The 57222-nt window shown below is 59.2% G+C and carries 55 protein-coding genes, 1 tRNA gene and 1 pseudogene (2 of these 57 only partly in view); 20 read left to right on the top strand and 37 right to left on the bottom strand.

Annotated elements, in window-relative coordinates:
- The 16 genes from ACFVTJ_RS08905 to ACFVTJ_RS08830 form a co-directional block, all read right to left on the bottom strand.
- Positions 1 to 411: the beginning of an ABC transporter substrate-binding protein gene (locus ACFVTJ_RS08905; protein WP_386906475.1), read on the bottom strand. 1083 nt of this gene lie to the left of the window's left edge; only the first 411 of its 1494 coding nucleotides appear in the window; the start codon lies at positions 409 to 411; its stop codon lies beyond the left edge, outside the window.
- Between the two features lie 238 nt (positions 412 to 649).
- Entirely contained in the window at positions 650 to 1660 is a 1011-nt protein-coding gene (locus tag ACFVTJ_RS08900; protein ID WP_386906473.1) for an ABC transporter ATP-binding protein, read from the bottom strand.
- An 11-nt stretch (positions 1661 to 1671) separates the two neighbouring features.
- The gene (locus ACFVTJ_RS08895) at positions 1672 to 2739 is read right to left on the bottom strand and encodes an ABC transporter ATP-binding protein (protein WP_386906471.1); all 1068 of its coding nucleotides are present in this window, start codon (positions 2737 to 2739) and stop codon (positions 1672 to 1674) included.
- A 139-nt stretch (positions 2740 to 2878) separates the two neighbouring features.
- The gene (locus ACFVTJ_RS08890; RefSeq protein WP_386906469.1) at positions 2879 to 3784 is read right to left on the bottom strand and encodes an ABC transporter permease; all 906 of its coding nucleotides are present in this window, start codon (positions 3782 to 3784) and stop codon (positions 2879 to 2881) included.
- The gene (locus tag ACFVTJ_RS08885) at positions 3774 to 4718 is read right to left on the bottom strand and encodes an ABC transporter permease (RefSeq protein ID WP_386906467.1); all 945 of its coding nucleotides are present in this window, start codon (positions 4716 to 4718) and stop codon (positions 3774 to 3776) included. Before ACFVTJ_RS08885 ends, ACFVTJ_RS08890 begins: the two co-directional genes overlap by 11 nt.
- Positions 4719 to 4790: 72 nt before the next feature.
- On the bottom strand, positions 4791 to 5279 hold the full coding sequence (cueR, locus tag ACFVTJ_RS08880) for a Cu(I)-responsive transcriptional regulator (protein WP_386906465.1): 489 nt from the start codon (positions 5277 to 5279) through the stop codon (positions 4791 to 4793).
- A gap of 11 nt (positions 5280 to 5290) precedes the next feature.
- Complete coding sequence (locus ACFVTJ_RS08875; RefSeq protein ID WP_386906463.1) at positions 5291 to 6301, bottom strand: 2Fe-2S iron-sulfur cluster-binding protein; 1011 nt, start codon at positions 6299 to 6301, stop codon at positions 5291 to 5293.
- Between the two features lie 12 nt (positions 6302 to 6313).
- On the bottom strand, positions 6314 to 8818 hold the full coding sequence (locus tag ACFVTJ_RS08870; protein WP_386906461.1) for a heavy metal translocating P-type ATPase: 2505 nt from the start codon (positions 8816 to 8818) through the stop codon (positions 6314 to 6316).
- Positions 8819 to 9051: 233 nt separating this feature from the next.
- Positions 9052 to 9137 (bottom strand) — tRNA-Leu (locus tag ACFVTJ_RS08865).
- A 130-nt stretch (positions 9138 to 9267) separates the two neighbouring features.
- Positions 9268 to 9996, bottom strand: a complete 729-nt coding sequence (locus tag ACFVTJ_RS08860) for a nuclease (RefSeq protein WP_386906459.1) — start codon at positions 9994 to 9996, stop codon at positions 9268 to 9270.
- 163 nt (positions 9997 to 10159) lie between these two features.
- Positions 10160 to 10693: a MerR family transcriptional regulator gene (locus tag ACFVTJ_RS08855; RefSeq protein ID WP_386906458.1), complete on the bottom strand. Its 534-nt coding sequence runs from the start codon at positions 10691 to 10693 to the stop codon at positions 10160 to 10162.
- A gap of 274 nt (positions 10694 to 10967) precedes the next feature.
- Complete coding sequence (locus tag ACFVTJ_RS08850) at positions 10968 to 11306, bottom strand: integration host factor subunit alpha (protein WP_003502236.1); 339 nt, start codon at positions 11304 to 11306, stop codon at positions 10968 to 10970.
- A gap of 242 nt (positions 11307 to 11548) precedes the next feature.
- Positions 11549 to 12520 (bottom strand): beta-ketoacyl-ACP synthase III, encoded by a 972-nt coding sequence (locus tag ACFVTJ_RS08845; RefSeq protein WP_386906455.1) that lies wholly within the window; start codon positions 12518 to 12520, stop codon positions 11549 to 11551.
- A 4-nt stretch (positions 12521 to 12524) separates the two neighbouring features.
- Positions 12525 to 13586, bottom strand: coding sequence for a phosphate acyltransferase PlsX (gene plsX, locus ACFVTJ_RS08840; protein ID WP_004441191.1), 1062 nt, complete (start codon positions 13584 to 13586; stop codon positions 12525 to 12527).
- Positions 13587 to 13687: 101 nt separating this feature from the next.
- Entirely contained in the window at positions 13688 to 14251 is a 564-nt protein-coding gene (locus ACFVTJ_RS08835) for a YceD family protein (RefSeq protein ID WP_386906453.1), read from the bottom strand.
- An 8-nt stretch (positions 14252 to 14259) separates the two neighbouring features.
- Positions 14260 to 14799: a ubiquinol-cytochrome C chaperone family protein gene (locus tag ACFVTJ_RS08830; protein ID WP_386906451.1), complete on the bottom strand. Its 540-nt coding sequence runs from the start codon at positions 14797 to 14799 to the stop codon at positions 14260 to 14262.
- 271 nt (positions 14800 to 15070) lie between these two features.
- Here ACFVTJ_RS08830 and ACFVTJ_RS08825 point away from each other — a divergent pair, with 271 nt between their 5' ends.
- Positions 15071 to 15601 (top strand): outer membrane protein assembly factor BamE, encoded by a 531-nt coding sequence (locus ACFVTJ_RS08825; protein ID WP_386906449.1) that lies wholly within the window; start codon positions 15071 to 15073, stop codon positions 15599 to 15601.
- A 73-nt stretch (positions 15602 to 15674) separates the two neighbouring features.
- On the opposite strand, the gene ACFVTJ_RS08820 is transcribed toward ACFVTJ_RS08825, so the two are convergent.
- From ACFVTJ_RS08820 to ACFVTJ_RS08765, 12 genes and pseudogenes are all read right to left on the bottom strand, one after another.
- On the bottom strand, positions 15675 to 17813 hold the full coding sequence (locus tag ACFVTJ_RS08820; RefSeq protein WP_386906447.1) for a sodium-translocating pyrophosphatase: 2139 nt from the start codon (positions 17811 to 17813) through the stop codon (positions 15675 to 15677).
- Positions 17814 to 18032: 219 nt separating this feature from the next.
- Positions 18033 to 19256 (bottom strand): MFS transporter, encoded by a 1224-nt coding sequence (locus ACFVTJ_RS08815; protein WP_386906445.1) that lies wholly within the window; start codon positions 19254 to 19256, stop codon positions 18033 to 18035.
- A 21-nt stretch (positions 19257 to 19277) separates the two neighbouring features.
- Complete coding sequence (gene nusB / locus ACFVTJ_RS08810) at positions 19278 to 19775, bottom strand: transcription antitermination factor NusB (protein ID WP_010971444.1); 498 nt, start codon at positions 19773 to 19775, stop codon at positions 19278 to 19280.
- Positions 19776 to 19779: 4 nt separating this feature from the next.
- Positions 19780 to 20259: a 6,7-dimethyl-8-ribityllumazine synthase gene (locus ACFVTJ_RS08805; RefSeq protein WP_386906443.1), complete on the bottom strand. Its 480-nt coding sequence runs from the start codon at positions 20257 to 20259 to the stop codon at positions 19780 to 19782.
- Between the two features lie 131 nt (positions 20260 to 20390).
- Positions 20391 to 20471 (bottom strand): annotated as a pseudogene (locus tag ACFVTJ_RS08800) (LysE family translocator); the annotation flags it as partial.
- An 82-nt stretch (positions 20472 to 20553) separates the two neighbouring features.
- A complete protein-coding gene (locus ACFVTJ_RS08795; protein WP_386906441.1) occupies positions 20554 to 21165 on the bottom strand; it encodes a riboflavin synthase in 612 nt (203 codons plus the stop codon).
- Positions 21165 to 22409, bottom strand: a complete 1245-nt coding sequence (gene ribD / locus ACFVTJ_RS08790) for a bifunctional diaminohydroxyphosphoribosylaminopyrimidine deaminase/5-amino-6-(5-phosphoribosylamino)uracil reductase RibD (RefSeq protein WP_386906440.1) — start codon at positions 22407 to 22409, stop codon at positions 21165 to 21167. Before ribD ends, ACFVTJ_RS08795 begins: the two co-directional genes overlap by 1 nt.
- Before the next feature lie 2 nt (positions 22410 to 22411).
- Positions 22412 to 22891: a transcriptional regulator NrdR gene (gene nrdR, locus ACFVTJ_RS08785; protein ID WP_003512508.1), complete on the bottom strand. Its 480-nt coding sequence runs from the start codon at positions 22889 to 22891 to the stop codon at positions 22412 to 22414.
- Positions 22892 to 22903: 12 nt separating this feature from the next.
- Positions 22904 to 24193, bottom strand: a complete 1290-nt coding sequence (glyA, locus tag ACFVTJ_RS08780; RefSeq protein WP_386906437.1) for a serine hydroxymethyltransferase — start codon at positions 24191 to 24193, stop codon at positions 22904 to 22906.
- 349 nt (positions 24194 to 24542) lie between these two features.
- A complete protein-coding gene (locus ACFVTJ_RS08775) occupies positions 24543 to 25874 on the bottom strand; it encodes a murein L,D-transpeptidase (RefSeq protein WP_386906435.1) in 1332 nt (443 codons plus the stop codon).
- A 372-nt stretch (positions 25875 to 26246) separates the two neighbouring features.
- A complete protein-coding gene (ldtR, locus tag ACFVTJ_RS08770; RefSeq protein WP_169539083.1) occupies positions 26247 to 26756 on the bottom strand; it encodes a transcriptional regulator LdtR in 510 nt (169 codons plus the stop codon).
- A gap of 234 nt (positions 26757 to 26990) precedes the next feature.
- Entirely contained in the window at positions 26991 to 27428 is a 438-nt protein-coding gene (locus ACFVTJ_RS08765) for a DUF6163 family protein (RefSeq protein WP_386906433.1), read from the bottom strand.
- A 173-nt stretch (positions 27429 to 27601) separates the two neighbouring features.
- Here ACFVTJ_RS08765 and hemB point away from each other — a divergent pair, with 173 nt between their 5' ends.
- The 5 genes from hemB (at position 27602) to ACFVTJ_RS08740 (ending at position 30795) form a co-directional block, all read left to right on the top strand.
- Positions 27602 to 28615, top strand: a complete 1014-nt coding sequence (gene hemB, locus ACFVTJ_RS08760) for a porphobilinogen synthase (RefSeq protein WP_386906431.1) — start codon at positions 27602 to 27604, stop codon at positions 28613 to 28615.
- Positions 28616 to 28712: 97 nt separating this feature from the next.
- Positions 28713 to 29171, top strand: coding sequence for an RDD family protein (locus tag ACFVTJ_RS08755; protein WP_386906429.1), 459 nt, complete (start codon positions 28713 to 28715; stop codon positions 29169 to 29171).
- Between the two features lie 176 nt (positions 29172 to 29347).
- Positions 29348 to 30106 (top strand): arginyltransferase, encoded by a 759-nt coding sequence (locus ACFVTJ_RS08750; RefSeq protein WP_386906427.1) that lies wholly within the window; start codon positions 29348 to 29350, stop codon positions 30104 to 30106.
- Positions 30107 to 30187: 81 nt separating this feature from the next.
- The gene (locus tag ACFVTJ_RS08745) at positions 30188 to 30409 is read left to right on the top strand and encodes an AbrB/MazE/SpoVT family DNA-binding domain-containing protein (protein ID WP_059752528.1); all 222 of its coding nucleotides are present in this window, start codon (positions 30188 to 30190) and stop codon (positions 30407 to 30409) included.
- Positions 30406 to 30795 (top strand): type II toxin-antitoxin system death-on-curing family toxin, encoded by a 390-nt coding sequence (locus tag ACFVTJ_RS08740; RefSeq protein ID WP_386906426.1) that lies wholly within the window; start codon positions 30406 to 30408, stop codon positions 30793 to 30795. Before ACFVTJ_RS08745 ends, ACFVTJ_RS08740 begins: the two co-directional genes overlap by 4 nt.
- A 65-nt stretch (positions 30796 to 30860) precedes the next feature.
- On the opposite strand, the gene parC is transcribed toward ACFVTJ_RS08740, so the two are convergent.
- Positions 30861 to 33113, bottom strand: coding sequence for a DNA topoisomerase IV subunit A (gene parC / locus ACFVTJ_RS08735; protein ID WP_386906424.1), 2253 nt, complete (start codon positions 33111 to 33113; stop codon positions 30861 to 30863).
- Positions 33114 to 33342: 229 nt separating this feature from the next.
- Between parC and ACFVTJ_RS08730 the strand changes: the two genes are divergently transcribed.
- Positions 33343 to 34533, top strand: a complete 1191-nt coding sequence (locus ACFVTJ_RS08730) for a hypothetical protein (protein ID WP_386906422.1) — start codon at positions 33343 to 33345, stop codon at positions 34531 to 34533.
- Positions 34534 to 34631: 98 nt separating this feature from the next.
- Here the strand turns inward: ACFVTJ_RS08730 and ACFVTJ_RS08725 are convergent, their stop codons facing one another.
- Together ACFVTJ_RS08725 and aspS are read right to left on the bottom strand one after the other, a co-directional pair.
- A complete protein-coding gene (locus tag ACFVTJ_RS08725) occupies positions 34632 to 35108 on the bottom strand; it encodes an FUSC family protein (RefSeq protein WP_386906420.1) in 477 nt (158 codons plus the stop codon).
- 2 nt (positions 35109 to 35110) lie between these two features.
- Entirely contained in the window at positions 35111 to 36898 is a 1788-nt protein-coding gene (aspS, locus tag ACFVTJ_RS08720) for an aspartate--tRNA ligase (RefSeq protein WP_004441151.1), read from the bottom strand.
- 191 nt (positions 36899 to 37089) lie between these two features.
- On the opposite strand from aspS, the gene ACFVTJ_RS08715 reads away from it, so the two are divergent.
- The 8 genes from ACFVTJ_RS08715 to ACFVTJ_RS08680 all read left to right on the top strand — a co-directional run bounded on the left by ACFVTJ_RS08715 (position 37090) and on the right by ACFVTJ_RS08680 (position 44792).
- Positions 37090 to 38361 (top strand): MFS transporter, encoded by a 1272-nt coding sequence (locus ACFVTJ_RS08715; RefSeq protein WP_386906418.1) that lies wholly within the window; start codon positions 37090 to 37092, stop codon positions 38359 to 38361.
- A gap of 82 nt (positions 38362 to 38443) precedes the next feature.
- Entirely contained in the window at positions 38444 to 39604 is a 1161-nt protein-coding gene (gene rnd / locus ACFVTJ_RS08710) for a ribonuclease D (RefSeq protein WP_386906417.1), read from the top strand.
- An 81-nt stretch (positions 39605 to 39685) separates the two neighbouring features.
- The gene (locus ACFVTJ_RS08705; protein ID WP_386906416.1) at positions 39686 to 40291 is read left to right on the top strand and encodes a hypothetical protein; all 606 of its coding nucleotides are present in this window, start codon (positions 39686 to 39688) and stop codon (positions 40289 to 40291) included.
- A 180-nt stretch (positions 40292 to 40471) separates the two neighbouring features.
- On the top strand, positions 40472 to 41500 hold the full coding sequence (locus tag ACFVTJ_RS08700) for an adenylate/guanylate cyclase domain-containing protein (protein WP_386906414.1): 1029 nt from the start codon (positions 40472 to 40474) through the stop codon (positions 41498 to 41500).
- A gap of 143 nt (positions 41501 to 41643) precedes the next feature.
- Positions 41644 to 43002: an esterase-like activity of phytase family protein gene (locus tag ACFVTJ_RS08695; RefSeq protein WP_386906412.1), complete on the top strand. Its 1359-nt coding sequence runs from the start codon at positions 41644 to 41646 to the stop codon at positions 43000 to 43002.
- 136 nt (positions 43003 to 43138) lie between these two features.
- On the top strand, positions 43139 to 43486 hold the full coding sequence (locus ACFVTJ_RS08690) for a hypothetical protein (RefSeq protein ID WP_386906410.1): 348 nt from the start codon (positions 43139 to 43141) through the stop codon (positions 43484 to 43486).
- Positions 43487 to 43660: 174 nt separating this feature from the next.
- A complete protein-coding gene (locus ACFVTJ_RS08685; protein ID WP_386906408.1) occupies positions 43661 to 44008 on the top strand; it encodes a hypothetical protein in 348 nt (115 codons plus the stop codon).
- A 151-nt stretch (positions 44009 to 44159) separates the two neighbouring features.
- A complete protein-coding gene (locus tag ACFVTJ_RS08680; RefSeq protein WP_386906406.1) occupies positions 44160 to 44792 on the top strand; it encodes a DapH/DapD/GlmU-related protein in 633 nt (210 codons plus the stop codon).
- 30 nt (positions 44793 to 44822) lie between these two features.
- On the opposite strand, the gene ppx is transcribed toward ACFVTJ_RS08680, so the two are convergent.
- Genes ppx through ACFVTJ_RS08660 form a run of 4 tightly spaced genes read right to left on the bottom strand, consistent with a single transcriptional unit; the run spans position 44823 to position 50531 of the window.
- Entirely contained in the window at positions 44823 to 46346 is a 1524-nt protein-coding gene (gene ppx / locus ACFVTJ_RS08675) for an exopolyphosphatase (protein ID WP_386906404.1), read from the bottom strand.
- Complete coding sequence (locus ACFVTJ_RS08670) at positions 46343 to 48646, bottom strand: RNA degradosome polyphosphate kinase (RefSeq protein ID WP_386906403.1); 2304 nt, start codon at positions 48644 to 48646, stop codon at positions 46343 to 46345. The genes ppx and ACFVTJ_RS08670 overlap by 4 nt, the downstream gene beginning before the upstream one ends.
- The gene (hdaA, locus tag ACFVTJ_RS08665) at positions 48643 to 49371 is read right to left on the bottom strand and encodes a DnaA regulatory inactivator HdaA (protein WP_386906401.1); all 729 of its coding nucleotides are present in this window, start codon (positions 49369 to 49371) and stop codon (positions 48643 to 48645) included. Before hdaA ends, ACFVTJ_RS08670 begins: the two co-directional genes overlap by 4 nt.
- A 2-nt stretch (positions 49372 to 49373) precedes the next feature.
- Entirely contained in the window at positions 49374 to 50531 is a 1158-nt protein-coding gene (locus ACFVTJ_RS08660) for an AI-2E family transporter (protein WP_386906399.1), read from the bottom strand.
- 284 nt (positions 50532 to 50815) lie between these two features.
- Between ACFVTJ_RS08660 and purM the strand changes: the two genes are divergently transcribed.
- The 4 genes from purM (at position 50816) to ACFVTJ_RS08640 (ending at position 54236) form a co-directional block, all read left to right on the top strand.
- On the top strand, positions 50816 to 51889 hold the full coding sequence (gene purM, locus ACFVTJ_RS08655; RefSeq protein ID WP_386906397.1) for a phosphoribosylformylglycinamidine cyclo-ligase: 1074 nt from the start codon (positions 50816 to 50818) through the stop codon (positions 51887 to 51889).
- Positions 51886 to 52560: a phosphoribosylglycinamide formyltransferase gene (gene purN, locus ACFVTJ_RS08650; RefSeq protein WP_386906395.1), complete on the top strand. Its 675-nt coding sequence runs from the start codon at positions 51886 to 51888 to the stop codon at positions 52558 to 52560. Before purM ends, purN begins: the two co-directional genes overlap by 4 nt.
- Before the next feature lie 133 nt (positions 52561 to 52693).
- Positions 52694 to 53629 carry an omptin family outer membrane protease gene (locus ACFVTJ_RS08645; RefSeq protein ID WP_386906393.1) on the top strand — a complete coding sequence of 312 codons (936 nt, stop codon included), beginning with the start codon at positions 52694 to 52696 and terminating at the stop codon, positions 53627 to 53629.
- A gap of 223 nt (positions 53630 to 53852) precedes the next feature.
- Complete coding sequence (locus ACFVTJ_RS08640) at positions 53853 to 54236, top strand: hypothetical protein (RefSeq protein ID WP_386906391.1); 384 nt, start codon at positions 53853 to 53855, stop codon at positions 54234 to 54236.
- Positions 54237 to 54270: 34 nt separating this feature from the next.
- Here ACFVTJ_RS08640 and ACFVTJ_RS08635 read toward each other — a convergent pair whose 3' ends face one another.
- Both ACFVTJ_RS08635 and ACFVTJ_RS08630 read right to left on the bottom strand, forming a co-directional pair.
- Positions 54271 to 54897, bottom strand: a complete 627-nt coding sequence (locus tag ACFVTJ_RS08635) for an NUDIX domain-containing protein (RefSeq protein ID WP_386906389.1) — start codon at positions 54895 to 54897, stop codon at positions 54271 to 54273.
- 58 nt (positions 54898 to 54955) lie between these two features.
- On the bottom strand, positions 54956 to 57178 hold the full coding sequence (locus ACFVTJ_RS08630) for a molybdopterin-dependent oxidoreductase (RefSeq protein ID WP_386906388.1): 2223 nt from the start codon (positions 57176 to 57178) through the stop codon (positions 54956 to 54958).
- 41 nt (positions 57179 to 57219) lie between these two features.
- Between ACFVTJ_RS08630 and ACFVTJ_RS08625 the strand changes: the two genes are divergently transcribed.
- Positions 57220 to 57222, top strand: the 5' end (the start) of a protein-coding gene (locus ACFVTJ_RS08625) for a 23S rRNA (adenine(2030)-N(6))-methyltransferase RlmJ (protein ID WP_386906387.1). The gene runs 861 nt beyond the window's last position; the window shows 3 of its 864 coding nt (coding positions 1–3); its start codon is at positions 57220 to 57222; its stop codon lies beyond the right edge, outside the window.

Here is a 57222-nt window from a genome sequence, read left to right as displayed (position 1 = left end):
CTTCACGATATCGTCGCCGCTTGCGTCAACGGCAGCGATCAGCTTCGGCGAAAAGGCCCGGGCCGGAACGGGCGCTTTCAGAAGATTGGTGAGTGCATTGACTGCGGCAGCGGCATTAAGCGGCTCGCCGTTCTGGAACTTCACGCCCTTGCGCAGCTTGAATTCCCAAACCTTCGGTGAGGTCTGCGTCCAGGATTCGGCGAGGCCAGGCTCCAGTGTCGTGTCATAACCGACGCGGACCAGGCTTTCGAAACAGCCGGCGCGCGAACCCAGATAGGCATCGTCGGACGCCATCTGCCAGCCGGTCTTGACGCCCGTATAATCGTCATAGGTGATCGTTCCGGCATTTGCCGCATGCGCTCCAAACGAGACGACAATGGCACATGTCGCCAAAAGTGCGTGCTTCATCATAGAAGATTCCCCTTTTATTTTTGATGATAACGCTCTCAACTCACATTTTTTACGAATATCCATTCAAAATTTTCAACAATTCAACGGACAAAAGAATATTCCATGGATATCATTCGATAATCCATCTGAATAAATTCGATTTTATATTTCCATACTCGGAATTTTATTCCGATATTAATTCAAAAACACACAATTCATCTGCTTTCATCACAACAGAGAACTGTAACTGCGTCGCCTCTCAGCCCAGTTCCTGCCAGCGGTGGCAGCGTGCGAAATGCTCGCCTGCGACCCCTTCCAAAACCGGCTCCACCTCACTGCAGATCGCGGTCGCATATTTGCAGCGGGTGTGAAACTTGCAGCCCTCAGGAGGATTAAGCGGGCTTGGCAGATCGCCGTCGAGAAGCATTTCCGGCGCATATAGGCCGGTCTCGTCAAGCATCGACGAGGCGATGAGAGCCTTGGTGTAGGGATGCTTGGGCGCCCGGAAAAGCTCTTCACGATCAGCGATTTCAACGACGCGCCCGAGATACATTACCGCGATGCGATCACAGAGATATCGCACGACGCGCAGGTCATGGGAAATCATCAGAACCGTCAAACCGTGACGCCGCTTCATGTCCATCAGGAGGTTCAGGATCTGCGTGCGCATCGAGGCGTCGAGCGCCGATGTCGGTTCGTCACAGACGAGGAAGCTCGGATTGAGAAGAAGCGCGCGGCCGATGACGACGCGCTGCAACTGGCCGCCGGAACACTGGCTCGGATAACGGTCATAAAACGAACCGTCCAGGCCAACCTCCTCCAGCATGCGAAAAACACGCGACGTGCGTTCCTCGCGGGTACCGATGCCGTGCTGGGCAAGCGGCGCTTCCATGCTCTGGCCGATGCGCATGCGTGGATCGAGTGCGGAATAAGGATCCTGAAATACCAGTTGCACGACCCGGCGCATACGCCGGAGCGTTTCGCCCTGCATATGCAATATGTCGTGATCTCCGATACTGACCTCACCCTTCGTCGCGTGCGTCAGCCGTGTGATCAACCCTGCGACGGTGCTTTTGCCGCATCCGGATTCGCCGACAAGGCCCAGCACCTCGCCTTCGCCAATCGTCAGGGAAACATCGTCGACGGATTTCACCACACGGTGACCAAAGCCCGATATGGGGTAATATTTGCAGAGATTCTTGGCGACCACGTAGGGCCGCCTGCTGTTTTCCGCCGCTGGCGGCATCTGTGTCATTGCTTTGGACAACATCATCGCCTCCTTCAACAAACCGCGTGGGTGGAATGATCGTGATCGGCATGGTCCTCACCGACTGCCCAGCACCGCGCCTTGCGCCCTTCAGGCAGGGCATTCAGATCCGGTTCCGACGCCATGCAGCGGCTTCCCATGCCCCCGGACTTGGCAAGCGAGCAACGCGGATGAAAGCGGCAACCGCAGGACATGTCATGGGCCTGTGCGCCTGAACCGGGGATCGTCAGCAGTTGTCCCTCGCTGTCAGTGGTCAGCAGGGAGCAACTGATGAGCGCCTTGGTATAGGGATGCTGCGGCGCCTTGAGGATCGCCTGGGTCGGCCCTTCCTCAACGATACGGCCGGCATACATGACCGCAATCCGGTCCGCGAAAGCGGCGACGACCGAGAGATCATGGGTGATCAGCAGCGTGGCAAGCCGGCGTTTGCGGCGTTCATCATCCAGCAGGCGCAGGATCTGTGCCTGGACGGTGACATCAAGCGCCGTCGTCGGTTCGTCGGCGATCAGCAGCTGCGGATTACCCGAGAGTGCTGCGGCAATCATCACGCGTTGCGCCATGCCGCCCGAAAGCTCGTGCGCGAAACATTGCGCCCGCGCCGAGGGATCGGGAATGCCAACATCGGACAGGAGACCGACGACCCGGTTCAGCGCCGCATTCCGGCTCATCTTGCGATGGATCCAGAGCGGCTCGGCAACCTGCGTCCTCACCCGGCTTGTCGGGTCCAGCATGGCCTGCGGCTGCTGGAACAGCATGCTGATATCGGCACCGCGCAGCGCATCGAGTTCGGAGGATGAAAGGGCGAGAATGTCGCGTCCGGCAAAGGAAATGCGGCCGGAATTGATTTCCGCGCCTTGCGGCAGAAGCCGCATCAGCGACAGAGCCGTCATGCTCTTTCCCGATCCGGATTCGCCAACAAGGGCGACGACTTCCCCGGCATTGACGGAAAGCGTCAGGCCCGAAATAACAAACTTGCGACCATTTTGCGCCGGCACCGAAACGTGCAGGTCCTCGATCTCCAGAAGCGGTGCGCATTCGTGGGACATGGCCGTGTTGGCAAGCGTTTGTCCTTCGATATTCATAAGAGTTCCCCTTATTTTTATTGAATCGGAGGCATTTGCGTATTTTCATGCGGCTTCAGACGATATTACTCTCCTTCCGGCCCTGCGGCCCCATCTATGTTTGACAATGGTCAAATCTGTCGTCGCCAGTTTGCTGGCGTCAGTGATTGTTCGTTTTCTTCGTTTCCAGATTGAGGCCATGGCCGATCCACGTCACGCTGAGCGCCGACAGGAAGATCGCGAGACCCGGTGCGATGACGAGAATTGGCATTCGCTCGGCATAGGCCTGTGCATCTGACAGCATCAGCGCCCAGTCGGCAGCCGGCGGCTGCACGCCGAGGCCCAGAAATGACAGACCGCCCACCGTGATCAGCTTGTGGCCAAAGCGCAGGAACGCCACGGCCGCAATCGGCCAAATCGTGTTTGGAATGATGTGCCGGAAGATGATGAAGCGCCGCGTGCAGCCGAGCACCTCGGCAGCGCGGATATATTCGCGGGAATTGATCGACAGCGTCAGTCCCCGCGCCAGCCGCGCAAAAGGCGTCCAGCCGACGATGGTCAGCGACGCGATCAGTGTTCCATATCCCGGGCCAAAGACGGCGACGAGAAAAATTGCGATTACCACGTCAGGTATGGCGATAAGCAGGTCCACCACGCGCATCAGCACTTCATCGAGGACACCGCGGCTGCGGCCGCTGATGATGCCGATGAAAGTTCCGATGACGACCGACAGGATGACGGTGATGGCGGCGATCGTGACCGTAAAACGGCCGCCGATCAGAAGCCGGCTTAAAACATCGCGACCGAGATGGTCCGTTCCCAGCCAATAGGCGGCGCTCGGCGCATTCAGCCTGAGGCGAAGGTTCTGCTGGGCCGGATTATAGGGCGATATCCACGGCGCGATCACCAGCAGCAGGATGATGACGAGAAAGATTGCCGATCCCGCATAGAAGGTCCAGTGTCGCCGGCTGATGAAATCCGCAAACCGGGAGAGTGTCGAAGGGCGTCTGGGCAGGGGCATCGGCATGGCAGCGACAGACGCGCGCGTGGAAAGACTAATGGTCATGTTGACCTCGCATTGCTGGATTGATCAGGACATAGAAGCTGTCGGCCAGGGTATTGACTAGAATGGACAGGGCCACGATGCAGATGAAACCGCCCTGCAGCATCGGGATGTCGCGATTGATCACCGCGTCGTAGAGAAGCCGGCCCATGCCGGGAATGGCGAAGATGACCTCCACGACCACCGATCCGCCAAGCAGGCCGGCAAGCCACAGGGCGAAGAAGGTGACCACCGGCAGCGAGCCGTTGCGGATGCCGTGGCGCATGACCGTGCCGTGCATGCCGAGGCCACGGCTGCGCGCCGCCGTGATATAGGGCGCGCGCAAAACCTCGGCCATGGCGGCGCGCGTGACCTGGGTGAAATAGGCGAGCGGCCGCAGTGTCAGGGTGAGTGCAGGCAGCACCAGCGAACGCCAGCTGTCCCATCCGGCCGAGGGCAACCAGCCTAGATAAAGCGCAAAGACCAGCGCCGACATGGGCGCAAACCAATATTCCGGTGTAGCGACGAAGGTCTGGATCATCAGCGTCGCGAAATTGTCGAGCCGTCCGCCGGGGCGCATGGCAGCCAGCGTACCGAGCGGCAGTGCTACGGCGACCGCGACGGCCAATGCCGTCAGCGCAAGCGTCACCGATACGCCGAGAGAGCGCAGAAGCTCGTTGGCGACGGGCTGGCTGCTGGTGAAGGAAAAACCGAGATCACCGCGCAGTGCATTCCACAGCCATGTGAAATATTGCACGTAAAGCGGCCGGTCGAGCCCGAGACTGGTCCTCAACGCTTCCACCGCATGCGGATCGAGCGCGGTATCGTGCATACGCGAAAAGAGGATCGTGCGTGCCGGGTCACCGCCCGTCATGTAAGGCAAAAGAAACGCGATGACGGAAACAATGGCCAGCATCAGGCACAGAATAAAGAAGCGCTGTATTATCTGCATCCACATGGCCTGCTCTCCTTCATCATGAGTGGCAATTCACACTGCATTCGTGCCCGCTCCCGAAAGGGAATCGGAGGCTTATTTCGCGTGGCGCTGTAGATCCATCGCCGGACCCGACGTCCCCTTCAGCATGCCGGTGCGTTTGGGCACGACGGCAACCGCTGTAAAATCAAGCTCTTCCGCGTGGGCGAGGTCGTGAATGATCGGGCACTCCGGCTCACCATTGTCGGGGCAATAGGTCGCGAGATTTCTAAGCGTATCGGCCATTTCCCGTAGCGTATCCATCTTCGCCTCCAGATCGACAACATGTTCCATGACGATGCGTTTGACATCGCAGGAGGCGCCGCCCGGGTCGCGCCAGAGCGTCATGAGCTGCCTGATCTTTTCGATTGAAAAACCGAGATCGCGCCCGCGGCGGATAAAGCGCAGCGTTTCCAGATCATTGGCCGTATAGACCCGGTATCCGGAATCCGTGCGGTTTGCCGATTTGATCAGGCCGATCATCTCGTAATGCCTGATCATCTTTGCAGAAACACCCGAGGCGGTGGCGGCTGTGCCAATGTTCATCGATCCTGCTCCTATCTTTCCGGGGTGAAAAATACATCAGCATGAATGTCGGCGGTACGCATGCCGCGCGCCAGAAGCTGCGACACCGTTGCCTCGATCATGGCCGGCGGGCCGGCAATATAGGCTTTCCAGCCATCCAGATCGTCGAAATCATCCGCCACGGCCGCACCGACATAACCGCACCTGATATCGACATGGTCCTCATGCGAGAGCACCGGAACGAAACTCAGATTGCCATGCTGCGCGGCGAGATCTCCGAACCGGTCGAGCATATAAAGATCGCGCTTGGCGCGCGCGCCGAAATAGACATGAACCGGGCGTTCGCGGCCCGTCGCAAGCGCGGCCTCGATAACCGCCTTGACGGGCGCAAGCCCCGAACCGCCGGCTATGCCGAGGATCGGCCCGCAATGCTTTTCCCGCAGGAACGAAGAGCCGAAAGGCCCGATTATCGTCACGGGGTCCCCCGCACTGGCGAGCGAGAAGATGCGGCCGCTTGTCATGCCGCCGGGAACGTGCCGGATGTGGAATTCTATCAGTTCCTCGTCCACCCGACTTGCGATGGAGTAATCACGAGGCGAACAATCTGCATAAAGCAGGCGCACATATTGTCCGGGTTTGAAGGCAAAATGCCCGCGCTCATCAAGCTGGATGCGGATGAGCTTGATATCATGTGTCGCATCCACCACCTCCGCCACCACGCCTTCAAAGCGGCCGGTCGGAATGTCAGCGATCTCATCCGCCCCATCGAGCCAGCTGATGGTCATGTCGCTCAACGGCACGGCACGGCAGGCGAGTGTCAGGCCATCCGCCTTTTCCTCTTCGGTCAAGGAGAAGGGCGTATGCTTGAGAAGATCAATCTCTCCTGAAATGAGATGTGACTTGCAAGCCCCGCAGCGGCCCATGCGACACCCGTGCGGATAGCTGATCCCTGCGGTCAATGCCGCCTGAAGCACGGTTTCACCCTGCGCCGCCATGATGCTGCGCCCGATCTGCGGCAGATAGATTGTGTTGCCAGGCGTCACCACATCCGCCTCCTATTCGGCCGCTGCGAGCTGCATGCTCGCCGGTCTGTCCGCGAGCGGTGCACGGAAGCTTTTCAGTCGCAGCGCATTCGTCAATACGAAGACGCTGGAAAGCGCCATGGCTCCCGCAGCAAGGACAGGCGACAGCAGAATGCCGTTGACAGGATACAATATTCCGGCCGCCACCGGAACGAGTGCAGCGTTGTAAGCGAAGGCCCAGAACAGATTCTGGCCGATATTGCGGATGGTCGCCTTGGAGAGCGCGATGGCATTGGCAACGCCACGCAGATCGCCCGACATCAAGACCACATCGGCGCTTTCAATCGCGACATCCGTGCCCGTGCCGATAGCAAGCCCGACATCGGCTGCCGCCAGCGCTGGAGCGTCATTGATGCCATCCCCGACAAAGGCCACCCGTCTTCCGCCGGCGGCAAGCCTCTTGACCGCCTCCACTTTGCCATCGGGCAGAACTTCCGCCACAACCTCGTCAATGCCGAGACGACGGGCAATGGCTTCCGCCGTGCGGCGATTGTCACCCGTGATCATCGTCACCTTGAGGCCCAGCGCATGCAGCGCCGCGATCGCCTCCGGTGTCGTCTGCTTGACCGGATCGGCAACAGCGATGATCGCGGCCAGCCTGCCATCAACGGCAGCATAAAGCGGCGACTGCCCTTCCCTGCCCATTCGCTCGGCATCGTCGACAAAGGCCCCGACATCATAACCGAGTTTCACCATGAACCGGTCGGCACCCGCTTCCACCCGACGGCCATCGACCATCGCCGCGACACCAAAGCCGGGGGTCGCCTCGAAAGCTTCGGCTTCGGCAAGCGCCAGGCCGCCATGTTTTGCAGCCTCGACGATCGCCTCGGCAATCGGATGTTCAGACCGGTTCTCGAGCGAGGCGACGAGGCGCAGGACTTCGTCCACATCGAAACCCCGGGTCGTATTGAAATGCACGAGCTTCGGCTTGCCGAGCGTCAGCGTGCCGGTCTTGTCGACCGCGATGACATCGGCGTCGCGCAGCGTCTGCAGCGCATCGCCACGCCGGAACAGCACGCCCATCTCGGCAGCGCGACCGGTGCCGACCATGATCGACGTCGGCGTGGCAAGGCCCATGGCGCAGGGGCAGGCGATGATGAGAACCGCAACCGCGTTGACCAGCGCGAAGGTCAAGGCCGGATCAGGCCCAAACACGAACCAGATGGCGAAGGTGACGAGTGCGGCCAGCATGACGGCCGGCACGAACCAGTTGGTGACCTTGTCCACCAGCGCCTGAATGGGCAGCTTGTCGGCCTGGGCCTCCTCCACCATGCGAATGATCTGGGCGATCAGCGTATCGCTGCCGACCTTGGTGGCGCGAAAGGTGAAGGAGCCATTGCGGTTCACCGTGCCGCCGACCACCTCGGAACCCTCGGTTTTGGTGACCGGGACCGGCTCACCCGTGATCATCGATTCATCGACATAAGAAGAGCCGCTCAGAACCAGACCATCGACCGGCACTTTCTCGCCGGGGCGAACAACGATCACATCGCCCGTTCGCACATCCTGTAAGGGTACATTGATGCTTTCACCATCGCGCAGCACGCGGGCTGACTTGGCCTGCAGGCCGATGAGCCGCTTTATCGCCTCGCTGGTGCGGCCTTTGGCGCGCGCTTCAAGGAAACGGCCGAGCAGGATCAGCGTGACGATGACCGCTGCTGCCTCATAATAGACGTTGGCCGTGCCGCGCGGCAGGATATCGGGCAGGAAGGTTGCAACCACCGAGAAACCCCAGGCGGCGGCGGTGCCGAGCACCACAAGCGAATTCATGTCCGGTGCAAGCCGCAGAAGTGCGGGAATGCCCTTTTTGAAGAAGCGCAGGCCGGGTCCGAACAGGACAAGCGTGGTCAGTATAAATTGAAGATACCAGCTTTCCCGCATGCCAACCGTTTCCATGACAAAATCATGGATGGCGGGCACCAGATGTGAGCCCATTTCCAAAACGAAGACCGGCAGCGTCAGCGCAGCGGCGACGGCAAGGCTGATTTTCAGGCCGCGCAACTCCGTGGCGCGTCTATCCTGCTCCACATCACCGGCTTTATCGGCGATGATTTCCTTCGCCGTATAACCCGCCCGCTTGATCGCCTCTGCCAGAGTGGTGGCAGAGGCGGCATTGCCCGCCACACGAATCGTGGCGCGCTCGGTCGCCAGATTGACGCTCGCATCGGAAACACCGGAAACGGCCTTCAGCGCCTTTTCGACACGCCCGACGCAGGAGGCGCAGGTCATGCCTTCAATATCGAGTTCAACGGTTTTTTCTTCGACGCCATAACCCGCATGCCGAACCGCGGCGATTACGGCGGGCACATCGGGCGGCCCGGAAAAGGAGATGTCTGCGCGTTCCGTCGCAAGATTGACCGAGGCCTTCAGAACGCCCGGTACCTTGGCGATCGCCTTTTCCACGCGGCCGACACAGGAGGCACACGTCATGCCATCGATCGCAATCTGATGACTCGCCCGGATCTCCATCTGTGACATGCGTATGACCCTTCTTTTCTTGTGTTAAAAAAAAGATAGGGCTTCCCATCGTGGCAAGGTCAATAGGTTCTTTTGGGTGATTTTCGAAGAAATATGCCGTTTGCTTGAGCAGGATTATTTTTTGAGCGCACCACTAGGAACAGAAGCAACCGACGCCTGTACATCAACGCGAATTGGCAATCTGTCCTTGCCGAACCTGCGCTGCAGGGACGCACTTTGTCTGTGGGTGAAGATGGTGCGGACGGCGGGACTTGAACCCGCAAGACCAATGGTCGGCAGATTTTAAGTCTGCTGCGTCTACCGATTTCGCCACGTCCGCATTACCGCGCCTTACCTTGCAGGCAAGCGCTGTAAAAATCCGTCGTCTCCATGGCAACCGGCCCAACGGCCGATCCCAAACGCGACGGAGCCTCATCTACACAGGCCGGGCGGTTTCGGTCAACGGGGCCTTAGCCACACCAGGACTGATTTTTTGCGGAGATCGGATGTGCCAGCCCCTCGCGCACGAGCTGATCGGCGAAAGAAACGCCCGAACGTGAAAGCCGTTTGCGTTCCGTGGCTTGCCCGCCGGCTTCGCCGGAAGACGCCACGTCGAAAGTGCCAGCATTCAGCATGTCGCGAAGCCTGACCTTTGCAATGAAACCACGCTGGCGCTCTTCCATACAGCGCGCCCGGTCGATCTGCGGAACATCGATGCCGGCGATCTGCATCTTCACGCCCTTCATCCAGAAGGTGTTGCCATCAGCCACGCAATTATTGAGGCCGGAGCGGCCGCAGAAGGCGAAGGCGCCGCTTTTTTCGCCGAGCGAGATTTTTTCGACCGAGGGGCGCGTTTCCGGCAGGATAGCGGCAACCTGGCTTGGTTGTGCGACGGAGGGCATGGCGATCGGACGCGGCGGCACCGGGCCGTTGCCGGGTAGAACGGGGGATGCAGGGCGAATGGATGCCACTTTCTCCTCCGTGACTGCATCACGCTTGGTGGCCGTCGCGACTTTCGGGGAATTCGTGGCTGGCGATGTCGCCTTCGCAACATGCCGCTGCGGAAGAAGACTGTCGCGATATTCGTAAGCCTGAATGCCGCCGGCAACGACGCCCAGCATCAGCACCCAGGGCCAAACGCTGCCGCCGCTCGATTTCTTTGCCGTGCGGCGTCGCGCTGTCGATTTTCGGTTGCTCACGATCGGGCTCCTTTCAACGGAGCCGCATTATCGGCCAAAGGAGTTTCCGAAAGGTTGGCATTACCGAGCGTTTTCGTTTTTCAGAGAAACGGTAAAACGCTCTAACGCCTTAATTTCTCGAATTTCCGGATGGGAAATGCTTAAAACAGCTGTGGATAAATCCTCAGCGAACCTGATCGAGCAGGCGCTTGCATTCGAGCAGATCGAACAGGGCTTCCTGCAACAGCGCCTGATCGTCCTTGCCGATGCTCGACTTGCCGACCGATATTTCGGCATCGCTGTTGCCGCCGCCGAAGCCAAAGAAACGTCCGCTCGGCTTGGCTTTTGGACGGCCAACGACCTCGTCCCCATCCATATCGACGACGCGTGGTTCGGCGACTTCCTTTTCACCGCTCGCCGCCATGATGGCTTCCATGGTCGCGAGATCACCGGAGGCAATGGCCGCCACGAAACGGTTGCCATTGGCTTTCAGAAGCTTCTGCACACCCTTGATGGTGTAGCCATGGTCATAAAGAAGGTGACGGATACCCTTCAGAAGATCGATATCGTCAGGGCGGTAATAACGGCGGCCCCCGCCCCGTTTCATCGGCTTGATCTGCGGAAAGCGTGTTTCCCAGAAACGCAGCACATGCTGCGGCAGGTTCAGCTCATCCGCCACTTCACTGATCGTCCGAAACGCGTCGGGGCTTTTGTCCAAATTTCCACTCCCATCCGAACCGAGGCGCCATGCATTCGGCCGGACACTGAACGAGAACGCTTTCCCCTCACCGGTCAAAGGCCACACGCAGGTCCGTCAGACCCTCGCGCCGGCGCCATTGCGGCGAGGTACAAATCACTAAAATTGATTATGATGTGAGTCGACTGGATTTCAACGGCTTGCACGTTGAAATTCAAGTATGTTCACAAGAAGAATAAGGAAAAAGGCTTGTGATACGGCAAAAAGCGCGTGTCACGGCGGCTTCAGGTCGGGCTTATGCCCCTGCCTTCTGGCCCTTCTGCTTGGCCTTGCGGGCCGTATGGGCCTTGAGAATACGCTGTTTCAGCACATTCGAAGCCTTGAAAGTCATGACACGGCGCGGCGAAATCGGAACCTCTTCGCCGGTTTTCGGGTTGCGGCCGATGCGCTCGTTCTTTTCCCGGATCTGGAAAGTCGCAAAAGACGAGAGCTTGACGACCTCGCCGCGCGTGATCGCGTTGCAAATCTCGTCGATGATCGTCTCGACCAGTTCGGCGGATTCGGTGCGGGACAGCCCGACTTTACGAAACACAGATTCTGCAAGATCTGCGCGTGTCACTGTCTTCCCGGCCATTTTTCCCCACAAACCGTGTCTGAATTTTTCTCTAGGAGCCATCGAGATTATTTCCCTTGTGGCGACCGGTCAAGGGATTGTTCCAGATTCATTTGAGACTTTCAGCAATCGGTGCAAGGGCTTAGCGCAGCCGATACGGTTTTGCCACAGGCTGGTGCTACTCAGGCACATGTGACCGGGGGCGTGGGCGCAAAAAACACAACCGATTTCGCGCCCGCACCGTCAAACACGGGAAGGCACCGTTACCAGCGCAGCAGTACCGCACCCCAGGTGAAACCGCCGCCCATGGCCTCAAGCATGACCAGATCGCCCTTCTTGATGCGACCGTCGCTTGCAGCGACAGCCAGCGCCAGCGGAATGGACGCGGCCGAGGTATTGCCGTGCTTGTCGACGGTAATGACGACTTTTTCCGGATCGATATTGAGCTTCTTCGCCGATCCGTCGATGATACGCTTGTTGGCCTGATGGGGAACGAGCCAGTCGAGATCGTCAGACGTCGTGCCCGTTGCCTCGAAGGCCTGCTCGATCACGTCGGTGATCATGCCAACGGCATGCTTGAACACTTCCCGGCCTTCCATGCGCAGATGGCCGACGGTGCCTGTCGTGGACGGTCCGCCATCGACATAGAGCTTTTCCTTATGCGAGCCATCGGAACGCAGCTGTGCGGTCAGGATGCCGCGATCGGCAGAGGTGCCCTCGCCTTCGCCGGCTTCGAGAACGAGAGCGCCTGCGCCGTCACCAAAGAGAACGCAGGTGGTGCGGTCCTTCCAGTCGAGAATGCGCGAGAACGTCTCGGAACCGATCACCAGAACGCGCTTGGCCATGCCGCCGCGAATATAGAGATCGGCGGTCGATACGGCGTAAACGAAACCGGAGCAGACGGCCTGCATGTCGAAGGCGAAACCGTGGGTCATGCCAAGACGGTTCTGTATATTCACCGCGGTTGCCGGAAAGGTATTATCCGGGGTCGAGGTAGCAAGAATGATGAGGTCGATATCGTCAGGCGTCAGGCCGGCATTATCGAGGGCTGCGCGGGCCGCAGCTTCGCCGAGCGATGCGGTGGTTTCACCTTCGCCGGCGATATAGCGCTGCCGGATGCCAGTGCGCTGCACGATCCATTCGTCTGACGTCTCAACGACGCCTTCGATTTCGCTGTTGGTCATGACACGCTTCGGAAGCGCTGCCCCGAAACCACGAACTATAGAGCGGATCATTCCCTTATTCCTCGTCAGCCACGAGAGCTTCGGGCGCCGGGGGCGGAAGCCGTCTTGCGTGGTAAATCTTCAGATCATTTTCAATCTTGGCCGTCAGGCCGTTATGGACCATGTCGTAGCCGACATCGACGGCGGAAGCAAAACCGATGGCATCCGTACCGCCATGGCTCTTGATGACGATGCCGTTCAGGCCGAGAAACACGCCGCCATTGACCTTGCGCGGATCCATCTTTTCCCTGAGCACGTCGAAGGCGCTCTTTGCGAGAACATAACCGATCTTGGCGAAGAAGCTGCGGGAGATCGCCTCACGCAGCAACGTGCTGATCTGGCGGGCGGTGCCTTCGGCCGCCTTCAGCGCGATATTGCCGGTGAAACCTTCGGTCACCACCACATCTACCGTGCCCTTGCCGATATCGTCACCCTCGACGAAACCGCGATAATCGATGGTGCCGAGATCTGCCTCGCGGATCAGCCGTCCGGCCTCGCGAACCTCTTCCTGACCCTTGACCTCCTCGACGCCGACATTGAGCAGGCCGACCGTGGGACGGTCAATATCGAAGAGCGCCCGCGCCATGGCGCCGCCCATCAGGGCGAAATCCAGAAGCTGCTGCGAGTCGGCGCCGATCGTCGCGCCTATGTCGAGCACGATGCTTTCGCCCTTCAGTGTCGGCCAGATGCCGGCGATTGCCGGGCGTTCCACCCGCGCCATGGTGCGCAAACAGAATTTGGCCATGGCCATCAGCGCACCGGTATTGCCGGCGGAAACGGCGACATCAGCCTCCCCGAGTTTCACGGCCTCGATGGCACGCCACATGCTGGAGACGTAGCGGCCGCGGCGCAGCGCCTGGCTGGGCTTCTCGTCCATGCTGACCGAGACTTCACAATCGTGAAAGACCGACTTTTCCCGGAGAGCGGGATATTGTGCCAGAATGGGGTCGCATTTGCTCTTCTGCCCGTAGAGCAGAAAAGTTACATCGTTGTGCCGTTCAAGCGCCTTGGCGGCACCGGGTATGGCAACATCTGGGCCGAAATCGCCACCCATGACGTCAATTGCAATTCTGATCACGCGTCCCTTATCCTTAACTGCCGCCAATCAAGCGGATTTTGCGCGAAAATACCTTTTCCGGCTCTTGTTACAATAAAATTATTTCAGCCCGGCTGGGCCATTCAGTCTTTTTTCCAATCTTTCAGCACGGCAAAGGGCGATGGCCGCTTTTCTTCGTCGGGCTCTTTTTCAGTCTTTGCGGCAAATTCCACGTCCGGCTTGCGCGGATAAGGATCGATGGCAAGCGCCGCAAATTCGGCAACCACGGCACCGACATCGATGCTGTCGCCGGTGAACTGGTCTGGAATGTCAGGCCCATCAGGATCGAGCACGATCTCGCCTTCCTCATTGGTGACCATCCGCGCCAGCTTCGATCCTTCCGGAACGAAAATCTGCTCCACGGTCTCATCGATCTTGCTCGAGACGGGTTCCAGCGTGACGACGCAGGATTGAGTGACCGCCGCATGCACCTCACCCTTGACCTTCACGCCATCCTTTTTCCAGCGGGTGACTTGCAGCTCCGCCTTCAAATATTCGACGGAGACCACATCCCAGAATTTCGCCAGGGCCTCCAGTTCCTCGGCACTGGCTTCTAGACCAATCCTGACGGGATTGGCGGAAATATGGCCTACCTTGACGGGATAGGAAAAAGGCAGGTCGTCATTTGCGGCGTGTCGCGTGGTCATGGTGAACCTCATTGTCCAGGCAGGGGCAGTGTCAGGCTTCCGGTTGCTATCGTCTCTTCGGACTGGGCGGCAAGGGCCTGCGATGTTTCCATCATCCAGCCCGCCAGCCCTTCCATATCGGGGGCCTTGTCGTCTGCCTGCGGATATATATTGCGCCGGAGTGCGGCGGCAAGAGCTGTGCGGTCGGATGCATCCAGTGCCGCCGCATAGGATTCGAGCCGTCCATAGAACATGCCAGCGAATTTCTTCATGCGTTTCGGCACGCCCTGGTCACCTATTCCCAATTCACGGATGGAGTGATCCAGATCCTGGAAAAAGGCGTCGATGATCTCCTGGGCGATCTCCTGCCCGCTGACACCTGATGATTTGGTGCGGCGGAAATAGAGAATCATGATGGCCGAGAGCATCTCGAAACGGCCCATGACCGTATCGGGAACACCGAGATCGAGATAAAACCCGGGCGTGCGTGCGGCCGCCGTCAAAGTCGCATATTGCCGGTCGACTATGGCGCGGTTGTTGTTTTTCTTCTTGAACAGCCCGAATATCATCGTTTTTTTTCCGAAGGGGACGGGTGAATGCGCTTACCGCCCATCGCACTTGTTGCATGATCGTCAAAGCTGGTTTACCGAAGCATCCACGAATTGCAATGCTGTCACGGTCACGTTCGTCTTTGGGCTGAAACAGTCGAAGAGAACCCGAGGAGTTCCAAAAGGCCGGGAAAGCATTGAATTTGGGGGGTGATCGGGATTTTCCGTCCCCGGATTGACACAATCATGTGCACAGACACTGTGCACCACGCAATGCCGGAAGGTGCCATTCATGATCGCAGTCGGGGAAAAGCAGTTGAGCAAGCAGAAATCCGCAAGTCACGGCAAAATTCTGAGCAAGACCGCCATCGCAATCGTCCTTGCATCCGGCCTGCTTTCCGCCTGCACCAGCACGACGGACGTATTTCACAACGGCTATGTCATGGACGAGCAGTCGCTCCAGCTGATCCCGGAAGGCTCGAGCCGTGAGCAGGTTCTCCTGACCATGGGCACGCCCTCCACCACCGCGACCTTCGGCAACGAAGTGTTCTATTACATCTCGCAGAAGCGCGTGCGCCGCGCGGCCTTCATGAAGCCGTCGCTGGTCGAACAGAACATTCTCGCGATCTATTTCAACAAGGACGGCGTCATCGAGCGCAAGGCCAACTACACAATGCAGGACGGCAAGGTCTTCGATACTATTTCGCGCACCACGCCCACCGGCGGCAAGGATCTCACCTTCCTGCAGCAGCTGCTCTCCGGCGGCACCTCGGGCGCCAATATCGCCAAGAGCATTCTCGGCCAGGGCGGCAACACGCCCTGACCTCAGCGGGAACGGAAATTCAAAGGCCCGGGGATCGCTCCCCGGGCCTTTTCATTTGTCGAAACGGTGGCCTTCAGTGGGCAAGAACCGCCAGCAGCAGCAGCGCCACGATATTGGTAATCTTGATGGCCGGGTTGACCGCCGGACCCGCGGTATCCTTGTAGGGGTCGCCAACCGTGTCGCCGGTCACCGATGCCTTGTGCGCCTCGGAACCCTTGACGTGGCGTACGCCATCCTTGTCGACGAAGCCATCTTCGAAGCTCTTTTTGGCGTTATCCCACGCACCACCTCCAGACGTCATGGAAATCGCCACGAACAGGCCATTGATGATGACTCCGAGCAGCGAGGCGCCCAGAGCCGCAAAGGCCGAGGCCTTGGAGCCCGAGATCAGTAGCACGCCGAAATAGACCACGAGAGGCGCCAGAACCGGCAGAAGAGACGGGATGACCATTTCCCTGATCGCCGCCCTGGTCAGCAGGTCCACGGCCTTGCCGTAGTCAGGCTTTTCCGTGCCGGCCATGATGCCGGGTTTTTCGCGGAACTGGCGACGGACTTCCTCGACGATGGCGCTCGCCGCCTTGCCCACCGCCGTCATGGCGATGCCGCCAAAGAGATAGGGGATGAGACCACCGAACAGCAGGCCGGCGACCACGTAAGGGTTGGCGAGGCTGAAGGAAATCTCGCCTATATCCTTGAAGTAGGGATAGGTATCGCCATTGGCGGCGAAATAGGACAGGTCGTTGGCATAGGCGGCAAACAACACCAAGGCGCCGAGACCGGCCGAGCCGATGGCATAACCCTTGGTTACGGCCTTGGTGGTATTACCAACGGCATCCAGCGCGTCGGTCGCCTTGCGAACGTCCGGATCAAGACCAGCCATTTCAGCGATGCCGCCGGCATTGTCCGTGACCGGGCCGAAAGCGTCGAGCGCGACGATCATGCCGGCGAGACCAAGCATGGCGGTAACGGCGATACCGGTGCCAAACAGGCCGCCGAGCTGGTAGGTTGCGATAATGCCGCCGACGATGACGATGGCGGGCAGCGCCGTCGATTCCAGCGAGACCGCAAGGCCCTGAATGACGTTGGTACCATGGCCGGTAACCGATGCCTGGGCGATGGAATTGACCGGGCGTTTGTTGGTGCCGGTATAATATTCGGTGATGACGACGATCAGCGCCGTTACGACAAGGCCGACCAATCCGCAGAAGAAGAGGTTCGTGCCAGTGATCTCCATGCCGGCCACCGTACCGATCGTTCCCCAGCCGACGGTGGCATAGGTTGCCACCGCAAGGCCAACGACGGAAAAGATGCCCGTGGCGATAAGGCCCTTGTAGAGCGCACCCATGATGGAATTGTTGGTGCCGAGTTTCACGAAGAAAGTGCCGGCAATCGAGGTCAGGATGCAGGCGCCGCAGATTGCCAGCGGATAGACCATTGCGCTTTCCAGTATCGGCGTTCCCGCAAAGAAGATGGCGGCGAGAACCATGGTCGCGACAACGGAGACGGCATAGGTTTCGAAGAGGTCAGCCGCCATGCCAGCGCAATCGCCGACATTGTCACCCACGTTATCGGCAATGGTTGCCGGGTTGCGCGGGTCGTCCTCGGGAATGCCGGCCTCGACCTTGCCGACGAGGTCACCGCCGACATCGGCGCCCTTGGTGAAGATGCCACCGCCGAGACGGGCGAAGATGGAGATCAGCGATGCGCCGAAGCCGAGCGACACCAGAGCATCGATCACCTCACGTGATCCGGGCGCATGGCCCATCACCGAGGTTAGGATAAAATAATAAATGGAGACGCCGAGCAGTGCGAGGCCCGCGACAAGCATGCCGGTGATGGCCCCCGACTTAAAGGCGATATCGAGACCGGCGGAAAGGCTGTGCGAGGCGGCCTGCGCGGTGCGCAGATTGGCGCGTACGGAGACATGCATGCCGACAAAACCGGCGACACCGGACAGAACCGCGCCGATGATGAAGCCGATGGCCGCCATGGAGGACAAGAGATACCAGGCCAGAACGGCGACGATCAGTCCGACGATGGCGATGGTGAGATATTGACGGGTGAGATAAGCTTGCGCACCTTCACGGATATAACCTGCTATTTCACGCATGCGCTCGTTGCCCTGATCGGCATCGAGAACGCTTTTGGTGGCCCATACCGCGTAAACGACGGACAGGACACCGCATAAAATTACGATTGGTATTACGGTCATGCGCACTTACCTCCCTAAAGGCCGGGTCTCACTCCCTCCCCGGCGCGGCGAAACCTTGTGCAGAGGGGGATGGACGGCGTGTCCGAAGTCCCCCGATTGGGCATTTGTTCCCCTCCCAAGGAAAAATGTCCTGAGTGCCGAGATTGCGTTGGCGAAAGGTGTCGCGTCAAGCCCACAAATTTGCCTGAAACTTGAAAGGTGTAGCGCGGAGCGCGCGACTCAGGCGGCTCTCTTCTGCTTCGTGAGGATGAGTGAGAGGACGAGCAGGAAGCAGAGCCCGGCCACCGGCCAGATGACGAGGTTCATTACCGACCAGCCCCAGGCCGTAAACACCTTGCCGGAAGAGAAGGATGACAGCGCCACGGTCCCAAACAGCACGATATCGTGGAAGCCCTGCACCTTGTCCGCCTCATGCGGGCGGTAGCTTGACGTGATGATGGCGGTTGCGCCGATGAAACCGAAATTCCAGCCGAGACCGAGAAGGATAAGCGCCGCCCAGAAATTCCAAAGTTCTATGCCCATATGGGCGACGATGGCGCAGGCCATCAGCACGATGAGGCCCGCCGCCACGATTCTTTCCGCACCGAATCGGGAGATCAGCATGCCGGTGAAGAAGCTCGGCGCGAACATGGCCAGAACGTGCCACTGGATGCCGAGCGTGGCGAGTTCGGTCGGGAAACCACAGCCGACCACCATGGCAAGCGGTGCGCCGGTCATCATGAAGGTCATCAGGGCGTAGGAGCCTATGCCGCAGATCATGCCGGTGACGAAACGCTGGGTACGGACGATCTCCGAAAGTGGTCTCACCGCCTCTGTATGGGTAGTCGCGGCCTTTGGATCAGGCAATTTCAGAAATGCCAGAATGGCGATCGAGACGAGGCCAAGCGGCACCAGCGCGATGAAAGCCCCGGCGAAGGTAACCGGTGCGAGCAGGTCCTTGCCGAGAATAGCCAGTTGCGGCCCAACAATGGCCGAGATGATGCCGCCTGCCAGAATCCAGGAAATCGCCTTTGGCTTGAAAAAGGAAGGCGATGCATCAGCCGCCGCAAAGCGGATTTTCTGCGTGAAGCCGCCGGAAATGCCGATCAGCAGCAGGCCGGCGGCAAAAAGCCAGAAATCCGAACGGAAGAGCGCGACCGCAGCGATGCCGCCGCCGATGGAACACATCAGCGCGCCGACCATGAAGCCGGCCTTACGGCCGAGGAAGCGGGATGCGGCCGCAACGCAGATCGCGCCCAGCGCCACGCCAATGTTGAAGCCGGTAAGCGGAGCGGTTGCGAGCGACTTGTCGGCGCCGAGCAGCTGATAACCTGCGAGCGCGCCGACAGAAAAGCTTAAAGGCGCGGCCGATCCCATGATCGCCTGCGTCATGGTCAGGAGGAAGACGTTGCGCTTCGCCGCGTCCAGTTGAACTTCAAGTCCGGGGACGGAAACGGCGCTCATGTCTTCCTCATCTAACGTATTTTAGCGTTTTGCCTCGCCGCGCACCTGTTTGGCAATGCGGTCAAGCACCGCATTCACCAGCTTCGGCTCATCATGTTCGAAGAAAGCGCGGGCGATTTCGACATATTCCGTGACGATGACGGCAACTGGCACGTCCTTACGCTCCAGAATCTCGAAGGTACCGGCACGCAGGATGGCGCGAACGGTGGCATCGAGACGCGACAGCGGCCAGTCTTCCAGAAGGGCTGAGCGCACCAGCGGGTCGATCTTCGTCTGGTCGCGCACGACGCCCGAAACGATCGAACGGAACCACGACGGATCGGCCTTCAGATAGGTATCGCCGTCGACTTCCTGGCCGAGACGGTGCGCCTCATATTCGGCGACGACTTCCATCACGCCGGTACCGCCGACATCCATCTGGTACAGCGCCTGCACGGCCGCAAGGCGGGCCGCGCCGCGCTGGTTGGCGGGCTTTACCGAAGGCTGGCGCGGTTCACCGCCGTTTTCAACATCCGACATGCGTTCAGCCACCCAGTTTCTTTTTCAGCTCGATCATGGTGAGCGCCGCGCGGGCGGCGAAACCGCCCTTGTCCTTGTCGGAGCGGCGCACGCGCGCCCAGGCCTGCTCGTCATTTTCGACGGTGAGGATGCCATTGCCGATCGGCAGCGATTCGCTGACGGCAAGATCCATGAGCGCGCGGGAGGATTCGTTGGCGACGATATCGAAGTGATATGTCTCACCACGAATGACCATGCCGAGTGCGACGAAACCGTCATATTCCGTGCCGTCATTGTCGGCGCCATCAAGGGCCATCGCGATGGCGGCGGGGATTTCCAGCGCGCCGGGAACGGTGATGACGTCATAGGTGGCGCCGGCCTCATCAAGCGCGAACTTCGCGCCTTCAAGAAGAGCGTCGGCCATATCATCGTAAAAACGTGCTTCCACGATAAGAAGATGGGGTTTGGACATGATATTTTCCTGAAAAGCTTGATGCCGGATCATACCGGCTTTTGCGGCGGTCAAACCACGGCTGGCTGTTTTTGGCAAGTAATTTCATGTGTCAGCGGCGCAAGGGGCCGCGTCCGCCGGGCATTTGACCCGATTTCAAGCTTCCCGGCGCGGCTCCGCGACAATCAGGTTTTCTGGAAGGCGAGATGGACGCCGAGCCCCATCAGTACCGTTCCGGCAGCACGGCGGGCAAGCATCTGCACCGCACCCAAGGACGTGGGCTGGCTGAATTCCGGCCCAAGGCCGGAATGACGGGAGAGAAATTTTCAGCCTTGGAGCATCGTCTGCTTAAGCCGAGGGAAATTCCGCAAGCCGTGCGGCGTAACGCGCCATGGTGTCGACCTCGAAATTGACGAAGTCGCCCGGCTGGCGCTCGCCCCAAGTGGTGACGGTGAGTGTGTGGCGGATCAGCAGCACGTCGAAATCCGTGCCTTCGACCGCGTTGACGGTGAGCGATGTGCCGTCGAGTGCGATGGAACCCTTGGGCGCCACGAATTTCGCCAGATGTTCCGGCGCACGCAGGCGGATACGCACCGCCTCGCCTTCGGATTCCACGGACAGGATCTCCGCCTTGCCGTCCACATGGCCGGAGACGATGTGGCCGCCGAGCTCGTCGCCGATCTTCAGAGCGCGCTCCAGATTGACATGCGTGCCTTTTTGCCAGCCGGCAATGGTCGTGAGACGCAGCGCCTCTTCCCAGGCCTCGACCTCGTACCAGCGCTCGTTACTGCCGTCTTCCGGCAGCTTCGTCACCGTCAGGCAAACGCCGCCATGGGAGATCGACGCGCCCATATCGATGGTCTTCGGATCGTAATTGGTCGCCACGCGCAGGCGAACACCCTCCGGCAGTGCTTCCAGCTCGGACACGGTTCCGACGTCGGTGACAATTCCGGTAAACATCAAATCAGCCTTTCATAACAGAAGCAGCGATCCGGCCCATAAGCGGTTTCGCTGACAAGAGCATAGTCGCCCGTGATATCAGCACGGTTGAGCGGCGTTTCAATGCCGCCCTCACCAATCACGACAGGGCTTTCGAACAGCATGATACGGTCCACCAGTCCGGCTTCAAGGAATGATTTTGCGGCAAATGCGCCGCCTTCGACCAGAAGTTCCGACATGCCACTTTCGGCGAGGGTGTGGAGGAGGTTTTCGAGCGATGGAGCTTCGAGGATCTGGACGCCGGCGCTGGTTAGTTGTTGGCGTCGGAGGTCGAGGTTATCCCCCTCTGCCCTGCCGGGCATCTCCCCCTCAAGGGGGGAGATCGGCAAGGGGCTGGCCGCTCGTGCAAACCTCGATCCGGCGTCCGCTTTTACAGCGTTCGATGCAGGGCTAGACGGCGCTCCATCGATCTCCCCCCTTGAGGGGGAGATGCCCGGCAGGGCAGAGGGGGGTAAAGCGGCAATCACCACCGGCACTTCACGCGCCGTTCGCACCAACTTGGACGAAAGCGGCAACTCAAACTGACGATCCAGCACGATCCGCACCGGCGAGCGATCCTCAAGACCTGCGATTCGGACCGTCAGTTCCGGATCATCCGCAATGGCGGTCCTGATACCAACGAGAATGCAATCACAACGCGCCCGCAACTCATGCACAGCATGGCGAGCCTCGGGCCCGGTGATCGCCACCTGCCCCTCGCCTTTCCTGCCGATCATGCCGTCAGCAGAAACCGCAAGCTTCAGAATCACATGCGGACGTTTTTTCATCTGTCGTGTGAGGTAACCGGCGAGCGCCCGTTGTGCTTCGGCACGCAGCAGACCGGTTTCCACAACGATGCCAGCATCGCGCAATATCTGATAACCACGGCCGGAGACGCGCTCGTCCGGATCGTCCACCGCCACCACGACACGGGCAACGCCATATTCCACCAGCGCGTTCGCGCAAGGCGGGGTTTTGCCCCAGTGTGAACAGGGTTCGAGCGTGACATAGGCCGTTGCGCCGCGCGCTGCCTCGCCGGCCAGTTCCAGCGCCTGGCGTTCGGCATGGGGGCGTCCGCCTATGGCGGTCACGGCTTCGGCGATGATTTGTCCGTCTTTGACGAGAACACAACCGACGGAGGGGTTGGTCAGCGTCTGGCCCTGGTGGCGAAGCGAAACCTCGATGGCCCGCGCCATGAACCTTTCGTCATCGGCACGGCTCATCACTTCTATGCTCCAGCGTCAGTGTCGCGCGCGATCTTGGCGTTGATTTCGGCAATGACGTTCTCGAAATCTTCGGCATGGCTGAAATCGCGATAGACGGAGGCGTAGCGCACGAACGCCACGTCATCGAGGCTTTTCAGCGCTTCCAAAACCTGCAGGCCGATTTCTTCCGAGGGTATTTCCGTCTCGCCGGAGCTTTCCAGACGGCGGGCAATGCCCGACACGGCGCGCTCGATCCGGTCACGATCAACCGGTCGCTTGCGCAGCGCGATCTCGAAGGAACGCACCAGCTTTTCGCGGTCGAAAGGAAGCTTGCGGCCGCTTTTCTTGATGACCATCAGCTCGCGCAGTTGCACGCGTTCATAGGTCGTAAAGCGGCCGCCGCAATCCGGGCAGATGCGCCGCCGGCGGATGGAGGTGTTATCCTCCGCCGGACGCGAGTCCTTGACCTGTGTGTCTTCGGAACCGCAGAATGGGCAGCGCATCGTCTTCTTTCCTTACATGTACGGATACATCGGGAAACGGTCCGTCAGGCCGACGACCTTTTCACGCACCGCAGCCTCGACGGAGGCATTGCCTTCATCCGAATTTGCAACCTTCAGCCCGTCGAGAACCTCGACGATCAGCTTGCCGATTTCGCGGAATTCCGCTTCCTTGAAACCGCGCGTCGTGCCGGCCGGCGTGCCGAGACGGACACCCGAGGTGACGAAGGGCTTTTCCGGGTCGAAAGGAATGCCGTTCTTGTTGCAAGTGATGTAGGCGCGGCCGAGTGCGGCTTCCGCGCGCTTGCCTGTCGCGTTCTTCTTGCGAAGGTCGACCAGCATCAGGTGATTGTCGGTGCCGCCGGAGACGACATCTAGACCGCCTTCGATCAGGGTTTCGGCCAGTGCCTTGGCGTTCTTGACGACCTGTGCGGCATAGTCCTTGAACTCCGGCTGAAGGGCCTCACCGAAGGCGACGGCCTTGGCGGCGATGACGTGCATCAGCGGGCCGCCCTGGAGGCCGGGGAATACGGCAGAGTTGAACTTCTTCGCCAGATCCTCGTCATTGGTGAGGATCATGCCGCCACGCGGGCCGCGCAGCGACTTGTGCGTGGTGGTGGTGGCAACGTGGCAATGCGGGAACGGCGACGGGTGCTGGCCACCGGCGACGAGACCGGCGATGTGGGCCATATCGACCATGAGGTAAGCGCCGACTTCGTCAGCGATTTCACGGAAGCGCTTCCAGTCCCAGACGCGAGAATAGGCGGTGCCGCCGGCGAGGATCAGCTTCGGCCGGGTTTCCTTAGCCTTGCGCTCCACTTCGTCCATGTCGAGCAGGTTGTCGCCTTCGCGTACGCCGTAAGACACGACGTTGAACCACTTGCCGGACATGTTGACCGGGGAACCATGCGTCAGGTGACCGCCCGAGTTCAGGTCAAGACCCATGAAGGTGTCGCCCGGCTGCAGGAGCGCAAGGAACACGGCCTGGTTCATCTGCGAGCCGGAATTCGGCTGGACGTTGGCGAAGTTGACGCCGAACAGCTTCTTGGCGCGCTCTATCGCGAGTTCTTCAGCGATGTCGACGAACTGGCAGCCGCCATAATAACGCTTGCCCGGATAGCCCTCGGCATATTTGTTGGTCATGATCGAACCCTGCGCTTCAAGCACGGCGCGGGACACGATGTTTTCCGAGGCAATCAGTTCGATCTCGTGGCGCTGGCGACCCAGTTCCTTCTCGATCGCGCCGAAAATATCCGGATCGGCTTCGGCAAGCGGGCGGGAGAAGAAAGCATCTGTGTTCGACATGATGAAGGCTCCTGAAACAGTAATGCGATGGGGTCTTAGCGCCCTGCCCCGACAAGAGCAATACGAGCAGCGAGATTTGCCCGTCAAACTGCGACGTTGCGACGAAAAATGGCAGTTGTTTTTATGAAAAACAGGATGCGACAGAAAATAAAGACGGCGCTGCGATGATGCGCGGCCAAGCCACACACTCCCGTTGTCTCGGGCTTGTCCCGAGGATCTTCAATGCTTCTAATTCTACGAAAGGTGATTAGATCCTCGGGACAAGCCCGAGGATGACGGCGGAGGGACTGGCCGGCTTTCCAGCGATCACCTTTCCCTCCGCTCGCAATTCCAAGCGGCAAAAGTCAAATCAGTTGCGCGGCAGCAGATCGTCGTCCACGGCACCGGCCGGCTGTTCCATGCCCGCCGTCGTGTTCAGCGCCAGTTCGGCATTGCCGTCCTTGCCGTAGATATCGTCACGGAACTGAACCACGCCGTCCTTCGCCGACCATGCGGTGATGTACACGAAGTAGACGGGTACTTCCTGCGCAAGCTTGATCGGCGTGTTGACGCGCGATGCGATGACGCGTTCCATTTCCTGGCGCGACCAGCCGGGCGTGTCGCGCAGCAGCCACGACGTCAGGTCGCGTACGTTCTGCACGCGCACGCAACCGGAGGACTCGAAACGCATCAGCTTGTTGAACAGGCCCTGCTGCGGCGTATCGTGCATGTATTCGTTGTTCGGATTGTGGAAGTTGATCTTCGTCGAGGACATGGCGTTGATCTTGCCAGGGTCCTGGCGGAACATCAGGTTCGGTGCCTTCGGCGCGAACCAGTCCACCGTGGTCGGCGAGACTTCCTGTCCCTTGCCGTCGATAAGGCGGATGTTGTTCCGCTCCAGATAGGTCGGATCCTTCTGCATCAACGGCACGATGTCCTTTTCGACGATCGAGCGCGGTGCAGTCCAGTAAGGGTTGAGGATGACCTCGTAAATCTTGGAATTGATAACGTGCGTCGGACGGCTGGCGCGGCCGACAACGGCAGTGTTGCGCAGCACGACGCGTTCGTTTTCAACGGCTTCAATGGCGGCGGCCGGAATATTCACCATCAGGTGACGCTGACCGAGATCGCCGGACATGGACTGGATGCGCACGAGGTTGGTCTGCAACTGCGCGAGACGGATCTGCGCGGACACATTGAGAGCCTTGGTGGTGTATTCGCCGCTGACGCCGTCAGCCGGAAGGCCATGACGGGCCTGGAAACGCTTCAGCGCGCCATCGACATAGGAGTCGAAGGCGCTCGAAATGCCGGCTTCACGCGGCAAGTCGCCGGATACCATCAGTCGCTGACGCAGCGCCTGAACGGAGGGATCGGAGACGCCAATCTGCAGACGCTGCTGCGACGCCGGAACTTCCGGCCAGCCGCCATTCTGCACGATCTGCTGATATTGCATGATCGCCTGCTGCATATAGACAGGGGCTTCGCGGCCGAGAACCGGATTGTTGGAAACGACACCCACGGCCGAACGCGATGTGTTGGCGTCGAACTGGTCATCCCAATTGCCGCGGCGCGAAGAGCCCATGAGATCGTTAAGCGCGTTCTGCGCAAGGGCCGGCGCGGCGAGTGCTGCAACACCAACGGAAACGGCCGAACGCAGAAGCGTACGGCGCGATACGGAATCGGAAACGGATTTCTTTGTCATTCTACCTACCAGCCACTCTCTTCGGCATTCTCAACAATGCCTAAATCAATATGATTAACAAACACGTACAACGTGCCTGCCGGCCGGGATTACCCGATACGCATGATCAGGGTGCTGGTGTCTGGCAGTACAATCGGCACTTGCCGCAACAACAGGAGAAAAAGCCGGCTCCTTAGACTTGCGCGTCCCATATCAATATGGCCGATTCGTGTCACGGCCCTCTTCTCACGAAGCTGTGTTCCCCTGAAAAACAGGGCGAAGGCTTGTCGGATGGTCGGGCTTGACAGGTAGAAGAGCTTGGCGCCAGGGCATGGAATCCACAAGCCGGAAGCAAAGGATGCCCCCGGCTTAAACAGTGATACCGTCGCGGAATTACAGGCGGTAAGCGATCGAGTCGTTCCAGAAGCGATCAAGGCGCTGCAGCAGCTTGTTCATTTCGGAGAACTCGCCGGTGCCGATGCCGCCGACCTTTTCGATCGAGCCGACGTGGCGTTCATAAAGGCGAGCAACCGTTTCGGCGATTGCCTGGCCTTCTTCGGTCAGGCTGATGCGGACCGAGCGACGGTCGACACGCGAACGCTGGTGGTTGATGAGGCCGAGGTCGACCAGTTTCTTGACGTTATAGGAAACGTTCGAGCCCAGGTAGTAACCACGCGAACGAAGCTCGCCGGCGGTCAGTTCGGAATTGCCGATGTTGAACAGCAGCAGGGCCTGAACGGCGTTGACGTCGTCACGACCCTGACGGTCGAACTCGTCCTTGATGACATCGAGGAGGCGGCGGTGGAGACGTTCCACCAGGTGCAGCGACTCCATGTAGAGCGAGCGGATGGTATCTTCGTGTGCGTCGGCAACAACGGCCTGCGGCTTAACTTTGCTATTGATCATGACTGCCTCACTGTTTTGTTTGGCGGTGTGTTTGTTTGTCTCCCGCCTTGAGTGAGAACCTAATCAATGCGCATAAAATTCTACTTAAAAGCTACGATTAACAAATGGTTACCTGCATTTTCCCTGGAGGGCCCAACTTGTGGCGAAGCGGGAATGGCTAAGCCGCACTCCTTGTAAATCAATGACTTAGCAATAAAATTCAGCCTGAAATCAGGCCGAATTGCTTTATTCTTATGGTAAATCAATTCTTGCGCGTTCTTCATTCTGGCGCTGATCCAGCCAGAAAGCGACCAGGAATAGTATATAAATGGTTGCCACAAGACCGTGCATGACGGGCACCAGCGTGTTGGCGCCGAAGATATGCGGCCACACCTTATACATGGCGATCTGCGCGCCCGCCCCCATGACCCACATGACCGCGCCCCAGGAGGCACCGAGCCAGAGACCGAGGGCGGCAACCGGGAAAATGACGGCGAGCGCACTGCCTGCCACGCGCCAGGGAAGATTCAGCATATCGAAGCGTCCGTGGCCGCCCAGCGAATAGCCCGTCAACATCGCCCAATATTGCAGGCCGAACCAGAAACAGGACACCGCGACCAGTCTCATGAAGACCAGAAACAGGATTTCGGAAAGGGGACGCTTCGGCAGCGGTTGAGAATCAGGTTCCATGGCCGGAAGATACGGTCTCAATGGGCGGGCGACCAGTCCATATTGAATTCCACCATCTGCCTTGTCAAAGCATGATCGCGAGCAGGCGCCTCAATGAGGGAAGATTGTCGCATTCGCATGGGCCACGCTTCATGATATGCAGCTTTCGAAATTGGATCGAAGGACATTCTGACATGCAGGACAAAACGCATCTGGTCGACGAGATCACCGGCCATCGCCGCATGCGGCGCAATCGCAAGGCGGATTGGACGCGCCGTCTGGTGCAGGAGAACCGCCTGACCGTTGACGATCTCATCTGGCCGGTCTTCGTCGTGCCGGGCAGCAACATTATCGAGCCTATCCCGGCCATGCCCGGCGTCAACCGCATGAGTGTTGATCGGCTGGTGGAAGCGGCAAAGGAAGCGGCTTACCTCGGCATTCCCGCCATCGCCACCTTCCCGAATATCGAAATGGAGCTGCGCGACGAGACCGGCTCGAACGCGCTCGAGGCCAACAATCTCATCAATCAGGCGACGATTGCGGTTAAAAAAGCCGTTCCCAATATCGGCATGATCACCGATGTCGCGCTCGACCCTTTTACCAGCCACGGACATGACGGTATTTTGCGTGGCGACGAAATCGTCAACGACGAGACTGTGGATCAGGTCGTCAGGGCAGCGATCCTTCAGGCGGAAGCAGGCTCAGATATCATCTCCCCGTCGGAAATGATGGATGGTCGCATTGGCGCCATCCGTCGCGGGCTCGACGCCGCAGGGCACCAGAATGTCGGCATCATGGCCTATGCCACGAAATTCTCGTCGGGCTATTACGGGCCCTATCGCGAAGCGATTTCCACCGCTGGCTTGCTCAAGGGCGACAAGAACAGCTATTACATCAGCCCCGCCAATGGCATGGAGGCGATCCGCGACGCAGCACTCGACGTGGAGGAAGGCGCCGATATGCTGATGGTCAAGCCCGGCCTGCCCTATCTCGATATCTGCTGGCGGCTGAAGGAGAATTTCGGCCTGCCGACATTCGCCTATCAGGTCTCCGGCGAATATACCCAGATCAAGGCTGCGGCCATGAATGGCTGGATCGACGGCGAGCGGGTGATGATGGAAACGCTTCTCTGTTTCAAGCGTGCGGGCTGTGATGGCATTCTCACCTATTTCGCCATCGAAGCCGCACGCAAACTGGCGAAGGGCTGAGGCATCCACTTATTGTATTCGGTCGTTTGTTTCCCATATTGTCTGCTGACACGGCACTCATGCCGCGCTGTCATGCCCTCTCAGGAGAAAACGACCGATGAGCCTCGACCAGAACCCCACCTATGTCGCACCGGATGACTGGCGCGCCTATAGCGGCGTCCTGAGCCGGCGGGTCTTTGCGTTTCTAATCGATTACGCGATCGTTCTCCTCCTGTGTATCCCGGCTGCCGTGATTGTCTTCTTCCTCGGCATTATCACGCTGGGTCTCGGCTTCTTCCTTTATCCGGCGCTGTTCGTCATCGTCGCGGTGCTCTATTTCGGCATGACGCTCGGCGGCCCCTCGCAGGCCACCCCGGGGATGCGGGCGATGGGGATCGCCATGGCGCGCATGGATGGGCAGCGAATCGATTTTCTGCTTTCGACGGTGCACATCGTGCTTTTCTGGATCATCAACTCGGTTTTGACGCCGCTGATCCTGCTCGCAGGCCTGTTTACCGAACGCTCGCGCCTCGTTCACGACTTCCTTCTGGGCACCGTGATCGTCAGAACCCGCTAATATAGCGGAAAGCCGCGCAAACGCGGCTTTCAATGCTTACAATACCTCATCCCGCAGTTGACGTTTTCCGTCATTTTGCCATTCTGTGACATTATGCATGTCGCTTGAAGCGCTGCCGCCGGCCCCGTGAAATTGCGGCGCGCTTTCTAACAGACGCAGGAGGCGATCACGGTTCGATGAACACGCAGGCGACGCCCTCTCCCCAATTCTATCTTACGGCACCGGCTACATGCCCCTATCTGCCGAACCAGATGGAGCGGAAGGTCTTCACCCATCTGGTTGGCCCGCGCGCGGCGGAAATGAACGATCTTCTGACCCAAGGCGGTTTCAGGCGCTCGCAGAACATCGCCTATCGACCTGCCTGCGAAACCTGTCGCGCCTGTGTCTCCGTGCGCATCCTCACCGAACAGTTCCAGCCGACGAAATCGATGCGACGCGTTCTTGCCGCCAATAAGGATGTCGTCGCAACGGTGCATGCGGCCGAACCTTCCACCGAACAATTCGCCCTGTTTCGCCGCTACCTCGACCATCGGCACCAGTCTGGCGGCATGTCCGACATGTCGGCGCTGGACTATGCGATCATGGTGGAAGACACACATGTGAACACCCGCATCATCGAATATCGCGTGCGCGAACCCGGCTCCGGCATCGATTCCAGCAAGCGAGGAGAGCTGCTGGCCGTGGCGCTCAGCGACGTGATGAGCGACGGCCTGTCGATGGTCTATTCTTTCTTCAATCCCGAGCTCGAAAAACGCTCGCTCGGCACGTTCATGATCATCGATCACATCACCCGTACCCGCGCACTCGGCCTGCCGCACGTCTATCTCGGCTATTGGGTCGATGGTTCGGAAAAGATGGGCTATAAGACCCGCTACCACCCGCAGGAGCATCTGACGCCGCGCGGGTGGGAGGTTTATACGCCGGAAGAAGGGTAGCGCTCCTTTGACTCCGGAAATCGTACGTTGTGTACGAATTTCAGCCGTGTTATAACGAGTGTTATAACGGGAGCTGTCGCAATGAACATTACGATCCGCAAAATCGGTAATTCCGAGGGCATCATCATTCCAAAGGAAGTGCTTGATCGCATGGGTCTAAAGGCCGGCGACGCGCTTGAACTCAGAGAGACTGCCGGCAATATCGAACTCGTTCCCGAGCATGCGGAACTGAGAGAACAGCTTGAAGCCGCCCGGCGTGGTATGAAAAAGTACCATACGGCTCTGAGAGAACTCGCCAAGTGAGCAACATAAAGTGGCTCTCTCGTGTCGCCATAGAAGTTATACATCAAGAGCAGATAGCCGAACACGGTGGCTTGCTGGGCCTTAAGGATGAAAACGCACTTGAGGCAGCTTTGGCGCGTCCGTTGCACAAAGCTGCCTATGGAGAAGAGGAACCGCTGAAACTCGCCGCTGCTTATCTTTACGGTATAGCGCGCAACCATCCCTTTTCCGACGGTAACAAACGCACGGCTTTTCTGGCCGCTTACACCTTCCTTTTTATCAACGGACTTGAAGTCGTTGCCGAGCAAGCGGACATCGTGGCCTTTGTTCTCGATGTCGCTGCAGGTGAGATCGATGAGGACGGCGCATACCGTTTTCTCAAAGATCACGCTATCCCGCTCCATTGAACAAAAACGCCGCACATCTTTCCGATGCGCGGCATCTTTTCGATATCTGGTCGATGTCGGAGCGTTTACCCGCCAAACTTCCCGCTGCGTGGAAAGCCCTTCGGCACGGTGCGGCCCGCCGTTGCGCGGTCGGCTAGCCATTCGCGCAATTCTTCGCCGACCTTGTTGAAGAGACGTCCGGCCGTGTCGGACCAGCTCAGGCCATCCGCCAGAGCGAAGCACTTCACGTCCACCACACCGCCATCCTTGTAGCGCTGCAGGCGCACGCCCTTGCCGCGTGACATTTCCGGTATCTGCGCCAGCGGGAAGGCGAGCAGCTTGCGGTTTTCGCCGACGACAGCCACGTGGTCACCCGTGACCGGCACGGCGAGCTTGGCCTCATCAGGCATGGAGACATTCATGATCTGCTTGCCCTTGCGGGTGTTCGCGACCATTTCGCTTTCCGCCACGATGAAGCCGTTGCCGGCGGTGGAGACAAGCAGAAGCTTGCGTGACGGATCATGCACGAAGGCCGTCAGAATGTCCTGATCGTTCTCCATATCGACCATGATACGGATCGGCTCGCCATGGCCGCGCCCGCCCGGCAGCTTGTCGGCGCCGAGCGTATAGGCCTTGCCGCCGGTGGTCAGCAGCAAGAGCTTGTCGGTCGTCTGCGCCGGGAAGGCCAGCTTCGGGCCGTCGCCTTCCTTGAAGGTCAAGGTCGACGTGTCCGACATATGCCCCTTCAGCGCCCGGATCCAGCCCTTCTGCGAGATGACGATGGTGACCGGTTCCTTCTCGATCATCGCCTGCTGGATGGCTTCGATATCGGCATCCGGCGCATCCGCGAACTGCGTGCGGCGACGGCCGATCTCGGTTGCCTTGGCATATTTCTTTTTGACCTCGCCGATTTCCCAGGCAACGGTCTGCCACTGCTTCTCATCGGAGGCGAGCAGCGCTTCGATTTCGGCTTTTTCGCTGCTGAGTTCATCGAATTCCTTGCGGATTTCGAACTCTTCAAGCTTGCGCAAATTGCGCAGCCGCATGTTTAGGATGGCTTCCGCCTGATTGTCCGTGAGCGACCACTTGGCCATCATCACCTGTTTCGGCTCATCCTCTTCGCGGATGATGCGGATTACCTCATCGAGATTGAGATAAGCGACGAGCAGACCGCCCAGAATTTCGAGCCTGCGGTCGATGGCGGCGAGACGATGGCGGGAGCGGCGGACCAGCACGTCCTTGCGATGCGCCAGCCATTCGCTCAGCACCTCGTTCAGCGCCATCACCTTCGGCACCTTGCCAAGCGACAGCACGTTCATGTTGAGCGGCAGGCGGCTTTCAAGGTCGGAGAGACGGAAGAGCGATTCCATCAAAAGCGTCGCATCCACCGTACGGCTCTTCGGCACCAACACGATGCGGACGTCTTCGGCCGACTCGTCTCTGACGTCTTCGAGCAACGGCAGTTTGCGGGCGATCAGCAGTTCGGCGATCTTTTCGATCAAACGCGATTTCTGCACCTGGAAAGGGATTTCGGTGATGACGATCTGGTAACCGCCACGGCCGAGATCTTCCGTTTCCCACTTGGCGCGCACGCGGAAACCGCCACGTCCCGTCTTGTAGGCATCGAGAATATTCTCACGGCTTTCGACAATCACGCCACCGGTCGGCAGGTCGGGGCCGGGAATGAACTCGACCAGCTTTTCCACCGTCGCATCGGGATGCTTGATAAGATAAAGCGCTGCGTCGCAAAGTTCATGGGCGTTGTGCGGCGGGATCGACGTTGCCATGCCCACCGCGATGCCGGAGGCGCCGTTGGCGAGCAGATTGGGAAAAGCGCCCGGCAGGACAACCGGTTCTTCGTCTTCCTCGTTATAGGTGGCGCGGAAATCCACCGCATCCTCACCGATGCCTTCAAGCAGCAGCGCCGCAACCTCGGTCATGCGCGCTTCGGTGTAACGATAGGCGGCAGCGCCGTCGCCGTCGATGTTACCGAAATTGCCCTGCCCGTCCACGATCGGATAACGCTGCGAGAAATCCTGCGCGAGGCGCACCAGCGCGTCATAGACCGACTGGTCGCCATGCGGATGGAATTTACCGATCACGTCACCGACGATACGCGCGCATTTCTTGAAGGCCGAGTTGGGGCGAATGCCCATTTCACTCATGGCGTGAATGATGCGGCGGTGTACCGGCTTCAGGCCGTCGCGCACGTCCGGCAGCGCACGATGCATGATCGTGGACAAGGCGTAAGCGAGATAGCGCTCTTCGAGCGCCGCCTTCAAATCGACCGGATGAATATTATCGTCTCCGCCGGACGGAGGCACAAGATCTTTTCCCATGGTGCTTGACTAGCGGAAATGCCGATTCCCGGCAAGAAACACAGGGGCGTGCCCTGTGGATGAAAGCAACTCTTTCCTGCGGTTTTTTGTTAACCGCGCTGCAAATGCCGCAATGCCGCCGTCATGGGAATCGATCTAAATCCTATAGACCTTTGAATATCAGCGAATATAAGTATCACCATTAGCATTGAGACACGGAACGCATCCGTACGTTGAGGGAAGAAACATCATGAGACTGAAATCCACCCGGCAGGTTCTTTTCGCAAGCGCCGCGCTTCTTGCCCTTTCCGCGCCGGCCTTTGCGCTTGATGGCGGGGACGTGCTGAAGAAGATCAATGCAGCTTACGCCGCGCAGGGCGGCGAGATCGCCGCCGGCTCCGTCGCCGTCAACGGCTCGACGGTGACGCTGAACGGCGTGACCTTCAACGCGGCCGCCGATCCGGCCAAGAAAATCCCGGTCGGCAATATCACCCTTGAAGGGGTCGAGGAAAACAACGGCGGTTACAAGATCAAGAACGCCCGTTTCGACAATATCGACTACAAGCAGGAAAATGTGGAGATCAAGGCAAGCGACATCTACATGTCTGGCCTCGTCATTCCCGCTGACGCCACCACCGGCACCGTCGATGCGCTGATGTTCTACGACGAAGCCCATAGCGGCCCAATTTCCGTTTCCGTCGACGGCAAGCAGGCTTTCTCGCTTGAGGAGACCAGCGCGACGATGTCGGTGAGCGATGACAAGAGCTCTATCGGTTTTGAACTGGACGCATCCGGCTTCAAGGCCGATCTCAGCGAAGTCACTGATCCCGCAACCAAAGACGCGATCGAGAAGCTGAAGCTGCAGGCGCTCTCCGGCGACATGACCATGAGCGGCAGCTGGGAAGTTGCTTCCGGCACTGTTGATGTCGAGGAATATGCCATCGATCTCGATGATGTCGGCCGTCTCAACATGTCGTTCGGTTTCTCCGGCTACACGCTTGCCTTCATCAAGTCGATGCAGGAAACGGTGAAGGCGCAGGCTGCCAACCCGAACAAGGAACAGGCCGACCAGGCGGCAAGCCTCGCCATGCTCGGCCTGATGCAGCAGCTCTCCTTCGTCAACGCCGAAATCAGCTTCGAAGACGCCAGCATCACCAAGCGCGCGATCGACTATGCGGCAAGCCAGCAGGGCATGACGGGCGATCAGCTTGCCCAGACCATCAAGGGCATGGCGCCGATCATGATGGCGTCGCTCAACGTTCCGGAATTGCAGAACATGGTGTCGGCGGCGATCAACACCTATATCGACAATCCGAAGAACTTCTCGATCACGGCAGAACCGGAAAAGCCGGTCCCCTTCCCCATGATCATGGGCGCTGCGATGGGGGCGCCGAACACCCTGCCGAAAATGCTCGGCGTGACGGTGACGGCAAACGAATAAGACAACAAAGCCCCGGTCATTGCACCGGGGCTTTTTTTTGCGCATGTCGCGGATGCGTCGAGGCGGATTGGAAGACGCGTTATCGCTCTTGAGCTTTGCTAGAACTTCAATCGCTCACGAAAGAAAACGAACGCAACCGCCATTCCTGTGACGACGCCGACGACGACATCCACGAAACGCACGAAACCGGCAAGCTGCGGCCCCATCAGCAGCACGAGCATGGCCGAGGCTCCGGCCTGTATCGGCACGACCGGCGGCAGACCGAACATCGATGCTAGAATCATGGCGATGAAGGTTGCTGAGGCCAAACGGATTTCGGCGAAGTCATGCGGAACGAAAAGTGCTATTTCGCCGACAAGGATGCCGATTGTAACACCGACCAAAAGACCAAGGCCCTGGCGGACGTGGCTTGGAATGCCCGGGGCGAGGCAGATCAGCGCGCTGATGGCGGCAAAGACCGGCTGGCTGTGGCCAAGCCATTCACGCGCAATCCAGAACGCAAAAGCGGCCGCAAGTGCGGCCGCCAATGCACGGGTGAAGGCTGCGCGAACACGTTCGAGCAGCGTCTTCAACACGATCAGTCTTTCTTCGACGGAACGACGCGCAGCGCCAGTTCGCGGAGCTGCGTCGGCGTTGCCGGCGACGGCGCGTTCATCAGAAGGTCCTGCGCCTGCTGGTTCATCGGGAACAGCGTGATTTCGCGCAGGTTCTTCGCGCCGACCAGCAGCATGACGACACGGTCGATACCGAATGCGCAACCGCCATGCGGAGGCGCGCCGTACTGGAACGCGCGATAGAGACCGCCGAAGCGCTCTTCAACGTCGGTCTGCGACAGGCCAACCTTTTCGAAAGCCTTGACCATCAGCTCAGGCGACTGGTTACGGATCGAGCCGGAGGCGATTTCGAAGCCGTTGCAGACCGCGTCATACTGGAAGGCCTTGATGGAGAGCGGATCCTGGCCCTCCAGCGCTTCCAGACCACCCTGCGGCATGGAGAAGGGGTTGTGGGCAAAGTCGATCTTCTTTTCTTCTTCGTTGTATTCGAAGAAGGGGAAGTCGACGATCCAGCACATTTCGAAGCGGTCGCGGTCGATCAGGTTCAGTTCGTCGGCGGCGCGAGTGCGCGCCTCGCCGGCAAACTTGTAGAACTTGGCGGGATCACCGGCAACGAAGAAGCAGGCATCGCCAGCCTCAAGGCCGAGCTGCTGGCGCAGCGCCTCGGTGCGTTCCTCGCCAATGTTCTTGGCAAGCGGGCCGGAACCGCCAACCTTGCCGTCCTCTTCCTTCCAGAAGATGTAGCCGAGGCCGGGCTGGCCCTGAGACTGGGCCCAGGCGTTCATGCGGTCACAGAACGCACGCGAACCGCCGGTCTTGGCCGGGATTGCCCAGACCTGTACCTTCGGGTTGGAGGCGATCATGTTCGCGAAGACCTTGAAGCCCGAGCCATCGAAATGCTCGGTCACGGCCTGCATGACGATCGGGTTGCGCAGGTCCGGCTTGTCGGAACCATATTTGCGGATCGCCTCATCATAGGGAATGCGCGGCCACTCTTTCGTCACCGGCTTGCCTTCGGCAAACTTTTCGAAGACGGCCGTCATCATCGGCTCCATCGTGGTCCAGACATCTTCCTGGGTCACGAAGCTCATTTCGACGTCGAGCTGGTAGAATTCGCCCGGCAGGCGGTCGGCGCGCGGGTCTTCGTCGCGGAAGCACGGCGCGATCTGGAAGTAGCGGTCGAAACCCGCCACCATCAGAAGCTGCTTGTACTGCTGCGGCGCCTGCGGCAACGCGAAGAACTTGCCTTCATGAATACGCGACGGCACGAGGAAGTCGCGCGCGCCTTCCGGCGAGGAGGCCGTGAGGATCGGCGTCGTATATTCGGCAAAGCCGGCATCGGCCATGCCGGTGCGCATGGCGGAGATGATCTGCGTGCGCTTGACGATGTTCTTGTGCAGCGTTTCGCGGCGCAGGTCGAGGAAGCGGTACTTCAAGCGAACGTCTTCCGGATAGTCAGGCTCACCGAAGACCGGCAGCGGCAGTTCCTTGGCGACGCCGAGAACCTCGATTTCCTGGGCGTAAAGCTCAATCTCGCCGGTCGCCATGCCCTTGTTGACGGTGTCTTCGGAACGCGCCTTGACGAGGCCGTCGATGCGGATGACCCATTCGCCGCGCACGGTTTCCGCAACCTTGAAGGCCGGGCTGTCGGGATCGGCGACCACCTGGGTGATGCCGTAATGGTCGCGAAGGTCGATGAAGAGAACGCCGCCATGATCTCGCACGCGGTGAACCCAACCGGAAAGGCGAACGGTTTCGCCGACGTCGGACTTGCGGAGAGCGGCACAGGTGTGGCTGCGGTAACGATGCATTTTTTTATCCTGGAACGTGTCGTGGGCCCGTTGGAGGCCAGATGGGCGGCACTGTCGAAATTTGCCGGAAAAGCGCATGGCCAGCCCGATTTGTCAAGGCAAAGCGCAACAATGTCGCCTTCAGCCTGTCCTTTCCCCCGCCTTGGCTTTAGATAGTGCTTATTCAGCCCGCCAAACCGAGTCGGCCCGCAATGAGCCAGATCAGACCTCTCATCCCGCTTCTCGTCACCGCCGGCATCCTGATCGGCGGCAACGGCCTGCAGGGAACCTATATTGCCCTGCGCGGCATCTCCGAAGGTTTTTCCGCCAGCACCATCGGCGTCATCAGCGCCGCCTATAGCATCGGATTCGCACTCGGCTGTATTTCGGTAACGCGACTACTGCGCAAGATCGGCCATATCAGAACATTCGCGACCATGGCGGCGGTCGCCTCGGCCGCTTCGATCGCCATGCCGCTCATCATCCACCCCCTGTTCTGGATGCTGATGCGTTTCGTCATCGGCATTGCCGTCGCCTGTCTTTTTGCGGCCATCGAAAGCTGGATCAATGCGCAGGTGACGAATTCCAATCGCGCGCGCACGCTTTCCATCTATCGTTTCGTCGATCTCGGCTCCGTGACGCTGGCGCAATATGTCATTGCCGTGATGGGGGTCGAAGGCCCGGTGGTGTTTTCGCTGATCGCGATAGCGCTCGTGCTGTCGCTGGTGCCGATCTCGCTTGCCGACAAGTCCAACCCTGCCCCGCCGAAGCAGATTCCCTTCAACCTTTTCGCCGTCTGGCGCATTTCCCCGCTTGCCGTCGTCGGTTGCGTGGCGGTCGGCCTCAGCATGGCGGCCTTCCGCAATATCGGGCCGATCTACGCCGAGCAGATTGGCTTTTCCGTCACCGCCATCGCCACCTTCATGAGTGCGGGCATTATCGGCGGTGTGGTGCTGCAATATCCGCTCGGCGTTTATTCCGACCGCTACGACCGGCGCATTATCATTCTCGCCACCACCGCCGGCTCTGTCGTTGTCGGCCTCTTTCTGGCTTTCTTTGCCGGCACGGATGAATGGAGCAATATCATTGGCGTCTTCATCTTCGGCGCGTTTGCCCTGCCGCTTTATTCTCTGAGTTCGGCGCATGGCAACGACCACGCGAAGGAAGGCGAACACGCGATGATGTCGGCTGGACTGCTGTTCTTCTGGTCTGTCGGAGCGACGGTCGGGCCGCTTCTTGCCTCGGTTCTGATCGATCATTTCGGCCCGAAGGCGCTGTTCAGCTATACCGCCGCGATCCAGATCGTTTTCATCGCCTACACCATATATCGGTTGCAGGTGCGTGAAGGCGTTCCCGTCGAGGAGAGGAACTGGCGGTTCAGTTCGCTGTTGCGCACCTCGGCCTATTTTCAGAAGCTTGCCGCCCCCAACCCACCTAAAAAGGATGGGCCGGAGCCTAATCTGCCTGAGAAAAACGATCCATAAGCCTTGAAAAGCGGGCTTTGTATTGACATGCGCCCGGCAAAGGGAAAGTAAGACGGATAATTTTCACGAGTGGCCATTTGCAATGATTGAAACGACTGCCGCCCTCGCCGAAGCCTGCACGGAACTGGCGAAATCGGAATTCATTACTATCGACACCGAATTTTTGCGGGAAACAACCTTCTGGCCGGAGCTGTGCCTCGTACAGATGGCGAGCCCGACGCTTGAAGTTCTGGTCGATCCGCTGGCCAAGGGCATCGATCTGACGCCGATGTTCGAACTGATGGCCAATCCAAATGTCGTGAAGGTTTTCCACGCCGCACGGCAGGATATCGAGATCATCTACCATCTCGGCGGCCTCATTCCGCACCCGATCTTCGATACGCAGGTTGCCGCCATGGTCTGCGGTTTCGGCGATTCGATCTCCTACGACCAGCTGGTGCAGAAGATCAAGAATGTGCAGATCGACAAATCCTCGCGTTTCACCGACTGGAGCCGCCGTCCGCTGACCGAAAAGCAGCTGGATTATGCGCTGGCCGACGTGACCCATCTGCGCGACGTCTATCTGGCGCTGAAGGCGCAGCTGGAGCGTGAAGGCCGCTCGCTGTGGCTGACCGAAGAGATGGACATTCTGGAATCGCGCGATACCTACGACATGCACCCTGACGATGCGTGGCTGCGGCTGAAATCGCGTTTGCGCAAGCCGACGGAACTCGCCATTCTCAAATTTGTCGCCGCATGGCGCGAACGGGAGGCGCGGTCGCGCAACGTGCCGCGGTCGCGTGTCCTCAAGGACGACGGAATCTTCGAAATTGCCCAGCAGCAGCCGAAGGATGCCGAGGCGCTGTCGCGGCTTCGCACCATTCCCAAGGGTTGGGAACGGTCCGCCTCCGGTACCGCCATCATCGAAACGGTGAATGCAGCGCTGGCGCTGCCGAAAGAAGAAATGCCGAAAGCGCCGCGCCACAGCCATGCGCCGGAAGGCTCCGGCGCCGCCGTGGAGCTTTTGAAGGTTCTCCTGAAGCTGACGGCGGACAAGCACGGCGTCGCCGCCAAGGTCATCGCCAATAGCGACGATCTCGACAAGATCGCCTCCGAAGGTGAAAAAGCGACCGTTGCGGCGCTCACCGGCTGGCGGCGCGAGCTGTTTGGCGATGTGGCGCTGAAACTCATCAATGGCGAAGTGGCCCTGCGTTTCGCCGGCAAAAAGGTTGAGGCCGTGGAGGTTGCGGCGGGCGAGCCGTAACCGCCCGCCTTTCTCACCCCAATTTTGCCCGCATCGCGTCCCATTTCTTTGGAGATGGTTGCGCGATTTGAGGGTCTTGCCATGAAACCTGCCCGCACTCTGCTGCTCGCCGCGCTCTTCGCGGCGGCAGGCATTCTCCCCTCTCTTCCGGCCCGGGCCGCCGAAGACAAGGTTGATCTTCAGGGTGAATGGACCACCGACTGCCTGAAGATCGGCAAGAACAACCGCCACGGCATCATCACGCACATCACCATCCGCGATAATCGCATGCATGCGGTGTCACAGATTTACGCCCGCAATGGCTGCCAGCGGCCGACGGTGCAGGTGCGTTACGAGGGCACACTGGATGGCGGCCTGAAAGATCAGGACAGCATGCTCTTTGCCCACACCATGACCTCGATCACCATGACGCCGAATGACGACGATGTCGTCGAACACTATATCCGTGACCCCAAAGGCATGGGCTGTGGCCTGAGCGGCTGGAAAAAGAACATTGCCCTTGAAGTCGATGGCCGCACCTGCGCCGCCATCACCTTCGCCCGCAAGGGAGACACCCTGTTCGACCGCGCCTGGATCGATGGCGATACGCTTCGTTTCGCCGCCTTTCCGGTCAAATGGTCGAACCGCACGCCTGACGACCGGCCACAATCTCCGCTTGAAACCGTCTATTACAGAACATCCTATTAGAAGTGGCGCGCCAACGGCGGGCGTTTGCGGCAACGGCGCAACAGCCTTACCAATCCTTCATGCGACCTTACCGATCGCTCACTTTTTGCAGCGCTTTTTCCACACTAATGTCGCATATGACCTGAACAGAAGCTTTGCCCGAGGAGAGCGCGGGGCGTTCTTTCCGAGATCATAATCGACATGAGAAAATTGCTGCCCATTCTGGATTACGTGGTCCTCTTCGTTGCCGTTGCCGGCGCCGGAGTTGCCTACGCGTTCCTGGAATACGGCGGCGGTGCGCTGATTGGAGCGACCTATGCGCTCTTTGCCTGCGCGCCGATTCTCGCTTTCGAACGCGGTTATATTCTACCTGGTCTGTCCCGACAGGTGAGCGCTTTGCCGACACCGGCCTATATTGCTGTTGGCCTTCTCATCTACGCCATTCTCGTTTTTTGTGGGTTCGGGCTTGGCGGCACGATCCTATGGCTGAGTGGGATCTTTCCCGGCACCTGGAAGCGTGCAGTTCATGCCGAAGTGCAGACGTTGATCTTCACGCTGATCGTCTGCGGCATCATCGTTTTCATCATGCGGGTGCGCGAGCTTCTCGGCCGCGATATCTTCATCGACCTCATTCTTGGGCGCTATCGCCGTCCGGTCAGCGAAGACCGCGTCTTCATCTTCATCGACCTCGTCGGCTCCACCTCATTTGCGGAAACCAATGGCGATCTGAAGGCCCAGGAATTTCTGGGCGAAATCTTCGCGAGTTATGCCGCGCCGGTCAGAAGGCATGGCGGCGTCATCGACGATTACATTGGCGATGCCGCCATCATCACCTGGCCTTATCACATGGCGATAAGGCGGGCGGCCTGCGTGCGCTGCGTGTTCGATATTCTGGCAACCATCGAGGAGAAACGCGACACGTGGCTTTCCCGTTTCGGTGAAGTGCCGCGCCTGCGTTTCGCCATCCATGGCGGGCCTGTCATCACAGCCGAAATCGGTGTCGATCACCACAAGATCACCTATTTCGGCGACACGGTGAACACCACTTCAAGGCTCGAATCGCTGAGCAAGATGCTCGGTCATCCCGTGCTGATTTCCGCCGATCTCGCCCACCAGCTTGTGCTTCCGAAGGGCGTGCGCAGCGAATATCTCGGCGAACATGCGGTGAAGGGCCGTGGCCAGACGCTCGGCGTCTGCACGCTCAGCCAATATCAGCCCCCCGCCGCATAGGGGCAACGGTACCGGCAAGCCATCGGCCGATAGCGGCCGTCATGAAATTTCATCAAAGCTTCAAACGGCAATCACCTGCCTGTCATGCGGCGACCCTATCGCGTCAATCCTGTCTTCAACAGGTATTGAGAGGGGTCTCCATCATGAAGCACATTCTTTTTGCATCCTGCGCCATCCTTGCGCTTGCCACCGCATCGCACGCGGCAGAGCAGGAGTTTCCGGCAAAGCTGGTCTCCCACGCCATTCTGCCGGCAGACACCATCATTCCGGCGCCCGCCGATGCACCTGAACATCTCAAGACCTCCGCCAAGTTCACCACCGCCGACCGCAAGCGCGCGGAAGGTCTCGGCACCGTGCCCGGCAAGGACGGCGTACGACTGACCGGTCTTTCCATGCCGTTCAACGGTCAGGCGATGCAGGGTTTTTCTGGCATCAAGGCGATGCCCGACGGCAGCTTCTGGAGCCTTTCCGACAACGGTTTCGGTTCCAAGCTCAACTCCAGCGACGCCATGCTAATGCTTCACCATCTGAAGTTCGACTGGGACGCCGGCAAGGTGAACGCGCTTGAAACCGTGTTCCTCTCCGACCCCGACATGAAGGCGCCCTTCCCCATCGTCCTCGAAGGATCGAGCAAGCGTTACCTGACGGGCGCCGATTTCGACGTCGAATCCATTCAGCCGGTTGCCGATGGTTTCTGGGTTGGCGAGGAATTCGGCCCCTACATCCTGAAATTCACCCGTGACGGCAAGCTGACTGACGTGATCTCCACCAAGGCCGGCGACATCGAGGTGAAGTCTCCCGATCACCCCACCCTGGCCCTGCCTGGCAACCCCACGCAGAAGATGCCGGCCTTCAACCTGAAACGCTCGGGCGGTTATGAAGGCATGGCACTCTCCAGGGATGGCTCCAAGCTCTACGGCCTTCTGGAGGGCCCGCTTTACATGGCCGACGGCCAGGTGGAGAAGACCGAGGACGGCGCAACCGCGCTGCGCATCATCGAACTCGACATCGCCAAGAAGGAATGGACCGGCCGCACCTGGCTTTATCCGCTGGCGCAGGGTGGCGAAGCCATCGGCGATTTCAACATGCTTGATGACGCGACCGCTCTCGTCATCGAACGCGACAACGGCGCCGGCACCGCCGACAAGGCCTGCGCCGACCCGAAGAAGCCGGAAGCGAACTGCTTTGCCGTGCCTTCCAAGGTGAAGCGCATCTACAAGATCGAATTTAATGACGCCAATGTCGGCAAGGCCGCGCGCAAGATCGGCTATATCGATCTCTTAAAAATCTCCGACCCTGACAACAAGAAGCGTCAGGGCGGCGGCAACGGTTATTATGACATGCCTTTCGTCACCATAGAGAATGTCGACCGTGTCGATGCCACGCATATCATCGTCGGCAATGACAACAACCTGCCCTTCTCGGCCGGCCGCGCGCTCGACAAGGCTGACGATAACGAATTCGTCCTGCTTGAGGTCAAGGATCTGCTCGACGCGAAATAAGACCCACGCTGCCGCCAATCGCTTTGGCAGCGGCGAGTGACCCGACGGAGCGCCCGGCAGACCAGTATCTGCATGGCGCTCCGTTCCGATTCGCCATACTTCAACGGAAACATGCTTGCGGAAAAGAAGACGTTTGATGCAGGATCATGCAGAGAGACTTTATTACGCCCTGAAGAAAAGCTGGTCGGGTGAGACCAGCAACCTTTGGTCACGCGACAACCCCGCAAAAGGGCAAGGCAGCGTCACCGCGCTGGTGGTTCAGGATATCTTCGGCGGCGAGCTTGCCAAGACCGCTGTCAGCGGTGCGGAGCATTTCTACAATATCGTCGAAGGCATTCGCTGGGACTTCACCTTCTCTCAATTCGATATTCCAATCGGTTATCAGGACCGGCTCGCCAGCCGCACGGAAGCCATGGCGACGATAACGCCGCTGCAATATGCCTATCTCAGCGCCTGCATCCGGAAGGCACTGGGGCACGGCTGAACCGGTTGCGATGCAGGTCTGCGCCATTGCCGTTTCGATCCACGTGGCCGGACATGGTGGCGAGCCATCGCGCCATGTTTCAGGACCACGATCTCAATCTTTCCCGTAAAGCGGACACAATCCATGCGATAATATCGCTTAGCGACATGGTTGTGCCGATAGGAGAGATATTCGATGAGTGAGAGTTGCCCGGTTCTGACACCGGCTGAGCGGCAAATTCAGGACATATTGCAGCGCAAGGAAGCGGCGATGATGGCCACGATTCAAGCAGCGCTTGAGCGCGCCAGCAAAGAGGTTTCCGAGGCATTACAGGCCGCCGATTCAGACGTGCAGCCCCCGCCCCGCGACTATTTTGCCGCTGTCGCTCATCAGCAGCTCTTTCTGCTCTTATGCGGTGCCGACCCGGAAACATTCGAGGGCGGAGACCCCGACATCGCCGGCCACATCATTCGGAACGCGCAGAACATAACCGAGCACTACTGGAAGAAAAACGACATTGGGGCCAAAGTCACCAATAGGTGATACCAATCCGCGAAGCGAGGGTGTTGCGCGAAGCAATAGGTATGATCCTCCTTTGTAAGGAGCTACCGATCACGACCGCACTGCTTCGCTATTCCGCGTCACAGGCCCTTCATCATTCCCGGTTAAGCAGGCGCAAAATCCGGAGACTGGAATGGACCCCACCGCACAGATCAAACGCCCGAAGCTCGCAGAGACCGTCATTCACGCGACGGCGAGCGTAAGAGATTCGAATATCGGCAGATGCTGCGAAATTCTGGCTGACACCTCGCTGCACAATGTCGAACTCGGGAATTACTCCTATCTCGGTCAGCGATGCATGGTGGGGGATGCGATAATCGGAAAGTTCTGCGCAATCGCCGCGGAGGTCAGGATAGGCGCCCCGAACCATCCGATGAACCGGCCATCCATGCATCGCTTCAGCTGTTGCCCGGAATATTACTCCGCCGATGCGGTGCGTGACGACGGCTTTTTCGACCAGCGAAAGCAGGATCGCGCCATCATCGGCCACGACGTCTGGATCGGCCACGGGGTTATCGTCTTGCCGGGCGTAACAGTTGGAGACGGCGCGGTGCTTGCGGCCGGTGCCGTCGTCACCAAGGACGTGCCGCCCTACACCATCGTCGGCGGTGTACCAGCAAAAATTATCCGCGAGCGCTTTTCACGATCCATCGCGGAGAAGCTTGCCGCGATCGCCTGGTGGGACTGGCCCTTCGAGACGATCATGGCGCGGCTTGCGGACTTCCAGTCGAACGATATCGAAGCCTTTTGCGAGCGCTGGGCCTAACCTGCGCCGGAAGCGGACTTCTCCCCCGGCTTATTCGAACACGAACGCCAGCCGCTTGCCGGTCAGCTTCGCCAGCTGCTGCAAACGCCCGTCCAGCCGCTCGCCGGCGAAATCGCAATAATCATGCGGCACTACAAATTCCAGATCGATATCCGGACTGTCGGACTTGCGGAATTTGAGGTGATCAACGACGCCCGGCATCGACGCCGAGAACAGATAGACGACACGCAACAGACCGCCGAGCAATTTGCCAAGTTCCTGAAGGCGTTCGCCCGCCATGGCCGCGAGCGGCTCCGTCGTGCCGTTATCGTTCAGACCTTCAAAGCGATAATAATTGGCCAAAGCAATATAGGCGCGGCCGGGATGGGTGATCGCCACGAAGGACGAATGGGCGATGATGTTGAGCGCCTGAAGCCCGCGATAATCCGGATGGGCCCGCCAGCTGATATCAGCCAAGAGGCAGGCCGCCTGCCGGTACCGGCTTTCCTCTTCGGTCTCGTCGATGCCGAAGACCGGGAAGGTGCGGCCGCTCCAGTCAGCCAGTTCGCGTGCATGTTCCGGCGAGCGGGCGCGCAGAATGGCAAGCTCATCGGCCGCGACCAGCAGCGGATCGGATTCCTGTTCCGCTTCCGAAAGCAGCGAATAAAGATAACCTTCGCGCACGCCCTGCGCCGAGAAGGCGATCTTTGCCGGCTTCATCATTTTCAGAACCTCGCGCATGGCGATGGCGCCAAACGGCAGGAGCGAACGGCGGTTCTTGGACACAGCCTGCCAGGCCGGGTCCTTGCTATCCCGCGAAACGATGACCTCCTCGAGAAAATTCAGCATTTCCTCCAGCGGCAATTCATAACCCTGCATCATATGCAGCGGATAACCCGTGATTTCCATGTGCAGCTTGGCAATGTTTCGCCAGGTGCCGCCGACAGCATAGAAGGTACGCCCCTCTCCCGCTGCGAGAAGCTTGGAGAAATTCTTGACGTGCTTGCGGGCGATCGTCGCCGCTTTCTCCAGAGAACCGTCCGACTGCTCAGACAGCCGCAGGCCACCGAGAGGCAGGGTAATGCCCTCGCCGCAGCTCTTACCCTTGATATCGATAAGCTCGAGCGAACCGCCGCCGAGGTCGCCGGCAATGCCATCGGGATCGTGAAAACCGCTGATCACGCCATAGGCGGAATAAAGCGCTTCCTTCTCGCCTGAGAGTACCTCGATCTCGCAGCCGAGAATGGCTTCAGCCTCGCGAATGAAATCCGGCCCGTTTTCCGCTTCACGCGCTGCGGCTGTCGCCAGCACATAAAGCTTCTGCGCCTGCGCCTGCTCGGAGAGCACATGGAAGCGCCTCAGGGCCATCAGCGCCCGGCTGACGCCTTCCTCATGCATGCGGCCCGTCAGCGCCAGTCCCTTGCCAAGGCCGCACAGGACCTTTTCGTTGAACAGCACCGCGGGCGCGCGGGAAAGACCTTCATATACGACAAGACGAACGGAGTTCGAACCAATATCTATGACGGAAACGGGGGCAAGGCCGGTCAGCCGCCCCTGTGCTTCTGATCGAGTCATTCAGCCTGTTTCTTGCGGGACGAAATCAACCCGGCAATCAATTTGGGCGCACTGGATTTCAAGGCTTCACCACGTCCGGAAAGGCTGGGATTGGTCATGAAATAGTGCTGCGCGTTGAACGGTTCTTCGCCTTTACGCACCTCGATGCGCCTCGACGTTCCGTCCGCAAGTATCTCGTAGCTCTGCTGGTTGTCAATGAGATTGCCCAGCATAATCTGTGAAAGAACCTGCTCATGCACGGTGGGGTTGGTGAGCGGAACCAGCGTTTCCACGCGCCGGTCGAGGTTGCGCGGCATCATGTCGGCAGAGCCGATATAGACCAGCGCCTTGTCGGACGGCAGGCCGAAACCATTGCCGAAGCAGAAGATGCGGCTGTGTTCGAGGAAACGGCCGACGATGGATTTTACGCGGATATTGTCGGAGAGGCCGGGCACCTGCGGACGCAGGCAGCAGATGCCGCGGACGACCAGATCAATCTCCACGCCCGCCGCACTCGCGCGGTAAAGCGTATCGATAATCTCGGGGTCGACCAGCGAATTCATCTTCATCCAGATCGCCGCCGGCGCGCCGCGCTTGGCATGTTCGATCTCTTCATTGATGTGCTTCACGATGCGGGCGCGCAGCGTATAGGGCGAAATGGCGAGCTTCATGCCCTCCTCCGGTTCGCCGTAACCCGTGATGAAATTGAAGACATTCGCCATGTCATGGGCGATCTTCGGGTTGCAGGTGAAGAAGGAAAGGTCGGTGTAGATTTTCGCCGTGATCGGGTGATAGTTGCCGGTGCCGAGGTGGCAATAGGTTCTGAGCTTGCCGTCCTCGCGGCGCACCACCATCGACATCTTGGCATGGGTCTTGAGCTCGATGAAGCCAAACACAACCTGCACGCCGGCGCGCTCCAGATCGCGCGCCCAGCGGATGTTCGCCTCTTCATCGAAACGTGCCTTCAATTCGACCAGCGCGGTCACGGATTTACCGGCTTCCGCCGCATCAATCAGAGCACGAACGATCGGGCTGTCATTGGAGGTACGGTAAAGCGTCTGCTTGATGGCAAGCACTTCGGGATCGCGCGCCGCCTGCAACAGGAACTGCACAACCACGTCAAAGCTTTCATAGGGATGGTGAACCACCATGTCCTTTTCGCGGATGGCGGCGAGGCAATCGCCGGCATGTTCGCGCACGCGCTCGGGGAAACGGGCGTTGTAGGGCTCGAATTTCAGGTCGTCGCGCGGTGCGCGGACGATTTCCGAAATAGTGTTGAGCGCGAGCAGACCGGGCAGAACGGCGACGCGGTTATCCGGCACGCCAAGCTCATGGACCACGAACTGGCGCAAAGACGGCGGCATCTCGCTGTCGGTCTCGATACGGATAACGGAACCGCGGCGGCGGCGCTTCAGCGCGCTCTCGAAAAAGCGGACCAGATCTTCGGCCTCTTCCTCCACTTCGATATCGCTGTCCCTGATGATGCGGAACGTACCGAAGCCCCGGACGGTATAACCCGGATAAAGCCGGTGGATGAACAGGCCCACCACATCTTCCAGCGTGATGTAGCGGATGGCGTTCTTGTCATCAGGCAGGCGCACGAAACGGTCCAGCGCCGGCGGCAGGCGCAGCAGCGCCGTCATCGGCTCGCGGCCGTTGACGCTGTCAAGCTGCAGACCCATGGAAAAACCGAGGTTCGGAATGAAGGGGAAAGGGTGCGCGGGGTCGATGGAGAGCGGCGTGAGCACGGGGAACATGCGTTCCTCGAACTCCGTTTCCAGCCAGGTGCGGTCCGCGTCCGAAAGCGCTGCGGGGCGCACGATGAAGATTTCTTCCTTGGCGAGATATTGCTGCAGAACGGCGAGCGAGGCCTGCTGCTCCATCTGCAGATTGTCGATTTCTTTCAGAATATCTTCCAGCTGCTCAGCCGGCGTCTTGCCGTCAGGCGTCTTGACGGTGATCTTCTGGCGCACCTGGCCCTCAAGGCCGGCGACGCGGACCATGAAGAATTCATCGAGGTTGGCGGCCGAGATGGACAGGAAGCGCAGCCGCTCCAGAAGCGGGTGATCCGTGTTCAGCGTTTCCTCGAGAACGCGGCGGTTGAACTGCAGCCAGGAAAATTCGCGGTTGATGAAACGCGCCGGGCTGTCCCAGAGGTTCTCGCCCTCGGTCACCGGCTGAACCTTATTGAAGTCTTCCTGCGCGATAGCATCCATTCCCTGTTCCATCCCCTGGCCTATTTCCGTCCCGTGATCCTGCTGCATCGCGCGATCGTCCTTCTTGCCCGTATAACAGTTTGACGACGGAACTGTGACAGTCAATCAACGTCCAGTCCGCTATCCGCTCTCGCGTTGTCCATCGCATTAAGGACCTCGGCGACCAGCGGACGTGTAATCCTCGTTCCCCGGGCAAGCGCCAGCCGGTCGATCCGGTCAACGATCGTCTGCGCCGTATCCAGCGAACGCTCCATTCTATTGACGATGTAACCTATGAGTTTGTCATCCATGTAAAGCTGCCGGTCGGCAAAGAGCTTCACCAGCACCTGTGCCAGCAGCCCCTCATCCGGCTCGCCGGTTTCCACCACCGTTACGGCTTTCAGGCGCGAACGCAGGTCGGGCAAAGTCACTGGCCATGCAGCGGGCCATTGCCGGCTGGTCATCAAAAGTGTCGTGCCGTGCTGGCGCACGCTGTTGATGACATGGAAGAGTTCGGTCTCGTCAAAACCGCGCCGGTCGGCGTCCTCGAAAAGGACCGGTCCCGTTTCGGCCGCACGCGCGGCATCGGAGCCCGTCTGGGGGTGAATGTCGCGCGCGTCGCTGATATTTTTCCAGATATTGGCGAGATGCGATTTTCCCGAACCCGGCGGCCCGGCCAGCACGACGACGGGCGAGCGCCAGTTCGGCCATTCATCGATGAGGCTGACGGCAGCCGCAAGCGATGCGGAAACGAGGAGATCCTCCCGGCCGGAAGCGGACTGGTGCGAGAATGCGAGCGGCAGCTGCTCGGCCTTCGACCGGGCGTTGTCGGTTTTGATTTGGTCGGTCATTGTCAGCTCTGAGAGTCAATCTTGCCGGCGGGCGCTTCCCTTTCTTCCACGGCGGGGTTGGCGTCCCATGGAAGATTGGCGGCGTGCCCGTGGTAAAGATCGCTTTCAAGATACCGCGACAAAGCGAAGCGGACAAGCACGCCGACAGCAGCGGCAGCGGGAACGGCGACCAGAAGCCCGACAAAACCGAAAAGCGCACCGAAGGCGAAGAGCGCGAACATCAACCAGACCGGATGCAGGCCAACACTTTTACCGACAAGCTTCGGCTGCAGGATGTTGCCTTCGATGAACTGGCCGGAAAAGAACACGACGAGCGTCAGGAAGACATAGATATAGTCCGGCCAGAACTGCACGATGGCCACACCGACCGCGAGTATGAGGCCGACCATGGAGCCGATATAGGGAACGAAGCTGATGAGGCCGGAGAAAAGGCCGATCAGCAGGCCGAAATTCAGGCCCACCAAGGACAGGCCGACGGCATAATAGACCCCGAGAATGAGGCAGAGCGACCCCTGCCCGCGCACGAAGCCGGCAATCGTCTTGTCCATGTCGCGGGCGATCTGGCGCACGGTATGCACATAGTCACGCGGAATCCAGCTATCGACCTTGTCAATCATCCGGTCCCAGTCCAGCAGCAGGTAAAAAGCGACAACGGGCGTGACGACCAGAAGCGACACGACGTCTACAAGCGATTTGCCGGAATTCCAGATCTGCGTCAGAAGCGTGCCGATGAAACCGGCCCCCTCCGTCAGAAGCTTTGAAAAGTTCTCCTTTACCGAGTTGATCTGGCTGCTCACCCAATCGGGAAGAAGATTGGTATCGGCGCCGGCGATCAGCTGCTGCAACGAGGAGATATATTGCGGGATGCGTGTGATGAATTCCGAAGCCTGGGCGGCTATCAACGGAATGATGATGATGAGCGACAGCGCAAAGATCAGCACGAAGGAAACGAGGATGACGACGGTCGCCATCAACCGGCTCAAGCCCCGCCGCTCAAGCCAGTCGGCCACGGGATCGAGAAAATAGGCAAGCGCCATGCCCGCCACGAAGGGCAGCAGGATGGAGCTGAAAACCATCAGGAAAACGACAAAGACGGCAAGCACGCCGATCCAGAAAAACACCTGCCGGCGCAGGCTCGTGCCGCTCACATGTGGTTGCATCCGTTCATCCTTCTGTCGCCGTGCCGTCATCGCCCATCATGGAGATAGGATGTGCGTGGGTACATGGTCAAGACTGCATTGGCAAAGGCTTGGATGGCGCGGAAAAAGCCGCCATTGCGGAATACTCAGTCCTACCTTCGCCGCATGGCGCCAAATGATGCCGGAAGCAGGCGCCGCCAAACGCCAAAGCCGTTAAAATCAGGAGCTTTTGCCACTCAAACCCTTGCATCAGGCCCCGTCCCGTGCGAATGGCGACGCCAAAGGAACCAGCGGAGACGAGAGCCATGAGCCAGTCGGGCAAGAACGGTCTTACCTATAGTGATGCGGGTGTGGATATCGACGCCGGCAACCTGATGGTCGAGAAGATCAAACCGGCGGTGCGCTCGACGCGACGTCCCGGTGCGGATGGCGAAATCGGCGGCTTTGGCGGCCTGTTCGATCTGAAGGCCGCAGGCTTTACCGATCCGGTTCTGGTGGCCGCCAATGACGGCGTCGGCACCAAGCTGAAGATCGCTATCGATGCTGACTATCACGACACCGTCGGCATCGACCTCGTCGCCATGTGCGTCAACGATCTCGTCGTTCAGGGCGCAGAGCCACTGTTCTTCCTCGATTATTTCGCCACCGGCAAGCTCGATCCCGACCAGGGTGCTGCCATCGTCTCCGGCATTGCCGCCGGTTGCCGCGAATCCGGTTGTGCGCTGATCGGCGGCGAAACCGCTGAAATGCCCGGCATGTACTCCGATGGCGACTACGATCTCGCCGGTTTTGCCGTGGGTGCGGCCGAACGCGGCCAGCTTCTGCCGGCCGGCGATATTGCCGAAGGCGACGTCATTCTCGGCCTGTCCTCCTCCGGCGTCCACTCCAACGGCTTTTCGCTGGTGCGCAAGATCGTATCGATCTCCGGCCTCGACTGGAGCGCTGCCGCTCCCTTCGCCGAGGGCAAGAAGCTCGGCGAAGCGCTGCTGACACCGACCCGCATCTATGTGAAGCCGCTTCTGAAGGCGATCCGCGAAACCGGTGCACTGAAGGCGCTGGCGCACATTACCGGCGGCGGTTTCCCGGAGAATATTCCGCGCGTTCTGCCCAAGCATCTCGCTGCCGAGATCGATCTTGCCGCAATCAAGGTTCCGGCCGTCTTCTCCTGGCTTGCGAAAACCGGCGGTGTCGAAGCCAATGAAATGCTGCGCACCTTCAATTGCGGCGTCGGCATGATCGTCGTGGTTTCGGCTGAAAATGCGGAAAAGGTTACGAACGTGCTCACAGCCGAAGGCGAAACCGTCTTCCCGCTCGGCCGCATGGTCGCCCGCGAAGAAGGAGCACATGGCACGATCTACAAGGGCACTCTCGGCCTATGATGAGCGCCGCCTTGTCGTCCGGCCGTAAACGTGTCGTCGTTTTCATCTCCGGCAGCGGCTCCAACATGGTGTCGCTGGCCAAGGCCTGTCAGGCGAAGGATTTTCCGGCTGAAATTGCCTGCGTGATCTCTGACAAGGCGTCTGCGGGCGGCCTTGAGAAGGCGCGGGATCTGGGTATCCCGACGCTGGTCTTCGAACGCAAAACCTATGGCAGCAAGGCCGAACATGAAGGCGCCATTCTGGCCGCGCTTGGGGAGATCGCGCCTGATATCATCTGCCTGGCCGGTTACATGCGGCTGATCTCGGGGGATTTCATTGCTCCCTATGAAGGCCGGATTATCAATATCCACCCTTCCCTCTTGCCGCTCTTTCCAGGCCTGCACACCCATCAGCGCGCCATCGACAGCGGCATGAAGATTTCCGGCTGCACCGTGCATTTCGTCACCGAAGGCATGGATGAAGGCCCGACCATCGCGCAGGGCGCGGTCCCGGTGCTTTCCGACGACACGGCCGATACGCTAGCGGCACGCATTCTGACCGTCGAGCACCAGCTTTACCCGCTGACGTTGAAGCGGCTCGCGGAAGGCAAAGTGCGGATGGAGGGCGGCAAAGCCATCTCCACGGACAAAGAAAGTAAATCAGAGTATTCAAGCCTGATTTCCGCTGTCTGATAAAGTTATTCCTAAAGTACAAAAATAAATCAGAGGTGGTATTTCCGGGAAAATAAACCGATCATTTACCATAATCACCTTTAATGCCCGCAACGGCCCCTACGTCAGGCCCTCCGGTCATTCAGGAGCGATTATGCCATTTTCGAGATTTTCCCTGCCGCTTTCGGCAATTGTACTGATAGGCGCGAGCCTGCCGCTCGCCGCAGAAGAAAGCGGCATCACAGCCTCATTGGATGCCGGCGTTCTCAATCTCCGCGCGACGGAAACCGTTCATATCGGCGGCAGAAAGCTGAGCGAACTGGAATGGGAAACGAAAAACGCCATGGCGTTACGCGGCTCCCTCGGGCTTGAGCTTGCACCCGGCTGGCGCGTCAAGGCGGAAGGCCGCGTCGGCTTCGAAGGCGACGGCTATATGACAGATTACGACTGGATATGGCCTTTTTCCAGGGATAGCTCCAAGGACAATTGGAGCCACCGTTCCCAGCACGACGATACCCGGCTCGACCATTATTTCTCGGGAAGTCTTGAACTCAATCGCATGTTGCTGGACGATCCCCAGCAATATCTGAGCGCCGGTGTCGGCTTCCGTTACACGGATGTGCAATGGTCTGCCTATGGCGGCAAAGGCGTCTACAGCCTTTTCTCACCACGAGACGTGAGCGTCAGATTTAATGATGACGTCAAAGGCATCACCTACCGTCAGCAAATCCCGGTTTTCTACGGTAACCTGACCGGCGGCCAGAGGTTCGGCAACTGGTCACTGAATGCCGGCCTCGAAGGCGGCGCGATGGTTTATGGCAAGGCAACCGACGACCATCATCTCCGCGACATGCGCTTCACCGACAAATTCGATGTTGCGGGCATGTTCGGCGTGAAGGCAGGCGTTGCCTACGACCTCACCGAAAATGCTTCGATCTATCTCGACGGCGCGTATGACTATACCAGCCTCGGGCGTGGAGACACCCACTATAGCGGCGCAGGCGCCGGAAGCCTGTCATCGGAAAAGAATGCCGGCGGCGGTGACTTGCAGTCGATTTTCGTGGGAATGGGTGTGAAAGGGCGTTTCTAGGGACGCGGTGATTTTAAGGTGGAAGCGAAGCATACGGCGTTCGCAGCAAGGAAAAGCCGTCTAGAGGGGGTAAGCAATAAGCATACCCCTCCTCTTGGGAACTCACAGAAGTCATAGTGATTGACTTATTATTTTCATCGGCCTTACTTTATAGTTTCTACGCATTATTTTTCGCAAATTGGCATTAATTTCATTCTCATTCTAAAAACTTAGGTGATTTAAGATGAAAAACTTTGACATAATTTCCACGTTTTGCGCGACGGCATTTGCAATCTCCGCTGTGATGGTGGCACCGGTAAACGCAGCCGAGAAATTTGCCACCAAAGCTGAGTTTATCGCAGCTGCCGCTGGAAAAAATCTCACGACCAAGACAAAAAAAGGTGAGACGTTTACAGCGACTTACGACGCCAATGGTCAGGGAAAGTTTGCCATTGCAGGCAAAACCTCTGGCGATTTCAGCTGGACGTTCAAGGGCGATACCTTATGCTCTGAATTCAAGTCGATGAAGTTCAAGGAATGCAACAAAGTCGTGGTGGCAAGTGCGACTGAGCTGAAGTTCCTGGATGCTAAATCCGGTAGCCTCAATAACATCTACAGCGTGAAATAGGTCTAGCTGTCTGCTTAAGATAAAAGGGCGCTGATCAGCCTGTCTTTAAGCGAGCCCGGTTCAACATCGCCCATTGAAGCAATATGATCGTCTTGGAATCCGTGATTTCACCTGAGGCGATCATCGCGAAGGCCTCGTCGAGACCATAGGTCAGAACCTCCAGATCCTCGCCTTCATCCTCGAGCCCGCCGCCATCGCCGGCTTGCACGTCGAGGTCGATGCGGGCGACGAAGAGGCTGACCTTTTCCGTCAGCGTGCCGGGGCTTGCATACATGTCGAAGAGGTACTCGACCTTTTCGACAGCGTAACCGGATTCTTCCATCGCCTCGCGGCGAATGGCATCGGCGGCATCGTCGTCATCGAGAAGCCCCGCCGGCACCTCGATCATGAAGCTCGGATCGCCGTTCACGAAAGCGGCGGGGCGGAACTGGCGCACCATCACCACGCTGTCGCGTTTAACGTCATAAAGAAGAATGGCGGCGGCGCTGCCGTGGTCATGCACTTCCCGCACGATGCGCATTGTCCTGCCATCCGGCATGCGCTGATCGAAAACGAGCTTCTGCATGTGCACGAAGCCCTTCCATACCGTTTCCTTTTCCACCAGCCGGATTCTACCGGCATCCATGTCGGCCGGTACGTCTTTCGCCTGCGTCTGTGTCACCGGATATGTCCTTGCCTGTCGTGGGATTGTTTCAGACTGCCCGTGTTGCGGTGCAATATCAAGCCTCGCCGGTCGCGTCATCGCGGCGGAGCCACACCTTGTTGTCATGGAACGCCGCACCGCCATAGGGGGCAACGGCATCGGCGCCGGTCAGAACATTGATGCCCTCGCCGTCCAGATGGGCCTTGTTCGGCCACAGCCCCTCAGCAATCAGCACGCCCGGCCTTGCACCTTCCACGATTTTTGCATGGAGACGTACTTCGCCGCGGCCATTGCCGATGCGAATGATATCGCCATCGGTGATATCGTTGGCGGCCGCATCCTCGGGGCAGACCATCAATTCCGGGCGACCTTCCTTCTGAACGGAGGTTTTGGTTTCCGCGAAGGTGGAGTTCAGGAAGTTGCGCGCCGGTGAGGTCGCCAGCCGGAAGGGATGGTCCGCATCCGCAACCTCGATGACATCGACCTGATCGGGGAATTTCGGAAACTCCAACACCGGCCCCATGACACCGATGTTCTTCGGTGGCTTGTTCGGAGAGGGCCCGGTTGCCCAGTCGGGACTGAAGCGGAACTTTCCGTCGCCGTAACCAAAGCCCTCGAGATAATGCGCGACCTCGAAGGGTGGCTGCGCATCGATCCATTTCTCTTCCGCCAGGCTCTCGAAATCGCCCCAGCCGCTGACTTTCAGCATACGATCGACATGCTCGCGGGCCGAAAGGCCAAAGCCCGGCATATGGTCGATACCGAGGCGTTTCGCCAGCTCCTCGATGACGAAGAGATTGGTGCGCACCGTTTCCGGCGGCTCCACCAGTTTGGGCCCGAGCAGAATGTGGTTCTGACCGCCGGCGCGGTAGAGATCGTCGTGTTCAAGGAACATGGTGGCGGGCAGCACGATATCGGCCATGTCGGCCGTTTCCGTCATGAACTGCTCGTGCACCGCAACAAAGAGATCATCGCGCAGGAAGCCCTGCTTCACCAATCGCTGCTCTGGCGCGACATTGACGGGATTGGTGTTCTGGATGAGCAGCGCCGTCACCGGACCGCCATGGCGCAGCGCCTCGGCGTCCCCCGTCAGCACACGGCCGATCTGCGACTGGTCGAGCTGGCGCACCTCGGGGTCGGCGTAAGAACTGCCCATCAGCTCCGCTTTGTTCAGCCGGAAGATGTCGCCATTGTTGTGGAACGCGCCGCCGCCCTCATATTGCCAGGAGCCGAGAACCGTGGCTATAGACAGCGCCGCATGCATGGCGACCGCACCATTGCGCTGGCGGGCAAAACCATACCCCAGACGGAAAAATGTCTTCTTCGTCGTGCCGACAAGCCGCGCGAAAGCCTCGATCTCATCAACCGAAAGACCCGTGATCTCGGAGGCCCATTGCGGCGTCTTCGACTTCAGATGTGCTTCAAGCCCGGCTGGATCGTCGGCGAAACGCGTCATGTAATCGCGGTCGGCATAACCGTCACGGAAGGCGATGTGCATGACGGCGCAGGCCAGTGCGGCATCAGTTCCGGGGCGGACGACCAGGCGCATATCCGCCTGTTTCATGGTCGGATTGTCGTAGATGTCGACCACGACGATCTTCGCGCCGCGTTCCTTGCGCGCCTTGACCGCATGGGTCATGACATTGACCTGCGTGGCCACCGCATTGGTGCCCCAGATGACGACGACATCGGCCTTGGCAATCTCGCGCGGATCCGGCCCACGCAGGGCGCCCGTGCCCATCACATAGCCGGTCCAGGCCATGTTGGTGCAGATCGAACCGAAAAAGCCGGAATATTTCTTGGCGTGGCGCAGCCGCTCGATGGAATCGCGCTGCACCTGCCCCATCGTGCCGGCGTAAAAATAGGGCCAGATGGCCTCCGCACCATGACGGGCTTCCGCCTTTACGAAAGCGTCCGCGACCTCGTCCAGCGCCGCTTCCCAGGAGATTTCCTGCCAGTCGCCGGCACCCTTTGCGCCCTTGCGGCGCTTCGGGGTCAGCAGACGACCGGGATGGTAGATGCGCTCGGAATACCGCGCCACCTTGGCGCAGATGACGCCGGCGGTATATGTATTGGCATTGGCGCCGCGCACACGGCCGATGCGGCCATCGGCATTGATATCGACCTCCAGCGCGCAGGCGCTCGGACAGTCATGCGGACAGACCGTGTGTCCGATACGGACTTCGGCCTTCGGGGCGGCTTTTTCAGCGGAAATCGGGGTCGCAACGTTCATGTCTTTTGTATATTGCATCAACGATGCGGCAAAAAGGCCGAAGTGACGTCCATCAAGAATATTCATCCTGGCCATCCGTCCGGGTAAACGGCAAGCGAGACACATCCATG

Origin of the sequence: Agrobacterium sp. NPDC058088 (assembly GCF_042885035.1) — a bacterium.
In the GTDB taxonomy this organism is placed as follows: domain Bacteria; phylum Pseudomonadota; class Alphaproteobacteria; order Rhizobiales; family Rhizobiaceae; genus Agrobacterium.
Note: the sequence above shows the minus strand (reverse complement) of the source record. Positions and strands in the feature narration are given on the sequence as shown.

Excerpts from the sequence above, each read along its gene's own strand:
- ACFVTJ_RS08835 (WP_386906453.1), bottom strand. The coding sequence starts at position 14,251 with ATGACCACGCGACACGCCGCAAATGACGACCTGCCTTTTTCCTATCCC.
- ACFVTJ_RS08630 (WP_386906388.1), bottom strand. The coding sequence starts at position 57,178 with ATGAATATTCTTGATGGACGTCACTTCGGCCTTTTTGCCGCATCGTTG.
- ACFVTJ_RS08900 (WP_386906473.1), bottom strand. The coding sequence starts at position 1,660 with ATGTTGTCCAAAGCAATGACACAGATGCCGCCAGCGGCGGAAAACAGC.
- ACFVTJ_RS08745 (WP_059752528.1), top strand. The coding sequence starts at position 30,188 with ATGAACATTACGATCCGCAAAATCGGTAATTCCGAGGGCATCATCATT.
- ACFVTJ_RS08765 (WP_386906433.1), bottom strand. The coding sequence starts at position 27,428 with ATGGAACCTGATTCTCAACCGCTGCCGAAGCGTCCCCTTTCCGAAATC.
- nrdR (WP_003512508.1), bottom strand. The coding sequence starts at position 22,891 with ATGCGCTGCCCATTCTGCGGTTCCGAAGACACACAGGTCAAGGACTCG.
- ACFVTJ_RS08695 (WP_386906412.1), top strand. The coding sequence starts at position 41,644 with ATGAAGCACATTCTTTTTGCATCCTGCGCCATCCTTGCGCTTGCCACC.
- ACFVTJ_RS08685 (WP_386906408.1), top strand. The coding sequence starts at position 43,661 with ATGAGTGAGAGTTGCCCGGTTCTGACACCGGCTGAGCGGCAAATTCAG.
- glyA (WP_386906437.1), bottom strand. The coding sequence starts at position 24,193 with ATGTCGAACACAGATGCTTTCTTCTCCCGCCCGCTTGCCGAAGCCGAT.
- ACFVTJ_RS08850 (WP_003502236.1), bottom strand. The coding sequence starts at position 11,306 with ATGGCCGGGAAGACAGTGACACGCGCAGATCTTGCAGAATCTGTGTTT.
- ACFVTJ_RS08885 (WP_386906467.1), bottom strand. The coding sequence starts at position 4,718 with ATGTGGATGCAGATAATACAGCGCTTCTTTATTCTGTGCCTGATGCTG.
- ACFVTJ_RS08640 (WP_386906391.1), top strand. The coding sequence starts at position 53,853 with ATGAAAAACTTTGACATAATTTCCACGTTTTGCGCGACGGCATTTGCA.
- ACFVTJ_RS08705 (WP_386906416.1), top strand. The coding sequence starts at position 39,686 with ATGAAACCTGCCCGCACTCTGCTGCTCGCCGCGCTCTTCGCGGCGGCA.
- ACFVTJ_RS08845 (WP_386906455.1), bottom strand. The coding sequence starts at position 12,520 with ATGATCCGCTCTATAGTTCGTGGTTTCGGGGCAGCGCTTCCGAAGCGT.
- ACFVTJ_RS08825 (WP_386906449.1), top strand. The coding sequence starts at position 15,071 with ATGATCGCAGTCGGGGAAAAGCAGTTGAGCAAGCAGAAATCCGCAAGT.
- ACFVTJ_RS08680 (WP_386906406.1), top strand. The coding sequence starts at position 44,160 with ATGGACCCCACCGCACAGATCAAACGCCCGAAGCTCGCAGAGACCGTC.
- ACFVTJ_RS08775 (WP_386906435.1), bottom strand. The coding sequence starts at position 25,874 with ATGACAAAGAAATCCGTTTCCGATTCCGTATCGCGCCGTACGCTTCTG.
- ACFVTJ_RS08820 (WP_386906447.1), bottom strand. The coding sequence starts at position 17,813 with ATGACCGTAATACCAATCGTAATTTTATGCGGTGTCCTGTCCGTCGTT.
- ppx (WP_386906404.1), bottom strand. The coding sequence starts at position 46,346 with ATGACTCGATCAGAAGCACAGGGGCGGCTGACCGGCCTTGCCCCCGTT.
- ACFVTJ_RS08730 (WP_386906422.1), top strand. The coding sequence starts at position 33,343 with ATGAGACTGAAATCCACCCGGCAGGTTCTTTTCGCAAGCGCCGCGCTT.
- ACFVTJ_RS08870 (WP_386906461.1), bottom strand. The coding sequence starts at position 8,818 with ATGTCACAGATGGAGATCCGGGCGAGTCATCAGATTGCGATCGATGGC.
- nusB (WP_010971444.1), bottom strand. The coding sequence starts at position 19,775 with ATGTCGGATGTTGAAAACGGCGGTGAACCGCGCCAGCCTTCGGTAAAG.
- ACFVTJ_RS08895 (WP_386906471.1), bottom strand. The coding sequence starts at position 2,739 with ATGAATATCGAAGGACAAACGCTTGCCAACACGGCCATGTCCCACGAA.
- ACFVTJ_RS08690 (WP_386906410.1), top strand. The coding sequence starts at position 43,139 with ATGCAGGATCATGCAGAGAGACTTTATTACGCCCTGAAGAAAAGCTGG.
- ACFVTJ_RS08890 (WP_386906469.1), bottom strand. The coding sequence starts at position 3,784 with ATGACCATTAGTCTTTCCACGCGCGCGTCTGTCGCTGCCATGCCGATG.
- ACFVTJ_RS08700 (WP_386906414.1), top strand. The coding sequence starts at position 40,472 with ATGAGAAAATTGCTGCCCATTCTGGATTACGTGGTCCTCTTCGTTGCC.
- rnd (WP_386906417.1), top strand. The coding sequence starts at position 38,444 with ATGATTGAAACGACTGCCGCCCTCGCCGAAGCCTGCACGGAACTGGCG.
- parC (WP_386906424.1), bottom strand. The coding sequence starts at position 33,113 with ATGGGAAAAGATCTTGTGCCTCCGTCCGGCGGAGACGATAATATTCAT.
- ACFVTJ_RS08830 (WP_386906451.1), bottom strand. The coding sequence starts at position 14,799 with ATGATATTCGGGCTGTTCAAGAAGAAAAACAACAACCGCGCCATAGTC.
- purN (WP_386906395.1), top strand. The coding sequence starts at position 51,886 with ATGATGAGCGCCGCCTTGTCGTCCGGCCGTAAACGTGTCGTCGTTTTC.
- purM (WP_386906397.1), top strand. The coding sequence starts at position 50,816 with ATGAGCCAGTCGGGCAAGAACGGTCTTACCTATAGTGATGCGGGTGTG.
- ACFVTJ_RS08645 (WP_386906393.1), top strand. The coding sequence starts at position 52,694 with ATGCCATTTTCGAGATTTTCCCTGCCGCTTTCGGCAATTGTACTGATA.
- aspS (WP_004441151.1), bottom strand. The coding sequence starts at position 36,898 with ATGCATCGTTACCGCAGCCACACCTGTGCCGCTCTCCGCAAGTCCGAC.
- ACFVTJ_RS08715 (WP_386906418.1), top strand. The coding sequence starts at position 37,090 with ATGAGCCAGATCAGACCTCTCATCCCGCTTCTCGTCACCGCCGGCATC.
- ACFVTJ_RS08750 (WP_386906427.1), top strand. The coding sequence starts at position 29,348 with ATGAACACGCAGGCGACGCCCTCTCCCCAATTCTATCTTACGGCACCG.
- ACFVTJ_RS08755 (WP_386906429.1), top strand. The coding sequence starts at position 28,713 with ATGAGCCTCGACCAGAACCCCACCTATGTCGCACCGGATGACTGGCGC.
- ACFVTJ_RS08660 (WP_386906399.1), bottom strand. The coding sequence starts at position 50,531 with ATGCAACCACATGTGAGCGGCACGAGCCTGCGCCGGCAGGTGTTTTTC.
- cueR (WP_386906465.1), bottom strand. The coding sequence starts at position 5,279 with ATGAACATTGGCACAGCCGCCACCGCCTCGGGTGTTTCTGCAAAGATG.
- ACFVTJ_RS08795 (WP_386906441.1), bottom strand. The coding sequence starts at position 21,165 with ATGTTTACCGGAATTGTCACCGACGTCGGAACCGTGTCCGAGCTGGAA.
- ACFVTJ_RS08805 (WP_386906443.1), bottom strand. The coding sequence starts at position 20,259 with ATGATCCGGCATCAAGCTTTTCAGGAAAATATCATGTCCAAACCCCAT.
- hemB (WP_386906431.1), top strand. The coding sequence starts at position 27,602 with ATGCAGGACAAAACGCATCTGGTCGACGAGATCACCGGCCATCGCCGC.
- ACFVTJ_RS08815 (WP_386906445.1), bottom strand. The coding sequence starts at position 19,256 with ATGAGCGCCGTTTCCGTCCCCGGACTTGAAGTTCAACTGGACGCGGCG.
- hdaA (WP_386906401.1), bottom strand. The coding sequence starts at position 49,371 with ATGACCGACCAAATCAAAACCGACAACGCCCGGTCGAAGGCCGAGCAG.